Annotated in this window: 56 protein-coding genes (1 of these 56 cut by a window edge); 23 read left to right on the forward strand and 33 right to left on the reverse strand. The window is 63.7% G+C overall.

Annotation, left to right across the window (positions count from 1 at the left end):
• Positions 1-673: 673 nt before the first annotated feature.
• The 3 genes from UB48_RS24350 to UB48_RS24360 all read right to left on the reverse strand — a co-directional run bounded on the left by UB48_RS24350 (position 674) and on the right by UB48_RS24360 (position 4,788).
• The gene (locus tag UB48_RS24350; RefSeq protein ID WP_045201529.1) at positions 674-3,100 is read right to left on the reverse strand and encodes a TonB-dependent receptor; all 2,427 of its coding nucleotides are present in this window, start codon (positions 3,098-3,100) and stop codon (positions 674-676) included.
• 147 nt (positions 3,101-3,247) lie between these two features.
• The gene (locus UB48_RS24355; RefSeq protein ID WP_045201530.1) at positions 3,248-4,198 is read right to left on the reverse strand and encodes a FecR family protein; all 951 of its coding nucleotides are present in this window, start codon (positions 4,196-4,198) and stop codon (positions 3,248-3,250) included.
• Positions 4,199-4,269: 71 nt separating this feature from the next.
• Complete coding sequence (locus tag UB48_RS24360; protein WP_045201532.1) at positions 4,270-4,788, reverse strand: sigma-70 family RNA polymerase sigma factor; 519 nt, start codon at positions 4,786-4,788, stop codon at positions 4,270-4,272.
• A gap of 214 nt (positions 4,789-5,002) precedes the next feature.
• Here UB48_RS24360 and UB48_RS24365 point away from each other — a divergent pair, with 214 nt between their 5' ends.
• A complete protein-coding gene (locus tag UB48_RS24365; RefSeq protein ID WP_045201534.1) occupies positions 5,003-5,566 on the forward strand; it encodes a hypothetical protein in 564 nt (187 codons plus the stop codon).
• 13 nt (positions 5,567-5,579) lie between these two features.
• On the opposite strand, the gene UB48_RS24370 is transcribed toward UB48_RS24365, so the two are convergent.
• On the reverse strand, positions 5,580-6,113 hold the full coding sequence (locus UB48_RS24370) for an OmpA family protein (protein ID WP_052676571.1): 534 nt from the start codon (positions 6,111-6,113) through the stop codon (positions 5,580-5,582).
• Between the two features lie 30 nt (positions 6,114-6,143).
• Positions 6,144-7,301 carry a serine hydrolase gene (locus UB48_RS24375; protein ID WP_045201536.1) on the reverse strand — a complete coding sequence of 386 codons (1,158 nt, stop codon included), beginning with the start codon at positions 7,299-7,301 and terminating at the stop codon, positions 6,144-6,146.
• A gap of 175 nt (positions 7,302-7,476) precedes the next feature.
• Here UB48_RS24375 and UB48_RS24380 point away from each other — a divergent pair, with 175 nt between their 5' ends.
• Complete coding sequence (locus tag UB48_RS24380) at positions 7,477-8,388, forward strand: LysR family transcriptional regulator (protein ID WP_045201538.1); 912 nt, start codon at positions 7,477-7,479, stop codon at positions 8,386-8,388.
• Here the strand turns inward: UB48_RS24380 and UB48_RS24385 are convergent.
• From UB48_RS24385 to UB48_RS24395, 3 genes are all read right to left on the reverse strand, one after another.
• Positions 8,355-9,857, reverse strand: coding sequence for an amino acid racemase (locus UB48_RS24385; protein WP_045201540.1), 1,503 nt, complete (start codon positions 9,855-9,857; stop codon positions 8,355-8,357). The genes UB48_RS24380 and UB48_RS24385 overlap by 34 nt on opposite strands.
• 31 nt (positions 9,858-9,888) lie before the next feature.
• Complete coding sequence (locus tag UB48_RS24390) at positions 9,889-11,202, reverse strand: MFS transporter (protein ID WP_045201542.1); 1,314 nt, start codon at positions 11,200-11,202, stop codon at positions 9,889-9,891.
• Positions 11,203-11,379: 177 nt separating this feature from the next.
• Positions 11,380-12,303, reverse strand: coding sequence for a carbon-nitrogen hydrolase family protein (locus UB48_RS24395; protein WP_045201544.1), 924 nt, complete (start codon positions 12,301-12,303; stop codon positions 11,380-11,382).
• A 219-nt stretch (positions 12,304-12,522) separates the two neighbouring features.
• Between UB48_RS24395 and UB48_RS24400 the strand changes: the two genes are divergently transcribed.
• The 7 genes from UB48_RS24400 (at position 12,523) to UB48_RS24430 (ending at position 18,353) form a co-directional block, all read left to right on the forward strand.
• Entirely contained in the window at positions 12,523-12,978 is a 456-nt protein-coding gene (locus tag UB48_RS24400; protein ID WP_156160245.1) for a multidrug/biocide efflux PACE transporter, read from the forward strand.
• A gap of 61 nt (positions 12,979-13,039) precedes the next feature.
• Positions 13,040-13,705: a S24 family peptidase gene (locus UB48_RS24405; RefSeq protein WP_045201546.1), complete on the forward strand. Its 666-nt coding sequence runs from the start codon at positions 13,040-13,042 to the stop codon at positions 13,703-13,705.
• 113 nt (positions 13,706-13,818) lie between these two features.
• Entirely contained in the window at positions 13,819-14,112 is a 294-nt protein-coding gene (locus UB48_RS24410; protein ID WP_045201548.1) for a helix-turn-helix transcriptional regulator, read from the forward strand.
• A 99-nt stretch (positions 14,113-14,211) separates the two neighbouring features.
• Positions 14,212-15,501, forward strand: a complete 1,290-nt coding sequence (locus tag UB48_RS24415) for an FAD-binding oxidoreductase (protein WP_045201549.1) — start codon at positions 14,212-14,214, stop codon at positions 15,499-15,501.
• Between the two features lie 12 nt (positions 15,502-15,513).
• Positions 15,514-16,071 carry a helix-turn-helix domain-containing protein gene (locus UB48_RS24420; RefSeq protein WP_045201551.1) on the forward strand — a complete coding sequence of 186 codons (558 nt, stop codon included), beginning with the start codon at positions 15,514-15,516 and terminating at the stop codon, positions 16,069-16,071.
• Between the two features lie 23 nt (positions 16,072-16,094).
• Positions 16,095-17,447, forward strand: coding sequence for a glutamine synthetase family protein (locus UB48_RS24425; protein WP_045201553.1), 1,353 nt, complete (start codon positions 16,095-16,097; stop codon positions 17,445-17,447).
• A gap of 231 nt (positions 17,448-17,678) precedes the next feature.
• Complete coding sequence (locus tag UB48_RS24430) at positions 17,679-18,353, forward strand: polysaccharide lyase family 7 protein (protein WP_045201555.1); 675 nt, start codon at positions 17,679-17,681, stop codon at positions 18,351-18,353.
• Here the strand turns inward: UB48_RS24430 and UB48_RS24435 are convergent.
• Positions 18,325-19,218: a LysR substrate-binding domain-containing protein gene (locus UB48_RS24435; protein ID WP_045201557.1), complete on the reverse strand. Its 894-nt coding sequence runs from the start codon at positions 19,216-19,218 to the stop codon at positions 18,325-18,327. The two genes, UB48_RS24430 and UB48_RS24435, sit on opposite strands and share 29 nt — an antisense overlap.
• Before the next feature lie 125 nt (positions 19,219-19,343).
• Here UB48_RS24435 and UB48_RS24440 point away from each other — a divergent pair, with 125 nt between their 5' ends.
• The 8 genes from UB48_RS24440 (at position 19,344) to UB48_RS24475 (ending at position 26,767) form a co-directional block, all read left to right on the forward strand.
• A complete protein-coding gene (locus UB48_RS24440) occupies positions 19,344-20,405 on the forward strand; it encodes an agmatine/peptidylarginine deiminase (RefSeq protein ID WP_045201559.1) in 1,062 nt (353 codons plus the stop codon).
• Positions 20,402-21,307 carry an N-carbamoylputrescine amidase gene (aguB, locus tag UB48_RS24445; protein WP_045201561.1) on the forward strand — a complete coding sequence of 302 codons (906 nt, stop codon included), beginning with the start codon at positions 20,402-20,404 and terminating at the stop codon, positions 21,305-21,307. The genes UB48_RS24440 and aguB overlap by 4 nt, the downstream gene beginning before the upstream one ends.
• The gene (locus tag UB48_RS24450; protein WP_045201563.1) at positions 21,304-22,395 is read left to right on the forward strand and encodes an extracellular solute-binding protein; all 1,092 of its coding nucleotides are present in this window, start codon (positions 21,304-21,306) and stop codon (positions 22,393-22,395) included. Before aguB ends, UB48_RS24450 begins: the two co-directional genes overlap by 4 nt.
• 24 nt (positions 22,396-22,419) lie before the next feature.
• Entirely contained in the window at positions 22,420-23,532 is a 1,113-nt protein-coding gene (locus UB48_RS24455; protein ID WP_045201565.1) for an agmatine/peptidylarginine deiminase, read from the forward strand.
• A 191-nt stretch (positions 23,533-23,723) separates the two neighbouring features.
• Complete coding sequence (locus tag UB48_RS24460) at positions 23,724-24,680, forward strand: hypothetical protein (protein ID WP_045201567.1); 957 nt, start codon at positions 23,724-23,726, stop codon at positions 24,678-24,680.
• Positions 24,681-24,829: 149 nt separating this feature from the next.
• The gene (yghU, locus tag UB48_RS24465) at positions 24,830-25,669 is read left to right on the forward strand and encodes a glutathione-dependent disulfide-bond oxidoreductase (RefSeq protein ID WP_045201569.1); all 840 of its coding nucleotides are present in this window, start codon (positions 24,830-24,832) and stop codon (positions 25,667-25,669) included.
• A gap of 115 nt (positions 25,670-25,784) precedes the next feature.
• Positions 25,785-26,357 (forward strand): hypothetical protein, encoded by a 573-nt coding sequence (locus UB48_RS24470; RefSeq protein WP_052676573.1) that lies wholly within the window; start codon positions 25,785-25,787, stop codon positions 26,355-26,357.
• An 80-nt stretch (positions 26,358-26,437) separates the two neighbouring features.
• The gene (locus tag UB48_RS24475) at positions 26,438-26,767 is read left to right on the forward strand and encodes a hypothetical protein (RefSeq protein WP_045201571.1); all 330 of its coding nucleotides are present in this window, start codon (positions 26,438-26,440) and stop codon (positions 26,765-26,767) included.
• Here UB48_RS24475 and UB48_RS27835 read toward each other — a convergent pair.
• The 3 genes from UB48_RS27835 to UB48_RS24485 form a co-directional block, all read right to left on the reverse strand.
• Positions 26,764-26,937: a hypothetical protein gene (locus UB48_RS27835; RefSeq protein ID WP_156160246.1), complete on the reverse strand. Its 174-nt coding sequence runs from the start codon at positions 26,935-26,937 to the stop codon at positions 26,764-26,766. The two genes, UB48_RS24475 and UB48_RS27835, sit on opposite strands and share 4 nt — an antisense overlap.
• Positions 26,938-27,034: 97 nt before the next feature.
• Positions 27,035-27,961 carry an alpha/beta hydrolase gene (locus UB48_RS24480; protein ID WP_045201573.1) on the reverse strand — a complete coding sequence of 309 codons (927 nt, stop codon included), beginning with the start codon at positions 27,959-27,961 and terminating at the stop codon, positions 27,035-27,037.
• The gene (locus tag UB48_RS24485) at positions 27,948-28,784 is read right to left on the reverse strand and encodes an SDR family NAD(P)-dependent oxidoreductase (RefSeq protein WP_045201575.1); all 837 of its coding nucleotides are present in this window, start codon (positions 28,782-28,784) and stop codon (positions 27,948-27,950) included. The genes UB48_RS24480 and UB48_RS24485 overlap by 14 nt, the downstream gene beginning before the upstream one ends.
• A 144-nt stretch (positions 28,785-28,928) precedes the next feature.
• On the opposite strand from UB48_RS24485, the gene UB48_RS24490 reads away from it, so the two are divergent.
• The 3 genes from UB48_RS24490 (at position 28,929) to nudE (ending at position 31,870) form a co-directional block, all read left to right on the forward strand.
• Positions 28,929-29,972 carry a Rieske 2Fe-2S domain-containing protein gene (locus UB48_RS24490; RefSeq protein ID WP_045201577.1) on the forward strand — a complete coding sequence of 348 codons (1,044 nt, stop codon included), beginning with the start codon at positions 28,929-28,931 and terminating at the stop codon, positions 29,970-29,972.
• 131 nt (positions 29,973-30,103) lie between these two features.
• Positions 30,104-31,234, forward strand: coding sequence for a helix-turn-helix transcriptional regulator (locus tag UB48_RS24495; RefSeq protein ID WP_045201580.1), 1,131 nt, complete (start codon positions 30,104-30,106; stop codon positions 31,232-31,234).
• Between the two features lie 87 nt (positions 31,235-31,321).
• Positions 31,322-31,870: an ADP compounds hydrolase NudE gene (gene nudE, locus UB48_RS24500; protein ID WP_045201583.1), complete on the forward strand. Its 549-nt coding sequence runs from the start codon at positions 31,322-31,324 to the stop codon at positions 31,868-31,870.
• Between the two features lie 95 nt (positions 31,871-31,965).
• Here the strand turns inward: nudE and dmpG are convergent, their stop codons facing one another.
• Genes dmpG through UB48_RS24520 form a run of 4 tightly spaced genes read right to left on the reverse strand, consistent with a single transcriptional unit; the run spans position 31,966 to position 35,556 of the window.
• Positions 31,966-33,000: a 4-hydroxy-2-oxovalerate aldolase gene (gene dmpG / locus UB48_RS24505; RefSeq protein WP_045201585.1), complete on the reverse strand. Its 1,035-nt coding sequence runs from the start codon at positions 32,998-33,000 to the stop codon at positions 31,966-31,968.
• Positions 33,001-33,013: 13 nt separating this feature from the next.
• The gene (locus tag UB48_RS24510) at positions 33,014-33,922 is read right to left on the reverse strand and encodes an acetaldehyde dehydrogenase (acetylating) (protein WP_045201586.1); all 909 of its coding nucleotides are present in this window, start codon (positions 33,920-33,922) and stop codon (positions 33,014-33,016) included.
• A gap of 18 nt (positions 33,923-33,940) precedes the next feature.
• Positions 33,941-34,732 (reverse strand): fumarylacetoacetate hydrolase family protein, encoded by a 792-nt coding sequence (locus UB48_RS24515; RefSeq protein ID WP_045201588.1) that lies wholly within the window; start codon positions 34,730-34,732, stop codon positions 33,941-33,943.
• Positions 34,729-35,556: an alpha/beta fold hydrolase gene (locus tag UB48_RS24520; RefSeq protein ID WP_045201590.1), complete on the reverse strand. Its 828-nt coding sequence runs from the start codon at positions 35,554-35,556 to the stop codon at positions 34,729-34,731. Before UB48_RS24520 ends, UB48_RS24515 begins: the two co-directional genes overlap by 4 nt.
• Positions 35,557-35,710: 154 nt before the next feature.
• Here UB48_RS24520 and UB48_RS24525 point away from each other — a divergent pair, with 154 nt between their 5' ends.
• Complete coding sequence (locus UB48_RS24525; RefSeq protein WP_045201592.1) at positions 35,711-36,484, forward strand: SDR family oxidoreductase; 774 nt, start codon at positions 35,711-35,713, stop codon at positions 36,482-36,484.
• A gap of 142 nt (positions 36,485-36,626) precedes the next feature.
• Here the strand turns inward: UB48_RS24525 and UB48_RS24530 are convergent, their stop codons facing one another.
• From UB48_RS24530 to UB48_RS24610, 17 genes are all read right to left on the reverse strand, one after another.
• Positions 36,627-37,829, reverse strand: coding sequence for an acetyl-CoA C-acyltransferase (locus UB48_RS24530; RefSeq protein ID WP_045201594.1), 1,203 nt, complete (start codon positions 37,827-37,829; stop codon positions 36,627-36,629).
• A 24-nt stretch (positions 37,830-37,853) separates the two neighbouring features.
• Positions 37,854-38,312: a MaoC family dehydratase gene (locus tag UB48_RS24535; protein WP_045201596.1), complete on the reverse strand. Its 459-nt coding sequence runs from the start codon at positions 38,310-38,312 to the stop codon at positions 37,854-37,856.
• Between the two features lie 2 nt (positions 38,313-38,314).
• Positions 38,315-39,097 (reverse strand): SDR family oxidoreductase, encoded by a 783-nt coding sequence (locus UB48_RS24540; protein ID WP_045201598.1) that lies wholly within the window; start codon positions 39,095-39,097, stop codon positions 38,315-38,317.
• Between the two features lie 16 nt (positions 39,098-39,113).
• Positions 39,114-40,301 (reverse strand): acyl-CoA dehydrogenase family protein, encoded by a 1,188-nt coding sequence (locus UB48_RS24545; RefSeq protein WP_045201600.1) that lies wholly within the window; start codon positions 40,299-40,301, stop codon positions 39,114-39,116.
• Positions 40,298-41,470: an acyl-CoA dehydrogenase family protein gene (locus tag UB48_RS24550; protein ID WP_045201602.1), complete on the reverse strand. Its 1,173-nt coding sequence runs from the start codon at positions 41,468-41,470 to the stop codon at positions 40,298-40,300. The genes UB48_RS24545 and UB48_RS24550 overlap by 4 nt, the downstream gene beginning before the upstream one ends.
• A gap of 244 nt (positions 41,471-41,714) precedes the next feature.
• Positions 41,715-42,590 carry an SDR family oxidoreductase gene (locus UB48_RS24555; protein ID WP_045201604.1) on the reverse strand — a complete coding sequence of 292 codons (876 nt, stop codon included), beginning with the start codon at positions 42,588-42,590 and terminating at the stop codon, positions 41,715-41,717.
• A gap of 30 nt (positions 42,591-42,620) precedes the next feature.
• Positions 42,621-43,769 carry an acetyl-CoA C-acetyltransferase gene (locus tag UB48_RS24560; RefSeq protein WP_045201606.1) on the reverse strand — a complete coding sequence of 383 codons (1,149 nt, stop codon included), beginning with the start codon at positions 43,767-43,769 and terminating at the stop codon, positions 42,621-42,623.
• Between the two features lie 24 nt (positions 43,770-43,793).
• Positions 43,794-44,840 (reverse strand): acyl-CoA dehydrogenase family protein, encoded by a 1,047-nt coding sequence (locus UB48_RS24565; protein ID WP_045201608.1) that lies wholly within the window; start codon positions 44,838-44,840, stop codon positions 43,794-43,796.
• A 10-nt stretch (positions 44,841-44,850) separates the two neighbouring features.
• A complete protein-coding gene (locus UB48_RS24570) occupies positions 44,851-46,017 on the reverse strand; it encodes an acyl-CoA dehydrogenase family protein (RefSeq protein ID WP_045201610.1) in 1,167 nt (388 codons plus the stop codon).
• A 10-nt stretch (positions 46,018-46,027) separates the two neighbouring features.
• Positions 46,028-46,783, reverse strand: a complete 756-nt coding sequence (locus tag UB48_RS24575) for an enoyl-CoA hydratase family protein (protein WP_045201612.1) — start codon at positions 46,781-46,783, stop codon at positions 46,028-46,030.
• A gap of 11 nt (positions 46,784-46,794) precedes the next feature.
• Entirely contained in the window at positions 46,795-47,862 is a 1,068-nt protein-coding gene (locus UB48_RS24580; RefSeq protein WP_045201614.1) for a nitronate monooxygenase family protein, read from the reverse strand.
• 2 nt (positions 47,863-47,864) lie between these two features.
• Positions 47,865-48,737: an enoyl-CoA hydratase gene (locus UB48_RS24585; protein WP_045201616.1), complete on the reverse strand. Its 873-nt coding sequence runs from the start codon at positions 48,735-48,737 to the stop codon at positions 47,865-47,867.
• A gap of 39 nt (positions 48,738-48,776) precedes the next feature.
• A complete protein-coding gene (locus UB48_RS24590) occupies positions 48,777-49,580 on the reverse strand; it encodes a CoA-transferase subunit beta (protein ID WP_045201618.1) in 804 nt (267 codons plus the stop codon).
• A gap of 11 nt (positions 49,581-49,591) precedes the next feature.
• Positions 49,592-50,473, reverse strand: a complete 882-nt coding sequence (locus UB48_RS24595) for a CoA transferase subunit A (RefSeq protein ID WP_045201688.1) — start codon at positions 50,471-50,473, stop codon at positions 49,592-49,594.
• Between the two features lie 11 nt (positions 50,474-50,484).
• On the reverse strand, positions 50,485-51,384 hold the full coding sequence (locus UB48_RS24600) for a VOC family protein (RefSeq protein ID WP_045201620.1): 900 nt from the start codon (positions 51,382-51,384) through the stop codon (positions 50,485-50,487).
• 141 nt (positions 51,385-51,525) lie between these two features.
• Entirely contained in the window at positions 51,526-52,647 is a 1,122-nt protein-coding gene (locus tag UB48_RS24605; RefSeq protein WP_045201622.1) for an LLM class flavin-dependent oxidoreductase, read from the reverse strand.
• 126 nt (positions 52,648-52,773) lie between these two features.
• A complete protein-coding gene (locus tag UB48_RS24610) occupies positions 52,774-53,958 on the reverse strand; it encodes a flavin-dependent monooxygenase (protein ID WP_045201624.1) in 1,185 nt (394 codons plus the stop codon).
• A gap of 375 nt (positions 53,959-54,333) precedes the next feature.
• Between UB48_RS24610 and UB48_RS24615 the strand changes: the two genes are divergently transcribed.
• Both UB48_RS24615 and UB48_RS24620 read left to right on the forward strand, forming a co-directional pair.
• Positions 54,334-54,849 carry a flavin reductase family protein gene (locus UB48_RS24615; RefSeq protein WP_045201626.1) on the forward strand — a complete coding sequence of 172 codons (516 nt, stop codon included), beginning with the start codon at positions 54,334-54,336 and terminating at the stop codon, positions 54,847-54,849.
• 9 nt (positions 54,850-54,858) lie between these two features.
• Positions 54,859-56,020 carry the 5' portion of an FAD-binding protein gene (locus UB48_RS24620; RefSeq protein ID WP_045201629.1) on the forward strand. Its footprint extends 518 nt past the window's final position, so 1,162 of the gene's 1,680 nt are visible here — the first part of the coding sequence; it begins with the start codon at positions 54,859-54,861; its stop codon lies off the right edge, out of view.

Consider the following 56,020-nt stretch of genomic DNA (forward strand, 5'->3'; position numbering starts at 1 on the left):
TGTGATGGATTGGACGCACTAAGCACAAACCGCACTAAAACACTGGCTTGTAGACTCAGCTCAATTTCCTCGTACCATTTCTGTACCACCACACCCTTCGCAAGTGACGTTCCGCAATGTAGAAAGTCCGTCTACATTCGGGGCAGCTAACGGCCCAAAGCGGTCAGTTGTCAGCTCCGATAACTGCCTCAAGTAGCTGGCCTTCGAAGTATTCCGTGTCATCGCGGGGCTCTGTATCCAACCGCCGCCTAGCCTCAGCCAACATTTGAGGAACTGCGATTCGCTGATTCAGAAAAGTAGCGACCATGAGATCTGAAAGCTCTTTAAAGGGCGTGTCCCAGGCATCTCGACAGCGTTGTAGTAACGTTGTCGGCGCCTCTCCTTTCCAAGGGCCAATGATGCTGGTTAGTGTCGTCGGTTGGGCCATTGGCATCTGTTCGTGCTGGTTGGGAAAAGGGATCTTACCGACAGTTCTAACGCAGTGCGAAGCACAGCAATCCGTTGCGACTGAGCGTGATGTTCTTCCAAGCGGCTGCTACAGCCGCTTGAAAATCGGTTTATTGACCGGTGCTCGCGATCATGGGCGGCAAGGCGGCCTTCATCGCAAGACCAGGCCGTTGAAGTGGCAGCCGATGTGATACACACAAAGCCCTCTGCAACGTCCGGCTCGCAACTAGTTCTCGTAGCGTAGGGTGATGGCAACGTTGCGGGGTTCGCCGTAATAGTTTCCGGTGTCTTGACTAAAAATCGCGGTGTAGTACTTCTCGTCGAAAACATTGTTGAGGTTCAATTGAACGCTCAGGTTCTGGTCGATTCGCAAGTTGGCGTTCAGGTCGACAAGGTTGTAGGCACTCTGCGAAATCTCGTTCAGGTACAGCTTGCTCTGATGGTACACGCTGGTCCCCACTCGCCATTGATCCAACTTCCCTGGCAGCTGATAGGTGGTGGCGGCCTTGAACAGTCGCTGTGGCGAATTTTCTGTGCCATAGGCGTCACCCTTGTGGGTACCGGCGATGTATTTTGGATGACTGTAGGTGTAGCCCATCAAGGCATTCCAGCCGGGCATCAACTCGCCTGAAACCTCTGCCTCGAACCCGCGGTTTCGCACTTTCGCACCCTCGGTGTAGCACCGCGAATCACGCGTTGGCCCGCAGACACGTCCAGCATCGGGAACGACCTGCGCAAGGCCTGACTGATCCACCTGGAAGAGCGCCAGGGCGGTATTCAACCTGCCATCGAACAGCTCGTTTTTCACGCCGACTTCGTAGTTACTGCCCGTCGTCGGTTCCAGCAATGTGTTGTCGACGCTGTAGTTGCCCTGCATCTTATAGATCTCGGTATAGCTGGCGTACACCGAGGTGTTGTCATTGACGTCGTAGACGATGCCGCCGTAAGGGATGACCTTGCGATTTTCCTTGAAGCGGTCCGTCTCCCATGGGCCTTGGGTGTCGTAATCGACCCAGCTCAAACGGCTGCCGAGAATGACGTGCAGATCATCGAGCGGATTGAGGCGGGTGGCGGCATATATGCCCTTGTCCTTACGCACATGGCGGCTGGGCGTCAGGCTGCCGACTATGTGCGGTTCAGGGAACTGCGAAGTGTCAAAGTCCAGAATGTCGACAATAGGGTTCACGCTTGATGAGCCTGTCACGTACTGCAACCTGTCGCGCCTCATGTTGGTCCCTATCACCACCTCATGCTTGCCCCCCAGCAGGGTGAATGCGCCGTTAAGCGCCGCGTCGAGATTGATCTGTTCGTCATCGTAACGGGCGCTGTTCGGCCAGTACTGCATCGTCGAATCGGAGTCTTTGCTGTGATACCCAACCTGAGCGAGAAAATCTGCATTGGACCAGATCAGATTGGTGGCGACGGTGAGGTTCCAGTCCTCATTGAAGCTGTGCTTGATATCGGCAAAAACGTTGCGGTTGATCTTGTCCAGGTGGGCCCACTTACCGGCGAACGACTTCGAACGCGAGAAGTTGTAAGAACTGCCATCCAGGTGGGTGGGCAAACCACCCCAGTCGTAGCCGCCGTTGTTGTCCTGCTGGAAAGATGCCCCCACCGCGATCGTGGTCGAATCACTCAAGTCGGCTTCGCCAATGGCGTAGAACAGCTGATTGTCCTTGTCAGCGTAGTCCTGGTAGCTATTTCGACTGTTGTACATCAGGACCGTACGGCCACGCAGGGTGCCCTCTGCGTTCAGGGGGCCGCCAACATCGAGTTGCGTGCGGTAGTTGTCCCACGAGCCAGCACCGAGCTCCGCCTTGAGTTGGTATTCACGCGTCGGTCGCTTGCGCACCATATTTATCGCCGCAGACGGGTTACCTGCCCCTTGCATCAGGCCTGTCGCACCTCGGACAATTTCCACCCGGTCATACATGGCCATGTTGTTCACTGACATGACGTCCATCGAGAAACTTTCCGTGACGCTGCTCGGCAGGCCATCGAACTGCAAGTCGTCGACCTGGAACCCTCGCGAGTAGTAAAGCGCACGCTCTGTGCCGAACCCTTTAACCGTGCTGATGCCTGTCGCTGCCCTTGCAACGTCTTCCAACGACTGCATGTTCTGGTCATCCATCTGTTGCCGAGTGACCACACTGATGGACTGAGGCGTTTCACGCGGCGAAAGCCCCAACCTTGTCGCCGTGTTGGTAAGGCCAGTGGTATAGGCGCCGGTCCCCTCAGTTGTCGAGGCCAGCCTGAGTGCATTCACATCGGTAACGCCCAGCTCCAGCACTGCCGAATCAGTCGATAGCTTGCGCAAGGTCAGCGTCTTGTCATTGACGAACTCATAACCGAAACCACTGCCGCTGAGCAGATGATCGAGCGCCTCATTGACCTTGTAGGGCCCGCTCAACCCAGCGCTGTTCATTCCACTTACCTCGTCGGAATTGAAAATGATGCGCAGGCCGGCTTGATCGGCGAATCGGGTTAGTGCGCTGTCCAGTGGCTGGGCAGCGATATTGAAGAGCTGAGTGACAGCGAAGGCTTCGGAGCCCCTGGCATGAACATCGACCGGTGCCAGCAGTCCGAGCAAGGCAGCCAGTGCCATTGCCTGGCGCAACGAATGCGCACGGGTACGTAAGGAGACATGAAACATGAAAGCAACCTTTCCCTAGAGTTGGCTGCGCGACTTTAATGTGAATGATTCGCGCTTCGTATCTACGACGAAACGACGTGGAGGACCTTGCCAAAGAATTTTCATTTTTTTGCAAGGTGCTCTCCGGGAAGGGATGCTGGCCCTGTATCAGCGCTTGGGCCGCACCAGCGTGAGTAACGGCAACCGAGTGATGCGAAGTGGCTGCGTTTGCTCAAGCGCATTGAGCGCAGCGTGTGGATCCTCCACTTCGAATGTGCCGCTGATACGCCGTGCCGCCAGCGTTTCATCCGTCAGGTAGAGGACGCCTGGGATGTACCGGTCGAGTTCGGCGAGCACCTCACCCAGCGGCCGCGCATTGAAAATCAATTTGCCTCGCTGCCAGGTGGCGACATCCTGCACATCGACTTCCACCGCCATCTGCGGCGCCAGACCCTGGCGATAGGCCGTGGATTGCCCTGCGGGCAGACGCAGGGTCTCCCCGCCCGAACTGAGCTGGACTATCCCTTCGCTCACCTGGACGGTGACTTTGTCGCCGCGCTGATCCACATCGAAACGTGTGCCGATTGCCTGCACATCACCTTGAGCGGCGTGAACGATGAAAGGCCGCGATGAATCCTTGGCAACTTCGAAGAGTGCTTCCCCTTGATACAGCGTGATGCCACGTTGGTTATGGCTGTAATTCACCGACAGCACGGTGTCACCATTCATCCACAGCCGACTGCCGTCTTCAAGGCGCAATTCCCGTCGCTCGCCAGGGTCTGTCACATGATCGGCATAGAGCGCTGACCAGGGGCGTTGCAGCGCTGCACTGAACACCACTATTGCAACACAAGCAGCCATGCCGGCTGCCCATAAAGCGCGTACAGGTTTACGACGTTTCTCGGGGGGCGGAGCAACGAATTGTCGGGCTTTTTGTGTGAGCGGGAACGCGCCCCACAATGCCTCGGCCCTGCTTGCGGCGTGAGCATGGAACGCAGAGCGCTGGCACCAGTTGTCATAGGCCAGGTGATCGGCTGTAGTAGCCCGACCTGAGTGCAGATGCACCAGCATCTCGATGGCCTGGTCTTCCAGATCGGAAGGATCAACACTGTCGGTCATGGGTTCTTCAAGCTTGGAAGTGTGAAGAGGCGTCCGAGTCTGGGGGGGCACGTTCATATAAGGCAAGCGGTTCATCTCCACTGCGTCCGGCTCAGCGAGTCGCGACAATGACGTACAGCTTGAACAATGTACTTCCCCACGGTGCTTTCGGAAACGCCGAGTCTTATGGCGATCTGCGCATGGGTCAGCCCCTCGAGACGGTTGAGCAGTAGCGCCAACCTTGCGTTGGTTGGCAACTTGTCCATGGCGATATCGAGCTGTGCCAAAGCCTCATCTGTGATCAGAGCAGTCTCTGGTGAAGGGCGTGGATCGCATACCTCCAGGGCCTGTGATTCATCGGCATGCAAGGCATTGAGTCGCCCCTCCCGACGCATACGATCAATGGCCAGGTTGCCAGCTATGCGGAACAGAAACGCGCGAGGCTCCTGTATCGGTTCGCCCGCCGGCAGGTTAACCAAACGCAGATAGGTATCCTGGGCCACATCGGCAGCTTGCTCAACGTTACCCAACCGCCGAGCCAGGAACGCCAACAGTTCCGCGTAGTGCTCATGGAAGTTGGTTAGCAGATCAGAGGTGCCAATGCGTGACATGCTCAGCCCTATTTCGGTGAACCGGCCCCGCCGGAGAGCGGCGAATACTACATTAACTGAGAAGCATTATTAAATGGATTAAGAACAGCGGCCCCGTTTTGCAGCGGAGTTCGGCGCAGACACGTCGGTGATTGAAGCCGACAGTCAAACCCAGCCTTAAGGCAATGGCGTCAATTTGATATCATGGCGGTCAGTCGAAGCAAGGAACTGCTCCATGATCTCACGCGCAAAAAAAATCCTCTGCCTGCCTGGCATTCTGCTGCTGGCGGCGGTTTCCTCCCAGGCTGTCGCTGGGCACTTCGTCATTGACATGCAAACCGATGAAGGTCGCAAGCTGGCGAAAACCATCGGCACCGATAAGTACCGCTACGCCTTGTTCAACGAGTTCAGCAAGGACGCGCCGTACAGTGCGATTGCGCTGAGCAACTCGGAGGGTTTCAAGGACGGCGTTGTCGTTTACAACGCTGTCATCAATGCCACGGAACAGGGCGCAAAAATGATCTTCACGCAGTTTGTCGACTGCGGGAAGCTGCAGACCAATGAGGGCTTTATTGAAGTCAACGATCAGCCGATCAAGGTGCTGCATGAGTGCCGCGAGGAAAAACCAGGCACCAAGGTGTCGATCTTCCTGCCGGTCTCCGATGCCGCGCAGCACTATATCTACAACGCCTTCGCCAAGGATGTCCCGGTGAAGGTCAGGATGGATAAACACCCCGTGGTGTTTCCAACCGACGGTTTCCTTGAGGCCTGGAGCGTGAGAAACAAGAAGGCGCTTTGAACTCAAACCCTGCTCACTGTTGCTCAAACTCATAGCCCAAACTGTGCCCATGGCTGACCCACTCCACCACGCCCCGGCGGTTGAGCTTCAAGTCGTCCTTGCCACTGCCCTCGCGCACCGGTGAATGCTCGCCATAGGCGTGAACATTCACCTGCTCGTACAAGGCGCCGTACTTGACCAGGTAATAGGCAATCATCGCGGCACGCGCCTGGGCCAGGACGAAGTTCTGCTCGGGCGAGCCGATGTCATCGGTATGGCCCTCGACAAAGACTTCGGCCTCGGGATGGCTCACCAGGTAGTTGGCCACATAGGCAAGCCTGGCCTGATAAGGCGGCTCGATCGCCGAGCTGTCGGTGTCGAAATACACCACCAGGCCGCCGGCCACATCGGGCTCATCCGACAGCGCTTGCAGGGCGCGCTGGTTGTTGGCATCGGCCTCGGCCGCCGAGACGAACAGCGAGTGTTCGCTGGTGCTTGCAGGGTTGCTGCAGCCTGTCGCCGTCAATACCAACAGCACGGGCAGGAAGCAGCGCAGATAACGGTTCATAGGCCCCTCTTCTCGTCTACAGGATCGCAACTAGCCCGCGCACAACAGGCACACGCCCAGGCATTGGTACACCTTGAGCAACAGGTAGTCCCAGGCCCGGCTGAACCAGCCGCCCTCTTCCACGCTTTCCATCACCACCAGCGGCTTGCTGGCGACGTGTTTTGAGCCCACCTGGAAGTTGACCACGCCTACCACCTGGCCCGCCTGCAACGGCGCGTGAAGTTCGGCGGTGTCGACGATGGCGCTGGCCTGCACCTCGGCCGAGTGCCCGTAGGGCACGCTGATGGTCGCTTGCGCGCCGGCATTGAGCTTGACGGTGCGGGTCTGGCCAAACCACACGCGCTTGCTCATGAACACTTCGTCGGCCTGGATCGGCGTCACCGTCTCGAATGCGCGAAAGCCCCACTTGAGCAGTTTTTCCGACTCCTGAAAGCGCAGCCGATCGGACTTGGCGCCCATCACCACGGCAATCAGGCGGCGCCCGTCACGTTGCGCCGAGGTGACCAGGCTGTAGCCGCCTGCGCTGGAGTTGCCGGTCTTTAAACCGTCGACATCCAGGCTGGTACTCCACAACAGGCGGTTGCGGTTGTATTGCTGAACGTTGTTGAAGGCGAAGGCTTTTTGTTTGTACAGGGCGTACTGCGCCGGCAACTCGGCAATCAGCGCACGGCTGAGTATCGCCATGTCGCGGGCACTGCTGTATTGCCCTTCGGCGGCCAGGCCATGGACGGTCTTGAATTGGCTATTGGTCAGGCCAAGTTTGCCGGCCTGTTCATTCATCAGGTCGACAAAGGCGTGTTCGCTGCCGGCAATGTAAGTGGCCAGGGCAATGCAGGCGTCATTGCCAGACTGCACCACAACCCCGGCATTGAGGTCTTGTACCGAGACCCGGTCGCCGGGCTTGAGAAACATCAACGAAGAACCCTGCAAGTGCGGATTGCCTGCGGCCCAGGCATCGTGCTCGATGGTCACCCGGTCACTGGCGCTGAGTGCGCCGGACTGCAGAGCCTCGCCGATCACATAACTGCTCATGATCTTCACCAGGCTGGCAGGGTCGATGCGCGCATCGGCATTGCCCTGGGCCAGAACTTCGCCACTTTCATAGTCCATCAACATCCACGATTCGGCGGCGACGCCCGGTGCCGCAACAAGGTCTGCAGCACTTACCGTAAAAGACCCACTGGCCACTAACCACGGTGCAAGTAATACACACAACAACCCCTTAACTACTGCTGAACCTTTCATACGCTCCCAAACTCGACTGCCCAACTCATCAGCCACTGCAAATACGCTGATGAAGTATTTGTTCGCGGATTGTGCGTAGGCCTATACTATAAATCAATCAACTATCAAGATATCTGATATGCATAGCATTGATATCGACTCTGTCGACTTGAACTTACTGCGAGTGTTTGTCGCCCTGATCGAAGAAGGCGGTGCCAGTCGCGCGGCGCTGCGCCTGGGGGTGACCCAGCCTGCGGTCAGTGCGGCCCTTGCGCGGCTGCGGGAAATTTACGCCGACCCGTTGTTCGAACGCACCGGCCGTGGCCTGCGCCCGACCCTGCGCGCCAACGAGCTGGCGCCGCTGATTGGCGAGGCCCTCAATCGCTGCCGGCAAGCCTTTGCGTTGTCGGTCGCCGGCAAAGACATCAAGGGCCGGACCATCACCATCGGCCTCTCCGACGACAGCGAAATCGCCCTGGGGCAAAGCCTGGTGGCGCTGATCGATGAACAACTGCACGGCCTGCGCATTCTGTTCCGCCAGACCCACAGCGGCCTGGTGCAGGACATGCTCATGCATCATCAGATCGATATCGCCGTGTCTGCCGGCGGGCTGTCGTCGCCGCTGATTGCCCGCCACCGCCTGGGCCGCGGCAACTACCTGTGCATCGCCGATGCTGACAACAGCATCCCCAGCAGCGCCGAAGACTACGCCCAGAGGCCGCACCTGCTGGTGTCGTCGGGCGGTTTTGTCGGTATCGTCGACGAGGGGCTGAATGCGGCCGGCTACAAGCGCAGCATCCGCGCCTCGACCTCGCACTTTGCCGCAGTGCCGTTTCTGCTGGTGGGCTCGAAGCTGATCACCACGGTGCCCACCCACGCCGCCCGGGCCATGGAACGGGTCAGCACCCTGCAGACCTTTCCCTGCCCGGTGCCGCTGCCCTCCTACGACCTGGAAATCGGCACGCGGGTGGGCAGCAAGCACGACAGCACGCTGCAAACGGTCAAGTCGCTGATCATTCAACTGGTGGACAACACCTTCTGCCTGTCCTGAGGGCGGGCATCGAGCGCCAGTTGCACGCACGCGCGGGCCAGTACCGTGGTCGGGTCGACCACCGCCACCCGGTGCCGGCCCAGGCCCATGGCCGGCGCCGGGCTGAGCACCAGCGGCAGCTCAGTGCAGCCCAGAATCAACACCCCGGCACCCAGCTCGCACAGGTGCTCGGCGACCACCAGCAACTGCTCCTTGCAGATGCCCTCGGTAAACCCGGCCTTGATCCCGCGCGCGCCGTAAATGGCCTCCATCACCAGCGCCTGGTATTCGTGCCCCGGGGTGATCAGCTGCAAGCCGGCCGCCCGCGCGGCCTCATGATAGACAGCGCTTTGCAACGTGCCCGAGGTGGCCAGCAGCCCCACTGGCGTGCTCGCGCCATGCTGCTCGACGATGCAGGCGATGGTCTCGTCGAGCATGTTGACGATCGGCACCTCAAGGTGCGGCTGGATACGCGCTACGAACGCATGAGCGGTGTTGCACGGGATGGCGATGGCATCGGCACCGGCGTCCGCCAGGCGCAGGCAGGTGGCGTAGAGGGCAATGGTCGGATCGGTTTCAGCCCTGAGCAGGTTCGCGGTGCGGTCGGGAATCTGCGGGTTGTGCTCGACCACCATTTTGATGTGGTCCTGATCCTTGCCGGCAGGCGTGTTGGCCACGACCTTATCCATGAAGTCCACCGTTGCCGCCGGCCCCACGCCGCCGACGACGCCGAGCTTGAACGGCGCCTCGGCGCGCCGGTAGTGCTCGCTGGCGGCGAAGTCGGCATAGATCGCATTGCTGTCGAGCATGGCAATGCCGCTACGCTGCAAGGCCGCGCAGACCAGGGCCAGTTCGGTCATGCCCGGTACGATGACGGCCGCACCCTGCGCCTGCAGCGCGCCAGCCAGGCGCTGTACGGCCTCGAGCGGCGCGCCGTCGAGCCCGCCGTGCTTGATGCCAGCCTCGCCGTACACCGCCGCCATCAAGGCTGCCTGCTCGGCCGCCGGCGGGTAGCTGAGGCGGTAGTCGCCGCCCAGGTAGCGCTCGAACAGCCCGGACCCGCGAACCACATCCGAGGCCAGCACGCCGAGCACCGTCCCCGGCGCATACCGGCCGGCAATGTGCTGCTTGAGCGCCGCCATCATGTCGAGAATACGCAGGCTCAGTTGCTCCTGGATCTCGCCAAGGAAGGTATGGCTGGCGAAGCACGGCAGCATCACCGTCTCGATACCGCGGGCCTCGAACGCCTTGCACAGTTCATAGACATAGAACTTGCGCGAGGCGACGCTGGCCCCGGCGTATAGGGGCAACGCGGCGTCGCTGAAAGCCTGCTGCTCCAGCAGCAGGTGGCAGTTGAACTGCTCGGCCAGCACCTGGCGCGAGCGGGTCAGCTTGTAGAACAGGTCTGCCCCGGCCAGCGCCCCCAAGCCGCCGATCACGCCGATTTTGCGTACCGCGACAGCTTCATCCGATTGCACTTTTGTCTTCATTGCCTTGACCTGTTGGTGGCTTGCGTCGGGTTCACAGTGATTCGCAGACTTCACCCTGCACCGCCAACGTTGGGCTCTCTTTGATAAGCCGGGCCGGCAGCGCCAGGATCAGCGCGCCAGCGCCGACCACCAGCAAGCCGGCGAACAGGTACAGGCCGATATCCAGGCTGCCGGTGCTGGCCTTGACCAGCCCCAGCACCGTTGGGCTGGTGAAGCCGCCAAACAGCGCCAGGGAGTTGATCAGGGCAATGCCGCCGGCAGCTGATTCACTGCCCAGGTAACGGGTGGGGATGGTCCAGAACAACGGCATCGAGGCATACAGCCCGACCGCCGCCACGCTCAGGGTCACCAGGCCCAGCACCAGGTTGCCCGGCACCAGGGTGCAGGCGATCAACGCGCAGGCGGCCACTAGCATGCAGCTTGCCAGGTGCCAGCGGCGCTCGCCGACGGCATCGGAATGCCTGCCGATGACGATCATGCCCACGGCGCTGGCGATGTAGGGCACCGCCGTCAGCAGGCCAATATGGAAAGGGTCGTCGACGCCGTAGCTTTTGATCATCCCCGGCAGCCAGAAACCGAGAATGTAGAGCCCGGCCATTACCGAGAAATACACCAGCGCCAGGGCATAGATGCGCGGGTCGCGCACCACCGCACCGAGTGCGTGGCTTGTGCTGCCGGTGGGCGTGCCAACCTCTGCGGCGATGCGCTGGCGCTCTTCGCGGCTCAGCCACGTTGCCTGCTCGGGCCGGTCGATCAGCAGGAAGCCAGCCAGAATACCGAGGATGACCGCCGGCGCCCCTTCGAGCAGGAACATCCACTGCCAGCCGTGCAAATCATGCACGCCTTCCATGGCGCGAATGATCCAGCCTGACAGCGGCCCGCCGAGAATGCCGGCGATGGCAATGGCCGACATGAACACGGCGATCACGCTGCCGCGCATGCGCACCGGAAACCAGTAGGTCAGGTAAAGGATGATGCCCGGGAAGAACCCGGCTTCGAACACCCCGAGGAAAAACCGCGCCAGGTAGAACTGCAAAGGCGTCTGCACAAACATCATGCAAGACGACACCAGCCCCCAGGAAATCATGATGCGCATGATGGTCTTGCGCGCACCGATGCGGGTCAGCAGCAGGTTGCTGGGCACTTCAAACAGCACATAACCGAGGAAAAACACCCCGGCGCCGAGCCCGTAGACCGCATCGCTGAAGTTCAGGTCCTGCTGCATGCGCAACGCGGCGAAACCGATATTGACCCGGTCCAGGTAAGAAACGATGTAGCTGACAAACAGCAGCGGCAATATCTTCCAGGCGATCTTGCGGTACAGCAGGTGCGAACCAGTATTCATTTCTGACAAGCCTCTAGTATTTTTCTTATTGGTGTAGGGCAACGCAAAGCGCAGAAACTTCAAAGCAACGATCAACCGCAGAGCGTGTCGGAGTCGACAGGCACCTGGCCTCAGGACGAAGCCAGGTGTACAGCAACATCAGGGCAACCGGCGCACGCGCGCCCTGCCCACTTCGGGTTATTGCTGGAACTTCACCGAGCTTTTCGCCCGTTCATCAACCAGCAAGGTGAAGACATCCGGGCGCGAATAGTGGCCGACCACATCAAAGTCATACCGCGCTTTGACCAGCTCGGCCGAATCGATCTGCGCCACCAGCAAACCGGGGCCGTGCTTCAATGGCCCGGCAATCACCTCGCCCATGGGGCCGATGATCACGCTGTTGCCCTGCATCAGCGGTCGGTCGTCATCCCAGTGCGGCAGGCTGGTGCCCAGGTCGCGTGGCGACGGCTGGTACTGGCAGGCGCTGACCAGAAAACAGCGCCCTTCGTGGGCGATATGGCGCATGGAGATTTGCCAGTTGTCGCGCTCGTCCACCGTCGGCGCGCACCACACCTCGATGCCTTTGGCGTACATCGCCGTGCGCAGCAGCGGCATGTGGTTTTCCCAGCAGATTGCCGCGCCGATCTTGCCCACCGGGGTATCGATCACCGGCAAGGTCGAGCCGTCGCCCTGGCCCCAGATCAGCCGTTCGCTGCCGGTCGGCATGAGCTTGCGGTGGTTGGCCACCAGGCCCTGCTCCGGCGAGAAGAACAGCGCCGAACAGAACAACGAGCTGCCACTGCGCTCGATGACACCGACCACCAGGTGCGCGCCGGTACGTTGCGCGAGGGCTGCGAGTTCGGCGGTTTCGGCGCCCGGCACATCGATGGCATTGGCAAAATAGCGCTCAAAGGCCTCGCGGCCTTCCGGCAGGCGATAGCCCATGTAGGTGCCGAAGATTTCGCCTTTCGGGTAGCCGCCCAACAGGGCTTCGGGCATGACCACCAGCTGGGCGCCAGCGGCCTTTATTTCAGCCTCGTAGGCAAGAATCGCCTCCAGGGTTGGTTGTTTGCCGTCGGGGTGCGAACCCAGTTGCAGTGCTGCCACAGTAGAGAGGGTCATGGGTCGTTATTCTTGGGTGATGGAGGGTGTGTGCATGCTCCTCTGGGCGTTGATATCGAGCAATCCGTCAATACTTAAATCTGATATCAACTGTACTGATATCAGCACTTGAGCCAGGCAACCCAATCAATCCATCGCTTTTAGCGATGGAACCTATTTTTCAAATAAGCAAAAAAGCGATGACAATAGCTTCACCGAAACACACCTTCAGGTGACGTCATGAAACTGCAAGCCTCCCAGAAATCCTTTGCTGAACGCATCGTCCACGCCGTCGGCTTCGAACTGATCGCCGTGCTGATCTGCGCGCCGATCGGCGCCTGGCTGCTGAACCGCTCGATGCTGGAAATGGGCGCGCTGGCGGTGATGCTGTCGACCGTGGCGATGATCTGGAACATGCTCTACAACGCGGCGTTCGACCGTCTCTGGCCGGTCAGCCGGGTCGCGCGTACGGTCAAGGTCCGTGCCCTTCACGCCGGCGGCTTTGAAACTGGCTTTGTGCTGATCGGCGTGCCGATCGCAGCGCTGATGCTCGACGTGTCGCTGGTGCAGGCGTTCTTGCTGGAGATCGGTTTCTTCGCCTTCATGCTGCCCTACACCATGGCCTACAACTGGGCCTACGACCTGCTGCGCCAGCGCCTGCTGAGCGCACCGGCAAGCGTAGTGCGGGTGCAATAATCGCGTGAGTAACGCCGGGCCCCTCTTTAGCATCGAGCTAAATAGTGGCATTCTGCACCCCATGGATATCTACGCGATTCGCAAGCACAACCTGCTGCAGTTGCTCGGCACCCAACGCAAGGCCAGCTGTGCCGAGCGCTGGGGCATGAGCCCGGCGCACCTGAGCCAGATCCTGTCGCTGCGCACAGAAAAAAACCTCGGCGATGAAGTGGCCCGGCGCATCGAGCAGGCCGAGCGCCTGCCTGCCGGCTGGATGGATGTGCTACAGGGCGAGGCTGGTGTACCGGCCAGCGGCGAGTTCGTCAGCATCGCCCACTTCGACATCCGCGGTTCGATGGGCAACGGCAACACGCCACCGGCCCATGTCGAAGTAATCCGCGACCTGACCGTGCACCTGGACTGGCTGCGTGGCCAGGGCATCAGTTTTTCTGCCGCGCACAACCTGGCAATCATCAGCGGCGATGGCGACAGCATGGCCGGCACCTTCAACGACGGCGACCCGCTGCTGGTCGACCGTGGCATTCACGAGGTGCGCAGCGATGCCATCTACGTGTTCAGCCTCGACGGCGACTTGTTCGTCAAACGCCTGCAACGCCTGACCGATGGCGCCTTGCGGATGATTGCCGACAATCCGCTGTACCCGCCGGTATTGATCGAAGGCGCGGCGCTGGAAAAACTGCACATTCATGGCCGGGTGCTACTAGTTTGGAACGCACGAAGAGTATGATGGCAAAACAACCGACCGCTCTGGTCGGTTAATGGACACTAGACAACAGCAGTAGGATGTAGCGATTCCAGCAACGGATTGCTCGACCGAATCCGTGTGACTGAGATCGAATCATGAGCGGTAATCTGTGGGTGTGGGAAGAAGAAGAGCTGCTGGCAATGCGCAGGGCATTTGCCGCACTCAAGGCCGGGCAACCCCAGGCAGAGCGGGTGTCGCAGCGGCGCATGGCCGCCGAGATGGGCGTCAGCGTCACCACCCTGAATGCCTATATGACCGGCAAGCGGGCGCTGGACGTCAAGTTCGCGCTGATGTTCGAACGCCTCACCGGTATCCCCACGCGCAGCTACAGCCCGCGCCTGGCTGACGAGATCGCAAGCCACCGGCACCATCACAAACCTGCGGTCTAGAGCCTGCGCGCCATTGAACGCTGAGCCTCGCTTGGCCTCGTGAAATTTATCTGGTAGTTTTTCATGAAAAAATACCAATAAAAATTCATGAGGTCCGTCGTGTTCAAGCAATCCGCCCAGCATGTCGCCAGCTATTACGCCCAGACCTACCCCACCGCCATCCCTCTGCGCCCTACCCTGCAGGAACGCCTGGACACCGAGGTGCTGATCATTGGCGCCGGCTTCAGCGGCCTGCACACCGCCCTGCGCCTGGCGCTCGCCGGCAAGCGGGTGACCCTGGTGGAAGCCAGCCGGGTGGCCTGGGCGGCGTCCGGGCGCAACGGCGGGCAGGCGTTGCTGGGGTGGTCGTGCGACATGCCGCCGCTGGAAAAGGCCCTTGGCCAGGAACGCGCACGGCGCCTGTGGGACAGCATGCGCTGGGCCGCCAGCGAGCTGCGTGAATTGCCCGAGCGCCACGGTTTTACCGTCGATTACCAGCGTGGCAGCCTGTGGGCGGCGGTGCTACCGCGACGGGTGGCCATGCTCCACGAAGCCAGGCACGAAGCCGAAACTAAATGGGGCTATGACCAGTTGCGGGTGATCGAGCGCGACGAATTGCCCGAATGGATCGGCAGCCCACGCTACCAGGCCGCGCTGTACGATGCCGAAGGCGCCCACCTCAACCCGCTGAAACTGGCCCAGGGCCTGGCCAACGCCCTCGAAGCGGCCGGCGGGCGGATCTTCGAGCAAAGCCGGGTGCTCAGCTACCGCGATACCCCGGCAGGCTTTGTCGCCCGCACTGAAAAAGGCGAAATCCGCAGCGACGTGCTGGTGCTGGCCTGCAACGCCTACATCGACCAGCTTGACCGACCACTGTCGCAGCGCCTGCTGCCGGTGGGCTCCTATCAGGTGGCCACCGCGCCCCTGGACCCGGCCCTGGCCCGTTCGCTACTGCCGCGCAACAGCTGCGTGATCGACAACCAGTTCGTCCCCGACTACTTCCGCCTGACCCCGGACCAGCGCCTGCTGTTCGGCGGCGGCTGTACCTACCTGGGCGGCATTCCCAAGGACGTTGCCGCTGCCACCCGCCCGGTGCTGGAACGGGCCTTCCCGCAGCTACAGGGCGTGGCGATCGACTACGCCTGGGGCGGGCATATCGATTGCAGCCTGCGCCGCACCCCGGACATCGGCCGTCAGGGCCAGCGCTACTGGCTGCAGGGCTTCTCCGGGCATGGCGTGCTGCCGACCCTGGCCGGCGCCCGCGCGGTGAGTGATGCGATCCTTGGCAACCACGATTTGCTGGCGTTGTACCAGGCCATCGACAACGGCCGCTTCCCCGGTGGCGACCTGCTCGCCGCGCCGCTGGAAGCTGCCGGCAAAGCCTGGTACCGCCTGCGCGACACTATTTGAGAGAGCCCCTTTATGGACATGCAGGAAGAAATCGAAAGCCTGGCGATCCTTATTCGCGACCTGCGCAAGCACCGCAACCTGACCCTCGGCGAGCTGGCCGAACGCATCGACCGCTCGGTGGGCTTTCTGTCCCAGGTCGAGCGCGGCCTGTCGCGCCCGACCGTGGCCGACCTCACCGCCATCAGCGAAACCCTGTGCGTGCCGACCACCTACTTCTACAACCTGAGCAAGCCGCGGCAAGTCGACTGGGTCACCCGCCCCGGCGAACGGCGCACCCTGTATTACGCCGCCGGAGTCACCGACGTGCTGGTCTCGCCCAAGCTCAACGGCGGTTTCTCGATGCTTGAAAGCCACCTGGCGCCCGGCGCCAGCAGCGGTGACGGGCACCTGGACGACAGCTCCGAGCAAGGCGGGTTTGTCCTCGAAGGCGAGTTGAGCCTGTGGCTCGATGACGCCCCAGAGCCGGTCACCCTGCAGGCCAACGACAGCTTCCAGTTGCCGGCGCACAGCCAGTTCCGCTACGCCAACCTGACCGAACACAGTACCCGGGTGCTCTGGGTATTCCGTTGAAACCAAGCGCAGGATCGCACGTGATGACAACAATAAAAGACTGCCCTGATGTGCTTAGTGAAGTACGCGCATTTCGCGCTGAGCATCCTCAGGTGCGTTATGTCGACCTGATCAGCCTGGACATCCCCGGGCACTTTTATGGCAAGCGCTACCCGATCGACATGCTCGAAAAAGTCGCCGCCGGCAGCGCCCTGAAACTGCCGCAGAACTGCGTGCTGCTGGGTGTTCAGGGCGGCCTGCACCCGATCGGCGACTACTGCTTCAACGACGGCGACCCGGACGCGCCACGGCGGCTGATCCCCGGCACCCTCAAGCCGGTGCGCTGGGAGAACCAGCCGCTGGGGCAGATGCTGATCAGCTCTGACGGCACCGCCGCGCCCATTGAGTTCGAGCCCCGAGAAGTGCTGGCGCGGGTGCTGCAACGCCTGGAACGGCGCGGCATTCGCCCGGTGGTGGCCTTCGAGCTTGAGTTCTACCTGTTCGACCGCGCGCTCAAAGACGGCCTGCCGCAGTTCCCCCGCGACCCGTTCAGCGGCGATGCCGATGACCAGCCGAACATGCACATCGAGCGCCTGTCGCGCTATTCCGACGTGCTGCGGGACATGGTCGAGGCCGCCAACGAGCAAGGCGTGGACGCCAACGTCATTACCGCAGAACTGGGCCCTGGGCAGTTCGAGATCAACTTCGGCCACTGCGACGACGGCCTGCGCGCCGCCGACTGGGCCGCCCTGTTCGCCCGCAGCACCCGTGGCGTGGCGCTCAAGCACGGCATGCGCGCCAGCTTCATGAGCAAGCCCTACCTCGACGCGCCAGGCAGCGGCATGCACGTGCATGTCAGCCTTTACGACCAGCAGGGCAACAACCTGCTGGCTGCCGACAACCAGCGCCCGCTGCGCCATGCCGTGGCTGGCTGCCTGGAACTGCTGGCGCAGTGCATGCCGATCTTTGCCGCCAACCACAACGCGATGCGCCGCTACGGCGCCATGGTCAACGCTGCGAGCCGCGCCAGCTGGGGCTTTGAAGACCGCGACGCGTGCATTCGCATCCCCGAATCGGACCCACGCAACCTGCGCATCGAACACCGTCTGGCCGGCGCCGACGCCAACCCATACCTGGTGCTGGCAGCGATTTTAAGTGGCATGGAACACGGTTTGGAGGCCGGCAAAGAGCCGATTGCGCCGCTCAACGAAGACCGCAGCAGCGGCATCGACTTTCCCAAGGACATGCTCGCGGCGGTGGCGGCCATGCGTCATCACCCGGTGGTCAATGAGCGGTTGGGCAGTGAGTTCGTCATGGTCTATTGCGAGAACAAGAGGCAGGACCACCTGGCGTTCATGCATGAAGTAAGTGCGCGGGAGTATCGCTGGTTTCTTTAACGACTGAGGGCAAAACCCTTGCTGGCTGTACCGGCCTCATCGCTGGCAAGCCAGCTCCCACAGGGTGCGGTGTATACAGATCCATTGTGGGAGCCGGACTTGCCGGCGATCGAGCGCGAAGCGGTCGTAATTTATTTAGCCATTGACGCCACTTTAGCTTGCAGCTAAATATTAGCTCAAGCCCACATCCATTTCAGAGAGGGCCCACACCGAAAACCGAAGGAGAAACCCATGAGCGTCAACATTGACCGCCTAACAATCACCACCCCGGTACCCAAGTCCACCAGCGACCCCACCGCCCTGGAACTGACCGGCGCCCAGGCCCTGGCGCAGTTGCCGAAAATCATCGCCAGGCTCGACGACGGCTCGGTCCGCTTCACCGCCCCAACCAAGGGCGCCTCAAGCAAAAGCACCCACCGCACCCGCTGCGAATGGAAAGAACCGACCTACTGGTCGCTCGCCAGCGCCAGCAAACACCACAACCACCAGAGCATGACCCTGAGCAAGGTCAACGCGGCGCAGAAGGTGGTGATCTCGCAACTGCACGTCAAAGACGACGACAGCCCGGTGGTCAAGGTGTTCTGGAACAAGGGCAAGCTCACTTACGGCTTTCGCCGAAGCTACAACCAGAGCGCCCCGGCCAGCGTCACCCTGCTGGCCAATGTGCCGCTGGGCACCGCGTTCGAGATCATTCTCGATGTCACCGCCAAGGGCGTGGTGACCCTCGCTGCCACCTGCAAGGGCAGCACCGCCAGCAGCGGACCATTGCAGATGGATGCCAGCTGGAACAGCCGCACCTTCAACTTCCACGGCGGCGTCTACAACCAGGTTGATTACAGTGACGACACGCCGGCCAGCGACGGCTCGGTCTGCATCATCAGCGCGCTGGCGCTGGGTCACCATTAAGCCCTGAGCCCTCTGCCAGGCACTGCTCAAGCCACTGGCAAAAGCTCACAGTCAAGGCCTCCCCTTCACTGTTACGGTGCACCAGCCACGCCCACTTGGGCCCGCGCACGGTCTGCTCGGTCAGCGCCACCAGGTTGCCTTGCGCACGCGCCTGCCCGGCCAGCAAGCCACTCACCAGGGCAATGCCCAAGCCCTGGCTGGCAGCGTCAAGCAACTGCCCGGGGTCGGAAAAATTCAGGCCCTGCAGCTTCTGCCCCACAGCCTCGCCACCCTGGGTGTGCCAGTAGCTCCAGTCCATTTCCCGCTCGCCATGCAGGGTGGTCCGCCGCGCCACGTCGAGCTCCAGCAGGCGCGGGTGACAGGCCGGGTACAGCCGATCCTGAAGCAGCACGCGAAAGCTGCAATCGGCCTGGGCGCTGATGTCGTCACGCACGGCAATGTCGATGGTCTGGGTGGTCATGTCGGGGATTTCATCGCTGGTGAAGAGCCACAGGTCCACCTCCGGGTGCAGCCGATGAAAGTCGCCCAGGTGCGGCACCAGCCAGTGCCGGGCGAATGCCGGCGTGGTGTTGACCACCAGTTGGTTGGGCTTGCGGTACTGCTCCAGGCGACGGATACCGACGGTCAGTTGCTGCAGCATCACCTGGGTGGTGCTGAGCAGGTCGTGGCCGGCATCGGTAAGCGACACGCTGCGCCCTTCGCGAAAGAACAGCGGTTGCTCCAGGTAGTTTTCCAGGCTGCGGATCTGCTGGCTGATCGCCGATTGGGTCAGGTGCAGCTCTTCGGCAGCCTTGTGAAAACTGCCCAGGCGCGCCGCCGCTTCAAAGCCGCGCAGCGTGTTCAGAGGTGGCCAGTGTTTCAGCATGATTGATAAGCCCAGCTAATCATATATCGGCAAAATCCATCGTTTGTTCAGGTGCAGAACCCAGTTATAGCATGGACACCCCGGCAACCTTGCTGAAAACAATTACTTAACTGAAGGGTATTGCAATGCACAACGACAGCGCCAACAACAACGGCTGGTTCATGCCCGCCGAATGGGCTCGCCACGCTGCCACCTGGATGGTCTGGCCGCACAACCAGGCCCTGTGGGAGTCGACCTGGGGCGTCACCCTGGCCGCTGTGCAGGTGGATTTCGCCCGGGTCGCCAATGCCATCGCCCGCTTCGAGCCGGTAAAGATGGTCGTCGACCCCAGCGCCGTCAGCCAGGCCCGGGCGCTGTGCGGGGCCAACATCGAGCTGATCGAAATCGCCGTCAACGACAGCTGGTGCCGCGACTCCGGCCCAAGCTTCATCTGCCACCCGCAGCAAGGTCTGGCCGGGATCAGCTGGCGCTTCAATGCCTGGGGCGGCAAGTCGGCCCATGACCTTGACGAAGGCCTGGCCCGGCGTGTGCTCAATGACCTGGGCCTGCCGTGCTTCGGCAGCTTTTTGGCCAATGAAGGCGGCGCGATTCATGTCGATGGCGACGGCACGCTGATCACCACCGAATCGGTCCTGCTCAACCCCAACCGCAACCCGGGCCTGGGCAAGCAAGACATGGAAGAAATCTTCGTCCGTCTGCTGGGGGTGAACAAGGTCATCTGGCTGCCGGGCGACCCGGACTACGTCACTGGCGACATGACCGATGGCCACGTCGACGGCGTTTGCGCGTTTGCCCGGCCGGGCGTGCTGCTGGTCGATGCCACCGAAGATCAAACCTCGGTCTACGCCCAGGTGGCGAAGGAGAACCGCCGCGCCCTGGAACTGGCGACCGACGCCCGTGGCCGCAGTTTCGAGCTGATCGACCTGTACGAAGCTTCCGCTGCGGTCGACACCGATGCCGAAGTGTTCTGCGCCTCCTACACCAACTTCTACCTGTGCAACGACGCGGTGATCATGCCCGCCTACGGTATCGACGCCGACCAGCAGGCCGCCGCCACCCTGCAGCAGGCCTTCCCCGGCCGCAGCGTGGTACCGGTGCAAATCAACCAGCTGGCCCATGGCGGTGGCGGCGTGCATTGCATCACCCAACAGCAACCGGCCTGGCCCCTGAAAGGAGCCAAGCCATGAGCGCGCTGAGCGTCGCCAGCCTGCAGCTGGCCTGCAGCTGGAACCTTGAAGACAACCTCGATAACGCCGAGCGGCTGGTGCGCGAGGCGGCGGCGGCCGGGGCCAGGCTGATCCTGCTGCCCGAGCTGTTCGCTACGCCCTACTTCTGCATCGAGCAATGCCACGAGCACCTGGCCCTGGCGCAACCTTATGACAACAGCCCGCTGTTGCAGCGCTTTGCCGCCCTGGCGGCGGAACTGAACGTGGTATTGCCGCTGAGCTGGTTCGAGCAGGCCGGCAATGCCTACTTCAATTCGCTGACCGTCGCCGATGCCGACGGGCGCTTGCTCGGCGTCTACCGCAAGACCCACATCCCCAACGCCATCGGCTACCAGGAGAAGGAATACTTCAGCCCCGGCGATACCGGTTTCAAGGTCTGGGACACCGCCGTCGGGCGCCTGGGCGTGGGCATCTGCTGGGACCAGTGGTTCCCCGAGACCGCCCGCTGCCTGGCCTTGCAAGGTGCAGAAATCCTCTTGTTTCCCACCGCCATCGGCTCCGAGCCCGGCGCTGCGGCGCTGGATTCGCGCGACCATTGGCAACTGACCCAGCGCGGCCACGCCGCCGCCAACATCCTCCCGGTGATCACCGCCAACCGCACCGGCGTTGAAGTGGCGCGCAGCGATGCCGAGCTGCACATGCGTTTTTATGGATCGTCGTTCATCACCGACCACAAGGGCCGCCTGCTGGCCGAAGCCGATCGCGACAGCCCTTGCATGCTGCTGGCCGAGCTGGACCTGGCGCACATGCGCGAAGAGCGCCTGACCTGGGGCATCTACCGCGACCGCCGCCCGGAAATGTACGCCACCCTGTTGAGCCTGGACGGCCGTCACCCACACAGCACCTGGAGGCATGGCGCATGAACAGCCTGAAAACCCTGCTCGCCCTTTCCCTGGCCCTGGGCTGCAGCCTGGCCAACGCCGAAGACAAAGTGCTGCGCCTGTACAACTGGGCCGATTACTTTGCCGAAGACACCCTCAAGGATTTCACCGCCCAGACCGGCATCAAGGTCATTTATGACGTCATGGACAGCAGCGAAACCCTCGAGGCCAAGCTGCTCTCGGGCAACAGCGGCTACGACCTGATTTTCCCCGGCGACACCGTGGCCGAACGCCTGGCCCGCGCCGGCGCCCTGCAAAAGCTCGACCCGGCCAAACTCGAACACCTGGCAGACATCGAGCCCGGCCTGCAGCGCCTGCACCAGCGCTACCCCAACTCGCGCGAGAGCACCGTGCCCTACACCTGGGGCAGCATCGGCCTGACCTACAACCGCGCGGCCATCGAGCAGCGCATCGCCAATGCCCCGGTCAACAGCCTCGACCTGCTGTTCAAGCCAGAAAACGCCGCGTTGCTGGCCGACTGCGGCATCTCGATGATCGACTCGCCCGACGAAGTGCTGGCGGTGGTGCTGCACTACCTGGGCAAGGACCCACGCAGCGGCAAGGCCGATGATTTGCTCGCCGCCCGGCAGATGCTCGGGGCGATCAAGCCGTACATCCGCAAGTTCCAGTCGCAGCCGGTGACCCAGCTGGTCAATGGTGACACCTGCATTTCCCTCGGTTACAGCGGCGACATGATCCAGGCCCAGCGCACCGCCGATGCCGCCGGTAAAAAGGTCGAGTTCCGCTACCACATCCCGGTGGAAGGCACGACCATCTGGATGGACAGCATGGCCATTCCCGCCGATGCCGCCCACCCGGAATACGCCTACGCTTTTATCAACTTCGTCATGCAGCCGCAGCAGATGGCCGCCATCAGTTCGTTCACCGGCTACCCCACCTCCAGCGCCAAGGCACGGCCGCTGGTCGAGCCGCAGATGCGTGATAACCCGGACATTTACGTCAGCGACGATACCTACGCGCGGCTGATCCCGGGCAAGGACATTACCCAGAAAGACATGCGCGCGCGCATGCGTACCTGGACCACCCTCAAGACTTCCTCGGCCCATTGAGCCGTCACTACGAGAGCCACACCGATGACACCCCGTCGTACCTTTCTCAAGCATCTGTCAGTCGCCGCCGGCATTGCCGGCCTGGGCCTGGGCCCGTTGCGCCTGGCCATGGCCGCTGACCAGCGCTGGTTCATGCCCGAAGAAGACCAGGCCCAGCGGCGGATCTTCCTGGCGTTTGCCGCCGCCGAAAATGTCTGGGAAGACCAGGCGGACGCGGTCAACAGCTGCATCGCACAACTGGCCCGGACCATCGCCCGCTACCAGCCGGTCAGCGTACTCTGCCGCCCCGAAGACCTGGCCGATGCACGCGAGCAATGTGGCAGCGACAACATCGAGTTCCTGCCCATGGCGCTGGACGACATCTGGATCCGCGATTACGGCGGCTGCTTCGTCATCGACGACGACGGCAACAGCGCGCTGATGGACTTCAACTTCAACGGCTGGGGCAACAAGCAACGCCACCGCAACGACAGCCGCGTGGCGGCAACGCTGAGCGAAACCCTGAACGTGCCCTACCTGCAAAGCGAGCTGACCGGCGAAGGCGGCGGCATCGAAGTGGACGGCCACGGCACGGCGATCATCACCGAAAGCTGCTGGGTCAATGCCAACCGCAACCCCGACTGGAGCCGCAGCGATGTCGAGGCCGAGCTTAAAGCCAACCTTGGCCTGCGCAAGATCATCTGGCTGCCGGGCATCAAGGGTCAGGACATTACCGATGCCCACGTCGACTTCTACGCGCGCTTCGTCGAGCCGGGGGTGGTGATCGCCAACCTCGACAACGACCCGGACTCCTACGATTACCGGGTCACCCGCAAGCACCTGGAAATCCTCAAGCAGGCCACCGACGCCGACGGCCGCCGCTTGACCGTGCACCTGCTGCCGCCACCAGGCAAATTGCGCAGCAACCGCTTTACCCGCGACAACCCGGAGTTTGCCGCCGGTTACATCAACTACCTGCCGATCAATGGCGCGGTGATTGCCCCGCAGTTTGGCGACCCGAAAGCTGACCAGTACTGCAAGCAGTTGCTGGCCAAGTTGTACCCGGGGCGGACCATCGAGCAGGTCGATATCGACCCGATTGCTGCGGGCGGCGGCGGAATTCATTGCGTCAGCAAGAACAGGCCGGCGACTGATTAGCCCCGAGCAAACGACTTAGCTTAATCGGCGATAAGAAACACCGTTATAAACGCCAAGTTCCAATCTGATTAATTATCATCAGACCTGACCTTTACAAACCAATAAAAAGCGCTATTGTTCTCTTCGCCAGGGACTGGCAATTTGATGTCATTGAGCCTTGGCATTAAACCCCACGACAAGGATGAGCGAAAATGGGCAGAAGCAATAGTGTCAACAAACTGTTGGAAGAAGAGAAAAAGAACCGTGAACGGCTTGAGCAGATCTCCAGGGACTTGATCACCCAACAGAAAAATGCTGAATCCGAATTACAGGCAGACCAGATTCAATTTTATACAAACAGCCAACGCACCTGGAAGTATTCTTCCTACGTCACCGGGGCGAATTCAGATTTCCAGCTTTCAGACACCTGGAGCCTTGAGAATCTGAAGAAAATAATCGATCAGATCACCAATGCAGTCGTCGGCACGGTCACCGGTACCATCACCGGTCTGCCGGAAGGTACCACGGCCTCGCCTGATGCAACCAAAACCAACGCCAGCGGTGGTTTGACCGAAGACACTCGGCTAATGATCGCCGCCAACTGCCTTAACCTGCTGTCGGGCCTGATCAACTCGTTCGGCCACTCAAGCAAGATTCAGGTGAGCACTGCAAAAAGTAGCGTACCGCTCGGCCAAGGCTTGAGAATTTTTGCATCGGTTGCCTGCAATGTGTCTCAGGAGCGAAGTTTCTTCAATAACAAAATCATGAGCTGCTACCGCTATTGCTACAACGTCAACTATTCACTCGACGAGTTCTCCGAGCAAGCCGAAAGAACATTGGTTGCACAGTACGAGTTGACCCTCAACGCACTGAACACCGCGGCAAAACTCAACTATGACAACTTCGTTTCAAAACAGATCGATATTCGCCAATACATGGAGACCGCCGACTACATTGAAGAAAAAACCGTGCAAGTCGTTGCCAAGATCGAAGCATTAAAACGTAAAGATGGTGACCTTGCCGGTATTTCCACGCTGTACCAAAAACAACTGGCATTCCTTCAAGGTTGCAAGGTCGAGTTTGGCTTTGACAGCAAGGTTTCGACACATATTCAAGGGCAGGTGGATAAATTCTCCGGTGATTCGAAAGTTGCACTAGGCAAACGTTAATCCACGCAGTATTTGCCCTGCCGGCGCAATGCCGGCAGGGCAAAGCGGTGCCCGATACCATGATCGGGCAGTTGCTTGCAGGCCTGTTTGACAACCTCTCATACCAGGCCCGAACATGAGCCCCTCGAGCACACCAGGAGGTTCATCGCATGAGCAAGGCACCCTACGTCCCGCCTCGGGTCTGGCAGCACGACGCGCCGTCGGGCGGCGAGTTCGCCAACATCAACCGCCCGGTGGCCGGCCCGACCCACGACAAGGCCCTGCCGCTGGGCAAGCAGCCGCTGCAACTGTACTCCCTGGCCACGCCCAATGGCGTCAAGGTCACCATCCTCCTCGAAGAGCTGCTGGCCCTCGGGCATGCCGGCGCCGAGTACGACGCCTGGCTGATTCGCATCAGCGAGGGTGAGCAGTTCTCCAGCGGTTTCGTCGAGATCAACCCCAACTCGAAGATCCCCGCCCTGCTCGACCGCAGCGTGCAACCGCCGGTGCGGGTGTTCGAGTCGGGTTCGATCCTGCTCTACCTTGCAGAAAAATTCGCCGAGTTCCTGCCCCGCGACCCAGCGGGTCGAACCGAAACCCTCAACTGGCTGTTCTGGCAGATGGGCGCAGCGCCCTACCTGGGCGGCGGCTTCGGCCACTTCTATGCCTACGCGCCAGAAAAATTCGAATACCCGATCAACCGCTTCAGCATGGAAACCAAGCGCCAACTGGATGTGCTCGACCAGCGCCTGGCGCAAAGCGCGTACCTGGCCGGCGACAGCTACACCATCGCCGATATCGCCGTCTGGTCCTGGTACGGCCAACTGGCGCTGGGCAGGCTGTATTCGGCGGGCGAGTTCCTCAGCGTGCAGGACTACACCCACGTGCAACGCTGGGCGCAAGCCATTGCCGAGCGCCCGGCGGTCGTCCGCGGCCTACGGGTCAACCGCACCTGGGGCGATGAAGCCAGCCAGGTGCCCGAGCGGCATTCGGCGCAGGACCTGGACTGAGGCAACAGTATTCGACGTCAAACGCGAGTACTGTGCGACAAACACTGGCAGGGACAGCCATTGTGCTCCACTGTCAGGTCAAGCAAACGACCCTGAAGCGAGATAACTGAAGAACATGAAGTTCACCACACGCACCGCAATCATCACCCTTGGCGCCTCTGCTCTCCTGGCGGGCTGCAACAACGAACCTGAGTACAAGGTCACCGGCACCAACGCCAACGAAATAAGCCAGTACAACCAGCAGCGCGAAAGCGCCGCCGCTTACCTGACCAAAGTTCAGGCTTATGTCGCTGAGATCAAGGCCATGGAAGCGCTTCCGGTTGGCCCTGCCCTGCCTGCGCAACACCAGAAGATGCAAGCACTTAAAGTCGAAGGCGACGGAGTTGGTTCAATTGTTTCTCCGCTTTCTCACTGCCGAGCAAGCGGCTACGCAGCCTCGGAATACTGGCAAACCGTAGCAGGCATGATCACGACTCAGCCCCCTTCCGCTGCCCTTGAAAGCTTTGCCAGCGAGGTCCAGCAATGCCAGCAGCAACTGCAAAACCCGCCCAAGGCCATCACCTACATTGAAGGGCCTGCCGATAAGCAACCAGCTTACCCGGGCTGCCTGGAAATCATGGCACTGGGTGAGGAAGACGGCGATACCCGGACATGGAGCTGCCCTACCGAATCCATGCCTTCGACATGAGCCTTTAACGCCCACAGGCGGCGCTCAGACCTCAAACAAGCGCCGTCCACTACAAGAATCAAGGGCTAATCAAATCCAGGATGGAGCACTACAAATCACTGTTACAGGCGCTGTTCTTCTTCGCGCTGACCTTCGGCCTTGGCTATCTGTCGATACGCCGCATGCGCAAGCTGCGCGAGGCCGTCGACAGCGAATTCGAAGCGGCGCTGCGCCGCCTGCACATCGATCACCACGAAGTGCTGCTCGACCGCACCCAGCGCCAGTATCACCCGGAGATGACCCAGGTGCACCGGATACTGCGCGATGACCAAGGCCAGCACTACCTGTACGTGCACATCAGCGGCTCGCCCGGGGTCCTCCAGCCACTGAGCCGCGAGCGGGCGCTGCTGGCCCTGGGCAACAAGGCCTAAGGCATCAGCCTGGCGACGCTCGGCACCGGGATGTAACACGGCTGGAAGCTGGGCTGGCAGTAATAGGCCATGGTCACCGGCGCCGGCAGCGGGCGGGTCAGCAAGGCGCTATAGACAGCGCCAAAGGCGCAGACGGTCAAGGCAAGGCAAATTGTTCTTGTTATTTTCATGGCCATTCCACCACAGGTGAGGAAAAGACGTTGTGCGCTCAAGACTAGAAACTGCTGCGACAACCTGCTTCGTCCAAACGGACTAGGCCGCCGCCATTCAGCCCAGCGCCCGGCGCAGGTCGGCCGCGGCCCCGGCCAAGGCCAGGGCGGCGCCCTCGACAAACGCGCTCATGCTGATAAAGCCATGCACCATGCCCTCGCAACGCTCCAGGCGGGTGGCCACACCTGCTTGTTGCAAACGTTGGGCAAAGGCTTCGCCTTCGTCGCGCAATGGGTCGTACTCGGCGGTGATCAGGGTGGTGGCGGGTAAACCCTCCAGTGACTCGGCGAGCAGCGGCGAGGCCAGTGGCTCCTCGACCTGCTCGGGCTGTTGCAGGTAGCTGCGCCAGAACCAGGCCATCATCGCCCGCGACAACAGATAGCCTTCGCCATACATCTGGTACGACGGGGTGTCGCAGCGGCCATCGGTGACCGGGTAGAACAGGCACTGGTAGCGAATCTGCGGGCCCTGGCGCTCTGCGGCCAGGCGGCTGACGGCGATCGCCAGGTTGGCCCCGGCGCTGTCGCCGGCCACGGCCAGGCGGCTGCCGTCGACGCCCAGGCTGGCGGCATGTTCGACCAGCCAGCAGGTGGCGGCATAGCAATCGAGCGGCGCCGCCGGAAAGCGCGCCTCCGGTGCCAGCCGGTAGGCGACCGACACCACCACCGCGCCAGTGGCGCTGGCCAGTGCCCGGCACAGGTGGTCATGGGTATCGAGGGTGCCGATGACAAAGCCGCCACCGTGGAAGAACACCAGCAGCGCCAGGTTGTCTTGCGCCAGCGGCCGGTACAGGCGGGCATCCAGCTCGCCAGCGGCGCCCGCCACGCGCAGGTCGCGCACTTCGGCCATCTGCGCGCCAGGGATCGGCGGCAACAGGTGGTCGGCATATTGCCGATACTGCACGGCATCGAGCCGGTGGTAGTCGGGCTCCCCCTGGACGCTGAACTGTTCGAGCACGGCGGCGATCTGTTTATCGAGCGGCATGGGCGTCTCCTTCGGCGATCATCTGGAACTGCGGGTTGGTTTCTTCAAGGATGCTGCGCAGGCGCAACTCCAGGGCGGGCTTGAAGTCTTTGTGCGGGAAGATCCAGAAACGCCGCTCGGCCAGCGCGGCAAACACCTGGGCGGCCAGTTCGCGGGGCGTCATGCCCTGACGAATGTGCTCGTCGAGCACGGCGCTGAAAGTGGCGTCGGCCTGCTCGCGGGCCTGGTTGGAGGCCATGATGTCACTGGCCACCGGCCCCGGGCAGAGCACCGACACCGAGACCTGCGCGCCGAGCATGTCCAGCTCGTATTTGAGGGTTTCGGATAACGCCACCACCGCCTGCTTGGTGACGTTGTAGGGCGCCATCAACGGACTGCTGAGCAAGCCGGCGAGCGACGCGGTGTTGATCACCTGGGCCGGGTGGCCCTGCTCGAGCATCAGCGGCACAAAGCTGCGGATGCCATTGATCACCCCTTGCAGGTTGATGGCGAGCATGCGCTGCCACTGCTCGTGGCTGATCTGCCAGCTGTAGCCGGTCTGCATCACCCCGGCATTGTTGAACAGCAGGTCGACCCGCTGAAAATGCGCCAGGGCGACATCACGCAGGCGCTCGACCTGGGCCACATCGCTGACGTCGGTCAGCTGGGCAATGGCCTGCACGCCCTGGCCTTGCAGTTGCGCGCTCAGCGCCTGCAAACCCGGGCCATCGACATCGGCCAGTACCAGCTGCATGCCCAGCCCTGCCGCATGCTCGGCCAGGCCCCGGCCGATCCCGCTGGCGGCGCCGGTAATCACCGCCACCCGCCCCTGCTCATTGCTCATTGCGTTCTCCTGCTGCTGGCTTGATTGCGCCAGTAGAGCCGTCAGCCCACGGCCGGCCATCGTCCGTTCAGACGATGCCTGCTGATACAGGGGCGGCAGAATCACTCGCACAGCACACCCCGTGATACCCCGGAGAACAATAAGATGAGCACCCTGCACCGCATTGAAGCCAAGCTGCTGGAAGACCGTTACGCCCGTGGTTGGCACTGCCTGGGCCTGGCCGCGCACTACCGCGACGGCAAGGCCCACCGCCTGGACGTGTTTGGCACCCGCCTGGTGGCGTTCCAGGGTGAAGACGGCCAGCTGAACATTCTCGACGGCTTTTGCCCGCACATGGGCGCCGACCTGAGCACCGGCTGCATCGAAGGCAACTCGATCCGCTGCCCGTTCCACAGCTGGCGCTGGGGCGCCGATGGCGTGTGCGACGACATTCCCTACGCCAAGCGCATTCCACCGCGGGCCAAGGTCAAGCGCTGGCCGATCATGGAAGAAAACCAGCTGCTGTTCGTCTGGAACGACCCGCAAGGCAACCCGCCGATTGCCGAGCAGGTGATCCCGCGCATCGACGCCTGCTTCAGTGACCAGTGGGCCGCCTGGGAAGTGGCCGAACTGCAGATCGACACCAACTGCCGCGAGCTGATCGACAACGTCGCCGACATGGCCCACTTCGGCACCGTGCATGGCGCGCCGGTGGCCGAGTTCAGCAACGTCTTCGCAGGCCACCTGGCCACCCAGGTCATGCGTGCGCGCAGCGAGCGGCTGTCTGGCGACAGCGAGCTGAGCACGGTGGCCACCTACTTCGGCCCGGCCTACCAGATCACCGAAATGACCGGGGCGATGAACGGCCAGCCGATCCATTCGATCCTGCTCAACTGCCATGTGCCGATCGACCTCAACAGCTTCACCCTGCGCTACGGCGTGCTGGTGAAAAAGATCCCCGGCCTGAGCGAGGAGCAGAACCAGGCCATGGCCAAGGCCTACGTGCAGCAGGCCCAGGCGGCTTTCTACGAAGACGTGGCGATCTGGCACAGCAAGACCCGGGTCGACAATCCGCTGCTGTGCGACGGCGACGGCCCGGTGTACCAGCTGCGGCGCTGGTATGAGCAGTTCTATACCGACGTCGACCTGCTGCCTGCCGAAACCGCCGACAGCAAGCGTTTCGTGGTGCTTGACGGCGAGCGCGCCTGAGCCTTGCCGAGCGCTTTGGACAGGCGTGCGCTACGCCTGTCCGGATGCGTGTACGGAGCGTTGCGTGCACGCGTTAACGCCGACTATTCTCTGCCATCGCCAACGCTAATAATAAAAAATGGTAGTTCCCTATGCAGCCGTGCCTCACCCTCGAGTCATTCAGCGACTTGCTCGGTCACCTCTATCAAGGGCCGATGGAGAACATTCCCTGGGTCACCTTCCTCAACCAGCTCAACCTGCAGCTACAGAGCAAATACGTCACCTTCATTCTGCGCCCGCCCAGCGCCCACGTTGACGGCCTGATGGTCAACACCACCGGCAGTTCGAGCGAAACCACCGCCTCGTACAACAAGCACTTCTTTGCCCTCGACCCGTTCGTCGACCTGCCTAACCGCGAAGTGGTGACCCTCGCCAGCTACGTCTCCAACGACGAGCTGTTGCAATCGGAGTTCTACAAGAACTTCCTTGAACCCGTGGACGTGTTCCATATCCTCGGGGCCGACATCAATACCGGCGACGGCGCCCAATGCCGTATCCGCATCAGCCGCGGGCGCTATGAGCAGGCCTTCGGCGACCAGGAAAAAACCCTGCTGGCGCGCTTCATCCCGCACCTGGAGCGCTCGATCAAACTGCACATGCAGCTCAACCGCATCGAGACCGAACGCAACCTCTACGCCGGCGCCGTCGACCAGCTGGCGGTGGGCACCATCATCCTCGACGAAACCGGCAAGGTGCTGCAGACCAACCAGGTTGCCGAGCGGCTGATCCAGGAAAAGGACGGCATAAAGCTGGTCAACGACGGCCTGCAGGTCGGCACCGCACGCGACACCCAGGAGTTCCGCCGGCTGGTCAAGCAATCACTGCTGTCGCAAAAAAGCAGCAACCCCTCGGTGGTCGAGGCCATGCGCGTACAACGCCCGTCCGGGCGCGCCGACCTTGGCATCATCGTGCGCTCGGTGCCGCTGTCGACCTGGAGCGAAGGCAAGCAATGCCCGACCGTGGTGATCTTCATCAGCGACCCCGAGCAGCAATCCTCGGCGCCGCAGGAGATCGTGCGGGCGCTGTTCGATTTCACCCCGGCCGAAACCCAGCTGGCGATGCTGCTGGCCAACGGCCTGACCCTGGACGAAGCCTCGGAGGAACTGGGCATCAGCCGCAACACTTCGCGGGCGCACCTGCGTTCGACCTTTTCCAAGACCGGCGTGACCCGCCAGACCATGCTCGTGCGCTTGATCTTGCGCAGCGTGGCGACCCTCGGCTGAAGCACCCGCCCTCGTCCGCTTGGACGATGGCGGGTTGCCGGGCACAGCGCACAGTGCAGGTATCCACCCGCCGCCAGGGGCCTGCACATGCGCAACTGTCCGACCATCCTCAAGACCGAACTGCTGGCCCAAAGCAGTCATTTCCAGATCGAAGCCCTGCACCTGCAGTTCAGCAACGGCCAGCGGCGCATCTACGAACGCTTGCGCGGCACCGGCTACCGCTCGGTGATGCTGGTGGCGATGCCCGACCCCGAGCACGTGCTGCTGGTGCGCGAGTACGCGGTGGGCGTAGAGGGCACCATCCTCGGCCTGCCCAAGGGCGGTGCCGAGGCGCATGAAAGCTACCTGCAGGCGGCCCAGCGCGAGCTGTGCGAAGAAGTCGGCCTGAGGGCGGCGCGGCTGACCGAGCTGGGCGAACTGACCTTGGCGCCCGGGCATTTGTGTCATCGTTATCGGGTGGTGCTGGCCCAGGACCTGAGCCCCTGTGCTCTGCAAGGTGACGAGCCGGAGCCGCTGGAATGCATCAAGGTGCCGCTGGCGCAGATCCCGGCACGGGTGGCCAGTGGCGAGTTGCATGAGGCCCGGGCCATTGCCGCGTTGTTCATGGCCATGGGAGCGCTGGCTCAACTGCGATGAGGCCGCTGCACTCGATCGCGGGTCAAGCCCGCTCCCACAGAATTGTGCGGGACCTGTGGGAGCGGGCTTGACCCGCGATGAAGCCAGCGCGCACCTCAGGTCGGCATCACCCCTCGCGCCCGCGACATTGTCAGGGCCAGGTCTTCGATCATGTCTTCCTGACCGCCCACCGTGCCGCGCCGCCCCAGCTCCACCAGCAGGTCGCGGGCAGCAATGCCGTACTTGAGCTCGGCACGCTTGGCAAACAGCAAGAACGAGCTGTACACCCCGGCATAGCCCAGGGTCAGGGCATCGCGGTCAAGGCGGATCGGTTGGTCCATCATCGGCACCACCAGGTCCTCGGCGACGTCCATGATCCGGTACAGGTCAACGCCGCTGCTCACGCCCATGCGCTCCAGCACGGCGACGAACACTTCCAGCGGCGTGTTGCCCGCCCCCGCCCCCAACCCGGCCACCGAGCCATCGATGCGCACGGCGCCAGCCTCGATGGCCGCCAGCGAATTGGCAATCGCCATGCCCAGGTTGTGATGGCCATGAAAACCGACTTCGGTGCTGGCGCTTAAACCTGCCCGCAATACGCCAATCTTCTCGCTGACTTCAGTCGGCAGCATGTAGCCCGCCGAATCGGTGCAGTAGATGCAATTGGCGCCGTAGCTTTCCATCAGCCGCGCCTGTTCCAGCAGCTTTTGCGCGCTGACCCTGTGCGCCATCATCAGAAAGCCGACGGTATCCAGGCCCATCTTCGCCGCCATGCCGATGTGCTGGCCGGAAACATCCGCCTCGGTGCAGTGGGTGGCCACGCGGATGGTCGAGACGCCATGCTCATGGGCCATTTTCAGGTGATCGAGGGTGCCGATCCCCGGCAGCAGCAAGGCCGATACCTTGGCCTGCTTGAGGGTGGGAATTACCGCGGCGAAGTATTCCTCATCGCTGTGGGCGGCAAAGCCGTAGTTCAGCGACGCGCCACCCAGGCCATCGCCATGGGTGATTTCAATCAGCGGCACGCCGGCGGCATCCAGGCCGCTGGCCACCGCGATCATCTGTTCCAGGCTGATCTGGTGACGCTTGGCGTGCATCCCGTCGCGCAGGCTCATGTCGTGCAGACGGACGCTTTTACCTTGCAGATTCATGGCAGTTCTCCACTCAACGGACGGGCAGTTGCAGGGTGCCCTTGTGGGCTTCTTCGGCAAACATCTCGGCGGTGCGCAAACCGGCAGCGGTCATGATGTCGAGGTTGCCGGCAGACTTGGGCAGGAAGTCGCCGAGGCCTTCGACCTCGATGAAGATCGACACCTTGCGGCCATCGAAAATCGGCCCGTTGATCAGGGTGTAGCCGGGCACGTAACGCTGCACCTCCTTGACCATGCTCAACACCGAGGCGCGAATGGCCTCGCGGTCGGGCTCTTCGTCGGTCAGGCAGTGGATGGTGTCGCGCATCATCAGCGGCGGTTCGGCCGGGTTGATGACGATGATCGCCTTGCCACGCCGGGCACCGCCGATCTGCTCGACGGCACCGGCGGTGGTGCGGGTGAACTCGTCGATGTTCTGCCGGGTGCCCGGGCCCACCGAGCCGGACGACACCGTGGCGACGATTTCGCCATAGGCCACCGACTGGATGCGCGACACCGCCGCGACCATGGGGATGGTCGCCTGGCCGCCGCAGGTGACCATGTTGACGTTCATCGCCAGGCTCGCCGCGTGCTGCTTGAGGTTGACCGGCGGCACGCAGAACGGGCCGATGGCCGCCGGCGTGAGGTCGACCATGATCACCCCCAACTCGTTGAGCTTGCGGCTGTTATGCGCATGCACATAGGCCGAGGTGGCATCGAAGGCGATGCGGATATCGTCGTCGAGGACATGTGGCAATAATCCGTCCAGGCCGTCGGCGGTGGTCTTCACCCCCAGCTCGCGAGCGCGCTTGAGGCCTTCGGACTGCGGGTCGACGCCGACCATCCACACCGGTTCGATCCACTCGGAGCGGCACATTTTCATCAGCAAGTCGGTGCCGATGTTGCCCGGCCCGATAATCGCCGCTTTCAGTTTTTTGCTCATTCGCTTGAACCTCGCACGTCACGCACAGAACGACACCCGGGCGCTGCCCAGGCCGTCGATGGTCAGGGCAAACTGGTCGCCGGCCCGTGCAGGCTCCAGCGGCACCAGCGAGCCGGAAAGGATGATTTCCCCGGCCTTGAACGGGATGCCGAAGGCGCCCAGGGTGTTGGCCAGCCAGGCCACCGCGGTCAGCGGGTTGCCTTGCACCGCCGAGCCGAGGCCTTGGCTGATCAGCTCGCCGTTCTTGAACACCTGCATGCGCAGGTTCGGCAGGTCGAGCCGGCGCGGATCGACCTGGCTGTCGCCGAGCACGAACACCCCGCAGGAGGCGTTGTCGGCGACGGTGTCCTGGATGCGGATGCGCCAGTCCTGGATGCGCGAATCGACAATCTCGAAACACGGCATCACGTACTCGGTGGCGGCCAGCACATCGGCCTCGGTGACGCCGGGGCCGACCAGGTCATGCTTGAGCTTGAAGGCGATCTCGCCTTCGGCGCGCGGCTGGATCAGGCGGTTGGCGCCGAGGGAAATCTGCGCGCCATCGGCAAAGGCCATCTGCTCGGTGATAAAACCGAAATCCGGCTGGTGCACATTAAGCATGCGCTGCACCGCCGCCGAGGTGACGCCGATCTTCTTGCCGACGATGCGGTCACCCGCCGCCACCCGCCGCTCGATGCTGTAGAGCGAGATATGGTAGGCATCCTCGATGCTGATGGTCTCCCAGCGCTCGCTCAAGGGCGCCAGGGTGCTGGCGCTGCACAGGGCCTGGTACAGCTCTTCGCCATACTGGCGACGCAATTGCTCGCTCATGCCCGTGCCTCCCCAAGGAACGCCAGGCATTCACGGTTGAACAGCTCGCGGTGCTCGACCATCACCCAGTGTCCGCATTCGCTGAGCAGCACAAAGCGGATCCGCCTGCAGGCTGCAAGCAGGGTCTGCGCGCCGGAGGCCGGGCAGAACTTGTCGTTGATACCCCAAAAACCAAGAATCGGGCATTGCAGTTCAGGCAAGCGTGAGGTCAGGTTCGGCACCTGCATGCTGGTCAGCACGCAGGCCGGTTGCTGGCCCACCACCGCCACGCGCTCGGCCACGGTTTCATCGCTGATCAGCGCCGGGTCGAACAACTGCAGGCTGAGCAGGCGGCGCATGCCGGCGGCATCGTTGAGCTCGCCGTTGGCAAAGGCCGCGCCCATCTTCTGGATGCCTTCCATTTGCAGGTAGTACTGCTCCTTGTCCATCAGCCCGCCAGGGGCCATGAGCACCAGGCGGCTGACCCGCCGCGGCTGGTCCAGCGCCAGCTTGATGGCAATGGCGCCACCCAGGGAATTGCCGACCAGCACGCAGCGCTGGATATCCAGGGCATCGAGCAGGCCGCTGAGGGCGCTGACGAAAAAGTCCAGGCTGTAGACCGTTTGCGGCTTGCTCGAAGCGCCGTAGCCGGGCAGGTCGGGGACGATCACCCGGTAGCCGGCCGCGGCGAATGCCGGGTAGTTCTGTTTGAAGTTGCTGTGCCCGCTGGCACCCGGGCCGCTGCCGTGGATGAACACCACCGCCTCGCCCGTGCCAACGTCCTGGTAATGCAGCTGCAGACCATCGGCCAGCGTTACCACGTGCCCTTGCGCGGATGCGCCCATGAGCTGTCCTCCCGGCTTGTTGTTGTACCGGGATTATTCAGAGCGGCCAGGGCGCCAACATCGTCCGTCAGGACTACTAGTCCCTTCGGACGTTGGCCCCTGCCCGTGCGCTGCCTAGCATCGAGCTCATTACAGTGGCGAACACGAGGCAGGCATGCACGACCCTATGGATTTTCGCGGCAAGGTGGTACTGGTGACCGGTGGTGGCAAGGGTGTGGGCCGCGGCATCAGCCGGCGCTTTCTTGAATGCGGCGCCGAGGTGGTGATCTGCGGGCGCCAGGCGCCTGCGACACTGCCGGCCAGCGGCGGGCGCGAGGCGCTGTTCCTGGCCTGCGATGTGCGTGACATCGAGCAGGCCCAGCAGATGATGACGGCTATAGTCGAGCGCTTCGGGCGCCTCGATGTACTGGTCAACAACGCCGGCGGCGCGCCCTATGCCGAAGCCGCCAGCGCTTCGCCGCGCTTCAGCGAATCGATCATCCGCCTCAACCTGCTGGCGCCGCTGAACCTCAGCCAGCTGGCCAACCGCATCATGCAGGCCCAGGCCGAGGGCGGCAGCATCATCAACATCTGCAGCGTCAGCGCCACCCGCCCTTCCCCCGGCACCGCCGCCTACGGCGCGGCCAAGGCCGGCTTGCTCAACCTGAGCCGCTCGCTGGCGGTGGAGTGGGCACCCAAGGTGCGGGTCAACGCTGTCACCGCCGGGCTGATCCTCACCGAGCAGGCGGCCCTGCACTATGGCGATGAAAGCGACCTGGCCGAGGTGGCCGCGACCATCCCCCTGCAACGCCTGGCCAGCCCCGAAGACATTGGCGACAGTTGCCTGTACCTGGCCTCATCGCTGGCCCGTTATGTCAGTGGCGCCGACATTGCCGTGCATGGCGGTGGCGAGCGCCCGGCGTTCCTCGACGCGGCAAAATCGCCGTAAGCGCTCCCCCTGCGCAAGGCCACACCCTGGCGGGTGTGAGCCTTGCTTGCGCGCTATTGCGGCTCGCGCACGCTGAGGTTGACCTCGCTCCAGTAGGCTTGCATGGTCTGGATCCGGCCGTGCTCATCAAAACGGTTCATTCTCAAGCCACCTCGAACAATGCAGCGGCACCCATGCCGCCGCCAATACACATGCTCACCACCACGTAACGTACGCCGCGTCGCTTGCCCTCGATCAAGGCGTGGCCAACCATGCGCGCCCCCGACATGCCGAACGGGTGACCGATGGCAATCGCCCCGCCATTGACGTTCAGGCGCTGGTTGTCGATGCCTAAGGTATCGCGGCAGTACAGGACCTGGCTGGCGAAGGCTTCGTTGAGTTCCCACAGGCCGATGTCCTCGACTTTCAGGCCGTGGCGCTTGAGCAGTTTGGCAATCGCGTAGACCGGGCCGATGCCCATCTCGTCGGCATTGCAACCGGCCACCGCCAGGCCGCGATAGATGCCCAGCGGCGCCAGGCCGCGCTGCTCGGCGAGCTTGGCGCTCATCAATACCGAGGCCGAAGCGCCGTCAGACAGCTGCGAGGCGTTGCCGGCGGTAATGAAGCGCCCGGCCTCGGTCCACTGCCCGCCCTGCCATACAGGCTCCAGTGCAGCGAGGCTGGCCAGGCTGGTGTCGGCGCGATTGCATTCGTCGTGCAGCAAGGTCACGGTCTCGTAACGGGTCTCGCCGCTGGCCTTGTCGATGATCGCCTTGCGCGTGCTCAGCGGCGTCAGCTCCAGGTCGAACAGGCCCGCGGCTTGCGCCTGGGCAGTGCGCAACTGGCTTTGCAGGGCATAGGCATCCTGCTCGTGACGCGTCACGCCATAGCGCTGGGCGACGATCTCGCCGGTTTCGATCATCGGGATATAGGCCTGCGGGTCGCGCTCAAGCACGGCGCCGGACTGGTTGCGGTAGAGGTTCTTGTGCTTGTTCTGCACCAGCGAGATCGACTCCAGGCCGCCGGCGACGGCGATGTCGATTTCGTTGCAGATAATGCCCTTGGCCGCCAGGGCAATGCTCATCAGCCCCGAGGCGCATTGGCGCTCCACGGCCATCCCGGCTACCGACGGCGGCAGGCCGCCGGCAATCGCACACAAGCGCCCGAGGTTGTAGGCCTGGGTGCCCTGCTGGGCGGCGGCGCCGATGATCACATCGTCGACCTGCCCGGCCTCGATCCCCGCGCGCCGCACGGCCTCGCGCACCACATGGCCGCCGAGGGCCGGAGCTTCGGTGTCGTTGAAGGCACCGCGAAAAGCCTTGCCGATCGGCGTGCGCGCGGTTGAAACAATAACGGCTTCATTCATGTTCACATGCTCCGATGCCTGGACTCAGGCGGGGTAATAACGGCTGATGGTGTCGACCACGCAACCCGGGCGCTGCTGGCCCTCGATCTCGACGCTGACGCGGATCAGCGCCTGCACGCTGCCTTTGACCTGCTCGGCGCTGATCAGCTGGGCGTGGCCGCGCACCCGCGAACCCACCGGCACCACGCTGGGAAACCGCACGCGCTCGCAGCCGTAGTTGACGCCCATGGCGATGCCGCGCACCTCGACGATCTGCGGCAGGAACAGGTTGACCAGCGCCAGGCTCAGGTAACCGTGGGCGATGCAGGCCCCAAACGGGCCGCTGGCGGCGCGTTGCGGGTCGACATGAATCCACTGGTGATCGCCACTGGCCTCGGCGAACAGGTCGATGCGCGCCTGGTCGATGAGCAGCCAGTCGCTGACCCCCAGGACTTCACCGACGGCGTCTTGCAGCGCGTGCGGGGTTTCGAATAGGCGCGTCATGCTCAGGCCCTCTGGCTGGAAACCGACAGCACTTCGCCGGTCATGTACGAGCTGTAGTCGCTGGCCAGGAACATCATCACGTTGGCCACCTCCCAGACTTCGGCGGCGCGGCCGAAGGCTTCGTTGGCCGCCAGTTGCTCGAGCACTGCCTGGGGCGCCGAGCGGGCGAGAAAATCATGCAGGGCAATGCTCGGGCTGACCGCATTGATGCGGATACCGTGACTGGCCGCCTCGACCGCCGCGCAACGGGTCAGGGCCATGACCCCGGCCTTGGCTGCGGCGTAGTGCGACTGCTCCTTCTGGGCCCGCCAGCCAAGCACCGAGGCGTTGTTGACGATCACCCCGGCGCGCCGGGCCATCATCTTCGGCAGCATGGCGCGAGTCATACGCATGGTGCCGGTGAGGGTAACGTCGAGGACCCGCTGCCATTCCTCGTCGGGCATTTCCACCAGCGCCCGCGAGCCACCGAGGCCGGCGTTGTTGATCAGCACGTCGACGCCGTGCAGGTCGCGCTCGGCGCAGCTCACCAGGTGCTGCACCTGGGCTTCGTCGGTGACGTTGCAGAGCACGCCGAAGACCTCGGCAAGCCCGGTGGCCTCGCGGATCTTGCTCACTGCCTCAAGCAGGCGGCCTTGGTGGATATCACTGATCATCAGGGCCCGGCAGCCCTCTTCGGCGGCGCGCAAGGCAGCGGAAAAACCGATCCCGGAACCTGCCGCCGCAGTGATCAGCACGGACTTGCCGCGCAACAGGCCATGGCCCGCTACATAGTTGGGGGTGGACATCGACTAACTCCTTGGGTCAGGGACGCAGGCGCGGTTCTTTGGGCATGCCCAGGGCGCGCTCGGCAATGATGTTGCGCTGGATCTCGTTGCTGCCGCCGTACAGGGTGTCGGCGCGGCTGAACAGGTACAGCGATTGCAGCCGGGTCAGCTGGTAGGGCGCGGCCTCGAGCAGTTCGGCCTCGGGCCCGAGCACGTCCATGGCCAGCTTGCCGAGGTTGGCGTGCCAGCTGGACCAGAACAGCTTGTAGATGGTCGCCTCCTTGCGCAGCGCGCCGTCCTGGGCGCCGGAAAGCATGCGCAGCGAGTTGAAGCGCATGATCCGCAAGCCGCACCAGGCTTCGGCCAGGCGCTGGCGCAGCAGCGGGTAGCGGGCTGCGCCGTTGGCCTTGGCGATGGCGATGATCTCGTTCAGTTCGTTGGCAAACTGCATCTGCTGGCCGAGGGTCGAAACCCCGCGCTCAAAGCCGAGCAAGGCCATGGCGATCTTCCAGCCATCGCCAGGCGACCCGATGAGGTTGGCGGCGTCGGTGCGGGCGTTGTCGAAGAACACTTCGTTGAATTCCGAAGTGCCGGTCATCTGCTCGATCGGCCGCACGCTGATGCCGGCCTGGGCCATCGGCACCAGCAGGAACGACAGGCCGCGATGGCCGACGCTGCCAGGCTCGGTACGGGCGATCACAAAGCACCAGTCCGACTCATGGGCCAGCGAAGTCCAGACCTTCTGGCCGTTGATCACCCAGCTGCCGCCCTCAAGGCTGGCGCGGGTCTTGACGTTGGCAAGGTCAGAGCCTGCACCCGGTTCCGAGTAGCCCTGGCACCAGAACTGCGTGCCGCTGACGATAGCGGGCAGCAGGCGGCGCTTTTGCTCGTCGTTGCCGAAGGCGGCGATGGTCGGCCCGGCCAGGCCTTCGCCGATATGGCCCATGCGCCCGGGGCCGCCAGCACGGGCGTATTCTTCGTGGAAGATCACCTGCTGGCTGATCGACAGGCCCCGGCCACCATGCTCCGGCGCCCAGCCAACGCAAGTCCAGCGGCCCTCGGCCAGCTTGCGCTCCCAGGCTTTGCGCTGCTGCGGGAACATGTGCTCATCACCCGGGCCGCCGCGAAAACGCAGGGGCTCGAACTCGCCGCAGAGGTTGGCGGCCAGCCAGCCGGCGACCTCCTGGCGAAACTGCTCGTCCTGTTCACTGAAACTGAGCTTCATGGTTGCTCTCCGATGATCAGCGTGGCGATCTGCTGCAGATGCCAGGCCGGCGCGCCGAGGTAGCTCTCGCTGGCGCGGGCACGCTTGAAATACAGGTGCGGGTCGTATTCCCAGGTAAAGCCGACGCCGCCATGCAGCTGGATCGACTCCGCCGCACAGTGAAAATAGCTGTGCGAGCACTGCGCCTTGGCCAGGGCGGCGGCCAGCGGCAGCTCGGCGGCCACCTGCGGGTCGCCGTCGGGGTCGAGCACTTCCTGGGCGACACAGGCGGCGTAGTAACTGGCCGAGCGCGCGCATTCGACCTGCAGCATCATGTCGGCGGCGCGGTGCTTTAGCGCCTGGAAGCTGGCGATCGGGCGGCCGAACTGCTGGCGCTCCTGCATGTAGGCAACGCTCAGGTCGAGCACCTGCTGGGCGCCGCCGACCTGCTCGGCGGCAAGCCCGATGCAGGCCAGTTGCAGCACCTTGTGCAAGGTCGGCCAGGCGTTGCCGACCTCGCCCAGCAGCGCCTCGGGGCCCAGGTACACGCGGTTGAACTCAAGGCGCGCCAGGCGTCGGGTCTGGTCCATGGTCGGCAGCCACTGGCGCTCGATACCGTCACGGTCGGCCTCGACGGCGAACAGGCTGATGCCAGATTCACCGCTGCTGCCGGGCGTGCGCGCGGCGACGATCAACAGCCCGGCGCTGTCGCCATCGATCACCTGGCCGAACAGGCCATCGACGACAAAGCCCTGGCCTTCGGCGCTGGCGCTGGCCTGGATATCCTCCGCGGCCCAGCCGCTGCCGCGGGTGAAGGCCAGGGTGGCGGTAAGACGGCCCTCGGCGATAGGCGCAAGCCAGGTGCTTTTCTGCGCCTGGTTGCCGGCCAGCAGCAAAGCGGGTGTGGCCAGGCAGGCGGTGGCGAAAAACGGCGAACAGAACAGCCGCCGGCCCATCTGTTCGAGCAGGATGTTCAGCTCGACAAAGCCCAGGCCCAGGCCGCCGTAGGCTTCGGGGATGTGGATCGCCGGCCAGTACATCTCAGTGCACAGGCGCTGCCAGAGTGCCGGGTCATAGCCTTTGTCGCTGACCATGGCCGCGCGCACGGCGGCGCAATGGGAGACATCGGCGAGAAAGCCCTCGGCCGAAGTACGGATCATTTCCTGCTCGTCGCTGAATGCAAATTCCATCGCGGCGCCTTTTACTCGTCTGGCGGAAGTACCGGCGAGTGTGGCCAGATGTGCGGGCGACAGAATCGTTTGCCTCGCCTAGTCCGGATGGCCGATGCGCCTGGGGTGCGGCCGATCGCGGGTCAAGTCGGGTCGCCGCACCGCCGCTCCCACAGGATTGGCAGTGCCTTCAAGACGGGTAACGCAAAAAAGCCGCGCCATCCTCACGGATGGCGCGGCCCGCCTAAGCGGCGCACAACCTCAATCAACTGCCATAGACTTTCTGCGCCGGCAGCGCCTCGGCCAGCAGTTGCTGCACCGCCGCACCCACCTCAGCCAGCGCCCAGCGGCCCTGGTTGTCCACCTGGGGCCCGCGCCGCCAGCCATCGGCAATCGACAGCTTGCCACCCTCGACTTCGAACATCTGCCCGGTCACCGCCTGGGACGCCGCCGACCCCAACCACACCACCAGCGGCGCGACGTTCTCCGGGGCAAAGTAGTCAAAGCCCTGCTCCGGGCGCTTCATCACCTCGGCAAACACCGCTTCGGTCATGCCGGTACGCGCCGCCGGGGCCAGGGCGTTGGCGGTAATGCCGTAGCGCCCAAGCTCCGCCGCCTGCACCAGGGTCAGCGAGGCGATCCCGCCCTTGGCCGCGGTATAGTTGGCCTGGCCAATCGAGCCCTGCAAACCGGCGCCGGAGCTGGTGTTGATGATCCGCGCAGTGAGCCTGGCGCCGCCCTTGGCCTGCTCGCGCCAATAGCGCACGGCATGGCTGGCCAGGCAGAAGTGGCCCTTGAGGTGCACGGCCATCACCGCATCCCAGTCGGCCTCGGTGAGGCTGGCGAACATGCGGTCGCGGCAGATGCCGGCGTTGTTGACCAGCACATCCAGGCCACCAAAGGTCTCGATGGCCTGGCGCACGATCAGCCCGGCGTCGTCATAGCGGGTGATGTCGTCGCTGTTGGCCACGGCCACGCCGCCTGCCGCCTGGATCTGTTCGACCACGGCCTGGGCCGCATCGCGGTTGATGTCGTTGACCAGCACTTTCGCGCCTTCGCTGGCAAAAGCCTGGGCATAGGCGCGGCCGAGCCCGCCGCCGGCGCCGGTGATGATCACTACGCGGTTCTCGCAGCTGTGCATTGTCGCTCTCCCCTGTGTGGTTGCTGGCGCCTAAAGGCGCTCGATAATGGTCACGTTGGCCTGGCCGCCGCCTTCGCACATGGTCTGCAGGCCATAGCGCCCGCCACTGCGCTCCAGCTCATGGAGCAGGCTGCACATCAGCCGCGTGCCGGTGGCGCCCAGCGGGTGGCCGAGGGCGATGGCGCCGCCGTTGACGTTGGTCTGCGCATGGGGGTAGCCGGTCTCCTTGAGCCAGGCCATGGCCACCGAAGCAAAAGCTTCGTTGATTTCCACCCGGTCGATGTCAGCCAGGGTCATGCCGGCACGCTTGAGCGCATGGGCAGTGGCCGGGATCGGTGCGGTGAGCATCCATACCGGGTCGTCGCCGCGCACGCTGAGGTGATGGATGCGCGCCCGCGGCGTCAGGCCGTAGCGCTTCAAGGCCGCCTCCGAGACGATCAACAGCGCACTGGCGGCGTCGCAGGTCTGGCTCGACACCGCCGCCGTGACCCGCTCGCAGCCAAACAGGTATTCCAGCTCGGCCATTTTCGCCAGGCTGGTGTGGCGCGGGGTTTCGTCGTGCTCGACCCCTGCCAGCGGCACGATCTCGCGCTCGAAGTACCCCTGCTCGATGGCATGCAGGGCCCGCCGATGGGACTCCAGCGCATAGACTTCCAGCTCGGCGCGGCTCAGCCGCCAGTGTTCGGCAATCATCTGCGCCGCGCGAAACTGGGTCGGTGGCTGCGCGCCGTAACGCCGCACCCAGCCTGTCGAGCCGCTGAACGGGTCGCTAAAGCCCAGGGGTTCGGCGGCGGTCATGGCCGAGGAAATCGGGATCTGGGTCATGGTTTGCACGCCACCGGCGATCACCACGTCCTGGGTGCCGCTCATCACCGCCTGCGCGGCAAAGTGCACGGCCTGCTGGGACGAGCCGCACTGGCGGTCGATGGTGGTGCCGGGCACCACTTGCGAAAGGCCGGCCGCCAGCCAGCTGGTACGGGCGATGTCGCCGGCCAGCGGGCCGATGGTGTCGACACAGCCGAAGATCACGTCGTCGTAGTCGTCTTCGGGAATGCCGTTGCGCTCGACCAGCGCGCGCAGCACATGGGCGCCCAGGTCGGCGGCGTGGATCTGGCTCAGGCCGCCCTTGCGCCGCCCGGTGGGGGTGCGCAGGGCGTCGACGATATAGGCTTCAGGCATGCTCTACCTCAACAGGAAACAGGATCAGAAGGTGCTGCCGGCGCCAATCGCCAGGCCGCTTTCGAACAGCGCGGTACGCACCCGCGCCTTGTGCAGGCCGCGGTCGCCCCAGCATTTGTCCAGGGCCCAGGCACGCTTCATGAACAGCTGCAGGTCGACCTCCCAGGTGTAACCCATGGCGCCATGCACCTGAATGGCGTTCTTCGCCGCCAGCGCCGCTGCTTCGGCGCAGGCGAGCTTGGCGTGCGACACTTGCACGGCCTGGCCCGGCAGGTTGTGGGCGACGGCATGGGCGGCGCGGTACAGCGGGCCCTTGGCGAATTCGATGTGCACCGCGACGTTGGCCATCAGGTGCTTGACCGCCTGGAACGAGCCCACCGGCTTGCCGAACTGCTTGCGCTCGAAGCTGTAGTCCACCGCCAGGTCGACCATGCGCTTGGCCAGCCCCAGCAGTTGCGCAGCATTGCCCAGGGCGCCGCGGTTGAAGGCATCAGCCCACAGCTGCCGCCCTGGCTCAGCGCTGGCAACACAAGTAGACGCACTCGGCGTCCACTGCACCTGGAACAACTGGCGGCTGGGGTCGACCGACACATTGCGGGTCAGGCTGACTGCGCTGCGCTCCACGGCATGCACCTCGTCGCCATGGGCCAGCAACAGCAGCCCGGCCACATGCGCATCGCTGACCAGCGGGTTGCCCGGCTCGGCCACCGCCAGGCGCGCCTGGCCCTCGGCAACCTGCGCCAGCCAATGCTGGCGGCGCGGCGCGTCGACACCCGCGAGCAGCGGCACGCCCACCAGCATGGTCTCGACCAGCGGTTCGGGCAGCCCGGCGTAACCGCACTCCTGGGCCAGGAGGATGAAATCCAGCGCGTTCATGCCCATGCCACCGCAGGTTTGCGGCACGGTGATGGCGCTCAGGCCCAGGTCTACCAGTTGCCCCCACAGCGCATCGCAGCGCCCGCTGTCGCTTTGCCACAGTTCACGCAGGCGTTCCGGGGGCACTTCGTTGAGCAAAAAACTGCGCACGTTGTCCTGGAACAGCAATTGATCGCTGCTGAAACTAAAGTCCATGGTCTGCTCCTCAGGCGCGGGGCATGCCGAGCATGCGCTCGGCGATGATGTTGCGCTGGATCTCGTTGGTGCCGGCATAGATCGGCCCGGCCTGGGCAAACAGGAAGCCATCCAGCCACTGGCCGACATCGCCGGCGGCTGGTGCCTCGGGCAGCAGTTCGGCGCGCAGGCCAAGGATGCTCAGGGCGGTTTCGTGCATGCGCTGGTCGAGCTCCGACCAGAAGATCTTGTTGGTCGAGGATTCCGGGCCGATCTTGCCGCCCTTGCCCAGTTTCGAGGCGCTCATGTAGGTCGCCAGGGTGTAGGCCTCGGCGTCCAGCCAGGCGCGCATCACCGCCTCGGCAATCGCCGGGTCGCGGTCGGCAGCTTCACGGTTGTCCAGGTACAACTGCACCAGGCGCCGGGCGGTTTCCTGGAAGCGCGCCGGCGAGCGCAGCATCAATCCGCGCTCGAAACCTGCGGTGGACATCGCCACGTGCCAGCCCATGCCCTCGCCGCCCAGGGCGTTCTCTACCGGCACCTTGACGTCGTCGAAGAAGATCTCGGCAAAGCCCGGCAAGCCATTGAGCTGTGCAATTGGCCGTACGCTGATGCCGGGGCTGTCGAGCGGCAACAGGATGAAGGTCAGGCCGTGGTGGCGCTGGGAATCGGGGTCGGTGCGAAAGATGCCGAACAGCCAGTCGGCCCAGACCGCGCGGGTCGACCAGGTTTTCTGGCCGTTGATCACATAGTGGTCGCCAACCCGCTCGGCGCGGGAGCGGATCGCCGCCATGTCGGAACCTGCGCCCGGCTCCGACCAGCCCTGGGCCCAGATGTCCTGGCCGGTGGCCATGCGCGGCAGAAAGCGCGCTTTCTGCGCTTCGCTGCCGTATTCCATCAGGGTCGGGCCGAGCAGAAAGATGCCGTTCTGGTTGACCCGTGCCGGCGCACCGGCGCGGTAGTACTCTTCTTCGAAAATCAGCCATTCGATCAGGTCGCAACCGCGCCCGCCGAGTTCGGTCGGCCAGGTGACCATGCCCCAGCGGCCTTCATTGAGGCGGGCCTCCCAGGCCCGGTGCTGGGCAAAACCGAGTTCGGTGTCGAACGATTGCAACGCTTGCGCCGGTACGTTGGCCGCGAGCCAGGCCCGGGCCTCGGCACGCAAGGCCTGTTGCGCCGGTGTGTAAGTCAGGTCCATCGCAGTACCTTCAGCCGTTGAAGTGGGCATCGCGTTTCTCGACGAACGAGTCACGCGCTTCCTGGGAATCCTGGGTGCGGTAGGCTTCGAGGGTGAAGCCCTGCTCCCAGCGGTATTTGTCTTCGAGATTGCCGTCCTCGATGCCGTTGAGCGCCTCCTTGGCCAGGGCGATCATCGCCGGGCTCTTGGCGGCAATGCTGCGGGCGATCTGCAGCGCGGTGTCGCGCAACGCCTCACGCTTGACCACCCGCTCGACGGCGCCCAGGCGGTAGGCCTCGGCGGCATCGATCATCTCGCCGGTGAAGTACATGTGACGGACCTTCTGCACCGGGAACAGGCGCTGCAGGTGGGCACCGCCACCCATGGCGCCACGGTCCACCTCGGGCACGCCAAAGCGTGCGCAGTCGGCGGCGACGACGATGTCGGCAGCGCCGCAGATACCGATGCCGCCACCGAGGACAAAGCCGTGCACGGCAACGATCACCGGTTTCGGGTTGCGGTGGATGGCCTTGAAGCTGTCGTAGTTGCCCTTGTTGACCGCGACGATCAGGTTGCCGTCGGCGGCCAGTTCCTTGATATCGACCCCGGCGCAAAAACCACGGCCTTCGGCGCGGATGACGATCACCCGCACCTGCGCATCGCAGCCCAGCGCTTCAATGGCGCTGGCGATTGCCGCCCAGCCCTGGCAGTCGAAAGCATTCACCGGTGGCCGGTCGAAGACCAGCTCGGCAATGCCGTTGTCGATACTGACGCTAAATGTGCTCATGCCCTTCCCCTTCATGAAATACGGCGGCTCAGTTCGCCCAGGCGCGCTTGCGCGTCACCGACGATCTGCGCGATCAGTTCGGCGCAGCTGGGCAGGCTGTGAATGTTCGCTGCCACTTGCCCGGCCGGCAGTACGCCCTCGGCGGGTAAGCCGTCGACCATGGCCTTCTGGATCACCATCGGCGCGTTGGCGGCCATCAGTGCCTGCGCCGCGCTCAGCTCGCCGCTGCCGCGCATCTTCAGCGCGCTGGCGAGCAACTGCGCCAGGCTGGTGCCGCTGTGGCGGCGGTAGGCCAGGCCACTTTTGAGCGCCAGTAACCAGCGCTTGAGGCCACCGCTGGCTTCCAGCGCATCGAGCAGTTCGTTGCGGATCATCCGTTGCGGCATGCCGTCGATGGCGCGGCTTACGATCACTGCCGCCGGGTCGTTGACTGCCAGGTAGCGGGCCAGGGTCGCACTCGGCACCGGGCTTTCGGCGCTCATCAAAAAGCGTGTGCCCATGGCGATGCCGGCGGCGCCATAGGCCAGGGCGGCGACCAGGCCCTGACCGTCCTTGAAGCCGCCAGCGGCGACCACCGGCACCTTGAGCGCCTCGACCACCTGGCCGAGCAGCAGCGAAGTCGGCACCGCGCCGGTATGCCCGCCGCCCTCGCCGCCCTGGATGGTCACCGCGTCGGCGCCCATTTCCACCGCCTTTTGCGCATGCTTGAGGGCGCCAACGGTGGGGATGCAGACCACGCCGGCATCTTTCAGCCGGGCGATCATCTGCTTGCCCGGCGAACGGCTGTAGCTGACCGCCTTGACCTTGTGCCGAAGCACCAGCTCGACGATGTCGGCGGCATTGGCCTGGTACATGTGAAAATTGACCCCGAACGGCTGGTCGCTAAGGCGCCGGGTTTCGACGATCGCCGCTTCCATGCGCGCCGGCTCGATGGTCGCGCCGGCAAGAAAACCGAAGCCGCCGGCGTTACCGGTGGCCGCCACCAGGCGCGGTTCGGCGACCCAGCCCATGGCGGTCTGGATGATCGGGTAGCGACAGCCCAACAGTTCGGTGAGCGGCGTTTGCAGGCAGACCGTCATGCTTACACCCCCTCCGGCTTGCGCTGGGCACTGGCCATGGCGCGGGCGTCGTAACCACCCAGGCGGTCGCCGGACACCAGCTCGTTGTGGGCGTGAGCGAAGTGATGCAGGCCAAAGACCATGTCCATGGTCGCGCGCTTGCCCATCAAATCCTCGGCGTTGTTCACCGCCTGCTTGCTCAGCTGCAGGCCCAGGCGCGGCATTTGCGCGATGCGCTCGGCGATGGCCAGGGTTTCCGGCTCCAGGGCCTCGCGCGCCACCACCCGGTTGACCATGCCCATCTGGTAGGCCCGCGGCGCCGGCATCGGCGTGCCCATGAACAGGAATTCCTTGGCGATCCGCGGGTTGAGCTCATGCACGTGGGCAAAGTATTCGACCCCGGGGATGCCCATGCGCACCACCGGATCAGTGAAGTAGGCATCCTCGCTGGCGACGATCAGGTCACAGACCCAGGCCAGCATCAGGCCGCCGGCAATGCACGCGCCCTGGACCATGGCGATGGTCGGCTTGGGCATCTCGCGCCAGCGCCGGCACATGCCCAGGTACACCTCCTGCTCGCGGGCATAGAGAAACTCGCCGCCCGGTTTGTCGACGTGGTCGTACCACAGGCTGACGCGCTCGAAGCTCTGGTTGACGTCGCGCTCCGGGGTGCCGATGTCGTGACCGGCGGAAAAATGCCGGCCGGCCCCGCACAGCACGATGACCTTGACCGCGTCGTCGGCGCAGGCCCGGCGAAACGCCGCGTCCAGCGCGTAGGTCATGCGCGAGTTCTGCGCATTGTGGTACTGCGGGCGGTTCATGGTGACCATGGCCACCGCGCCACGGACCTCGTACAGCACCACCTCGGCCTGGTTGTTATTGTTCTGTTCGCTCATCGATTGCTACTCCGGCAAGGCGTACTGCCCGGGCCTGGCTCAACGCAGGTTGCGCTGGCCGGCGGGGTTGTCTTTCAACTGGCTGGCCCGCAGGTTGTGCGGATCGAGGCGCCGGATCAGCTGCAACTGCGCCTCGCTGGGCGCGGCAGTAACCGGGCAATCGGCGTCCACCTGCAAGGCGAAGCCGGTGTTGTCCTGCACCTCATCGGCACTCACCCCCGGGTGCAGCGAGCGGATCCGCACCTGGTGCTGCGGGCCGTGGAAATCGAGCACGCACAGGTCAGTGACGATCAGGCGGATATCCACCTCGTCCAGCGCCCAGCCACGGGCCAGGCGCGCGGGGTTGTAGCCGATCGAGGAGACCATATCGACCTCGCCTTCGACGAACACCCGGCGGTTGTGGCTGGGCACGAAGAACGAGTTGGCATGGCTGATCGAGTTGCCCGGCAGGCCGCGCACCCCGAGCATCTGCGCCTTGGGCCGGGCGTAGTCGCCGATGCACGAGAGGTTGGCCTGGCCGAAGCGGTCGATCTGGATCGGGCCGACCAGGGCATGGCGCTTGCCGCCCCAGACGTTGTCGAAAATCCGTGCAAAACCCATCCAGCTGTCGCGCTTGGGTTGATAGCCGTTGCGTGCGCCGAGAGGCACAGGTTCCGCGACCATGTAGGCTTCGGAATCGGTCATCAGCAACTGCGGGTTGCTGGTCAGCATGCTCAGGGAGGCGGCCAGGCGCGGGATCACCCCGATGCCGGTGGCCAGGACTTCACCGTCGTCGCGCCAGGCCTCGGAGGCGGCGCAGATCATCAGTTCGGCGAGGCTGTACGTCGTAGCTGGCGTGGTCATAGAAAACTCGCTTAGAAAACCGGCAGGGGAAGCTGGCGGATGGCGCCCAGGCCACCGACCTGTTCCAGGTACTGCTCGTGGGAGCAGGCGACAAATTGCTCGACATAGGTCTGCCAGCCCTCCTCGGCCTGGGCCGAGGCGGTGTAGGCCTTGAAATGCGGCACATCGAAACCGTACAGCGGCGCGCATGACGAGGGGTGCGCACCGCCCGGCACATGGGCCACGGCGGTGGTCAGGTTGCGCTCCCAGAACACCTGGTGCGCGCGCTCCGGCGCACTATGGAAGTAGTCGCTGTCGACCAGCTGATCGCAGGTCACGTAGCTGTGGCGGGCGGCGCGCACGAACAGGTCGTCCATGTAGTGGTCGGGGCCGCTGATCTGGCAGACCCCGCGGGCATCGGCACGGTCGACGTGAATCAGCGCCGCGTCGAGGTCAAGCGCCGGCATCGCCACCCAGTCCTTGCCGTCGGCATAGGGCGAGGCCACCAGTTTGATCTGCGGATTGTGGCGCAGCACATCGGTGCCCAGGCCAACCGCCGTGGGAATGAACGGCACGCCCATGGCCGCCGCGCGCAGGCCAAGCAGGAGCATGCCTTCGTCGATCTCCATGACCTCGATGGCGGCGTCCTGGCGGGCCTTGCGAAAGTACGGCTCGAGCGGAATGAAATCGAGCGAGACGAAGGCGAATACCAGCTTCTTCACCTTGCCCGCGGCGCAAAGCATGCCGACATCGGCACCGCCGTAGGCGACCACGGTCAGGTCCTTGAGGTCGGAACGCAGGATCTCGCGGATCAGCGCCATGGGCTTGCGCCGCGGGCCCCAGCCCCCGATGCCGAGGGTCATGCCGTCGCGCAGCTGGCCGACCATCTGCGCCGTGGTCATTTGTTTGTCCATCATCGTTGTCCTCATGGGCGGCCGACACTGAAGTCGTGGCCCCAGTGGCTGACCACCGTGCTTTCGAAGGGGGTGTGCTGGTTCCAGTCGACCACCAGGCCGTCACAGCCGTACTCCAGGTCAAAGCCTGAAGGGGTTTTCATGTAGAACGAGACCATCTGGTCGTTGGTGTGCTGGCCGAGGGTGGCCGAGAGCTTGACGCCGTGGGCGTGCATGCGGTCCAGGGCGCGGCCGACCTCGTCGAGGCCGTCGACCTCGACCATCATGTGCACACAGCCATGGGGCACCGGGCATTCGAAGATCGCCAGGGAGTGGTGACGGCCATTGTTGCAGTGCAGAAAATGAATGCGCTTTTCCGGCTCGCCCGGGTCAGGGGTGAAGCGCACTTTCATCAGGTCCGAGAGGCCAAAGCCCATGACCCGCTGATAAAAATCGCGGCAGCGCTCAAAGGTTGGCGCCGGCAGCACCACGTGGCCCATGCCCAGCTCATGGGTGACAAAGCCCTTGACTGCCACCGGCGAGACAAAGCGGGCGAAATCCTGGCGCGGGCCCCAGAACAGTTCGTGGCGGTTGCCGTCCGGGTCGCAGAACTGCGCCACCGCCTGGACCTTGCGCAGCTCGGCCTGGGCGGCATTGCCGCGCTCGACGGCGATATCGGCCTGCTGCAGCTCGGCGATTGCCTGCTCGAAGGCGGCCTCGCCGGCCAGCTCCCAGCCACAGGCGCCGAAGCTGTCCTGGTCGCTGTGCAGCACCAGGATGCGGTACGGGCGATCGTCCATTTTCAGGTACAGCCGGGCGCTGTCAGCGCCCTCGCCGGCCACCATCATGCCCAGCACCTGGGTTGCGTAATGACGCCATTGCGCCAGGTCGGTGGACAGCAGGGTGACGTAACCCAGGCCGCGGATATCCATGCTTGTTGTCCTCGCGTTGATCGACGTGTTGAGCGCTATTCAAGCCCGCTGCACAAGGCCGGGCATCGTCTGTTGGGACTAGCGCTATCGGGTGAATTTCGGGGGTCTGTGGGAGCAGGCTTGACCCGCGATGCTTTCACCTCACTGCTTGCGAAAATGCGGAATCACCTTCTCGCCGATGTTGCGCAGGGTCTCCAGCTGCGCCCATTGCGGCACCGTGCCCATCTGGCAGATGAACAGGATCTCGTCGGCGCCGGCATCAATCAGGCGTTGCACGTAACCGATGCAGTCCTCGACCGTGCCGTAGGCATGGTTGGGGTTCATCATCGCCATGGTCGGGTCGGAGAAGTCGACGCTGACTTCCTCGGAGGCAAAGCGCGACTTGATCACTGCCTGGCCGTTGCCGTCGACGTAGGTGTCGTCTTTCCACTTTTGCGGGTCTGGCCGCTCGCCGCCGCCGTACCAGTAGCCCAGCGACTCCATGAAGTAGCGCTGGCCACGGATGCCGATGCGCCGCGCCAGTTCGTTGTCGTCGAGGACGATGGCCGGGCACAGCGCGGCGATGTGGCGGTTGGGGCGAAAGCCGACCTGCTGCTTGGCGTCACGGTTGTCCCAGGCCTGGTGGTACACCTCGACCTTCTTGGCGATTTCCTCCGGGCCACCGAAACCCAGCACCAGCGCGCCCATGCCACGCCCGCCGGCGTTCTTCAGCGATTCGGTGTTGGTGCAGGCCAGGTACATCGGCGGGTGCGGGTCCTGGTACGGCTTGGGGTGGATCGGCCGCTTGGGGATCTGCACGAAGTCGCCGTGGTGCTCGATCTCGTCCTGGACGAAAATTTTCGGGATCAGGTACATGGCTTCATCGATCTGCGGCTGCAGGGTCGCCAGGTCGTAGCCGAAGGTGCCGGCCTCCTGCTGGGTACCGCCCTTGCCCACGCCGAAATGCACCCGGCCCTTGGATAGCAGGTCGAGGGTAGCGATGCGCTCGGCGACCTTGACCGGGTGGTTCATCGCCGGCGGCAGGCACACCACGCCATGGCCGATGCCGATGCGCTCGGTCTTGCCGGCGACAAAGGCGAGCATGGTTTCTGGCGCCGACATGTGCGAGTAATTGCTCAGGGCGGTGTGTTCCACGCACCAGAAGGTGTCGAAACCGAGCTGGTCGGCCAGTACTGCCTGCTCGACGGTGTCATCGAAGATCTTGCGGTCGCCTTCGCGGCTGGAGTCCACCGTCTGTGCTTCGTAAATCAATGAGAATTTCATGCTTGATCCTTGTTCTTGTTAACGGCTCGGTCGGCGCCAGGGACCCGCGCCTTGCCACCATGCTCGGGGATCGCCACGCCGCTCGAATCCCGCAAACGGACTAGCCGGTTTCTGTGATCTGGCGCTTCAGAGGAAGAAGTCGCTGCTGTCCTGGCCCATGCTCACGCCGCCCAGGTTCCAGGCGTACTTGGCCGGGTTGTTGGCAACGTGGGCGCGGCCGGTATGAATGTCGCGAAAGGCGCGGTTGATGGCGTGGCTGCGAAAGATCGTCGAGGCGCCGCTGTTGAACATCAGCTCGGCCACCGCCTTGGCGCACTTGTCGGCGACCAGCGCCGAGTCGTAGCGCATCTTCACCCGCGTCTGCATGGCCAGGGCGTCGCCGGCCTCGGCGGCCTTGAGCATGAAATCGAAGTTGCGCAGCAGCACCGTGCGGCACTCGTCGACGCAGACCATGGCATTGGCCAGGGCGGTTTGCGCCGCCGGGTCCTGGAGCATCTTGCGCCCGTCATTGACCCCGACCCGGCTGCGGTTGTGCTCGACGAACAGATCGATCGCGCCCTGCAGGGCGCCAATGGCCGACGACGACACCGCGCGCACGAAGATCTGCCCGAACGGCAGGCGGAACAACGGCGCGCTGTTGACCGCGTTACCCGGGCTGTACTGCATGAAACCGTCAGCAGCGCGGTGGGTGCGGTACTCCGGGACGAAGGCATCGCTCACCTGGATGTCGTGGGAGCCGGTCGCCTCCAGGCCCATGACATTCCAGTTGTCGATGATCTGGTAGTCGCTGCGCGGCACCAGGAAGGTCCGGTAGTCCGGCGCCCCGCCCGCCTCTTGCGGCGGCACCAGGGCGCCAAGGAAGGCCCACTGGCAATGCTTGCTGCCCGACGAAAAGCCCCAGCGGCCGCTGAGCTTGAAGCCACCCTCGACCCGCTCGACCTTGCCCACCGGCATATAGGACGACGAAATCAGCACGCTGGAATCCTGGCCCCAGACATCCTCGGCGGCGCGGTCGTCGAACAGCGCCAGTTGCCAGTTGTGAATGGCCACCACCCCCAGCACCCAGGCCGAGGACATGCAGCCTTCGGCGAGGGTCATCTGCACCTCGAAAAAGTCCCGTGGCTGCAGCTCGTAGCCTTGCCAGCGCGCCGGCTGAAGGATGCGGAAAAACCCGGCGTCGTGGAAATCGCGCAGGGTTTCTTCCGGTAGCTGGCCACGTTGCGCGGCATGGGCGGCACGTTCACGCAGGATCGGCACCAGCTCGCGGGCGCGCTGGGCCAGACGCTGGCGTATCAGGTCGTGATTGAGCATGTTGTTGTTCTCCTCTGATCACCCCGTCCGCCGGGGCGCGCGTGCAGCAGAGGCGCAACGGCCTCTGCCCCGGCATTCAAGCAAGGCGCCCGACGGCCAACATCCCTCAAACGGACCATGCCGCGACGGCGTGGCTCGACTTGGGTTTGTACGAAAAGTCGCCGAGCGGCGATCAGGCAAGGCGAAAACAGGCGAGGAACGGCCGGGGTCGCGCACGACTTTACGAGTTGTAAATGAGCATTCCGAGCCTGTTTTCAACGAAGCATGATCGTCGCGCAGGCACTTTCCGTACAAACCCTAGTCCCCTCGGACGATGTTGGGCCTTGCACCGATTGCAAGAATTCATCGCACTCCAAGCCAACCAGAGGCCGTGCGATGAACAACAACACTCTCAAAGCCGACATGCTCCAGGCCATGCGCCGCCTGGCCAAGTCCGTGACCATCATCAGTACCAGCAACGGCACCCAGCGCTTCGCCATGGCCGCCACTGCGGTCGACTCGCTGAGCACCGAGCCGCCGTCGCTGCTGATCTGCGTCAACACCAGCGCCTCACCGCATGCCGCCCTGGCGGACGGCGCCGACTTCTGCGTGAACATCCTCGGCGTCGAGCAACAAGACCTGGCGCACCTGTGCAGCGGCGCGATCAAGGGCGAGGCACGCTTCGAGCGCGGCAACTGGCAGACCAGCGAAGAAGGCATTCCGTTTCTGGCCGACGCGCAGTCGTCGATCCTCTGCCGCCAGGACGGGCGCATGACCTATGGCACCCACACCATTTTCATTGGCCGCATCCTGCGCATCCGCACCAGCGCCAGCATCACCCCGCTGGTCTATCTGGATGGCAGCTACACCACCACCGCAGCGCCCGCGCGCATGATCGCGGCAGCGGGCTGAGGCCGGGCCATGAACAGCCTGAGCGCATTGGCGCCGCTGCGGGTGGAGCATGCGGGAGAGCTGCACTGGCACGCCGCGGCCGAGCTGCTGGTGGTCGGCTTTGGCGGCGCCGGGGTCTGCGCCGCCATCGAGGCCGCCAGCAGCGGCCTCAGTGTGCTGGCCCTGGACCGCTTCGCCGGTGGCGGCGCCACGGCGCTCAGCGGTGGCGTGGTCTATGCCGGTGGCGGCACGCCCTACCAGCAGCGCGCCGGCTACCCGGACAACAGCGAGGCGATGTTCAACTATTTGCGCCAGGAAGTCGGCGAGGCGGTATCGGCCGACACCCTGCGCGACTTCTGCGAGCGCAGTGTCGAGCAACTGGCCTGGCTGGAGCGCCACGGCGTGGCCTTCGAAGCCAGCGTGCCGCCACAGAAAACCTCCTACCCCAGCGACCGTTACTACCTCTACTACTCGGGCAACGAAGCGGTGCCGGCCTACGCCGCGCAAGCCACACCCGCCCCTCGCGGGCACCGCGCCAAAGGCCCGGGCATGTCCGGTGCCAGCCTGTTTGCGCCGCTGCGCGCCAGCGCCCTGAAGCTCGGCGTGCGCCTGCGCAGCCAGTGTGAAGTGCGCCAGTTGGTGATCGACAACCACGACCGGGTGCTCGGTGTGGTGGCCTGGCAACTGCCTGCCGATAGCCGCGCCGCCCGCCGCCATGCACGCCTGGCGCGCTGGGTCAGCGTCCTGCAGATGTACGCCCCGGCGCTGGCCGAGGTGCTGCGCAAGCGCCTGCGGCAGATCGAGCAGCGCCATGCCGTGCGCACCCTGATTCGCGCCGAAAAAGGCCTGCTGCTCAGCTGTGGCGGTTTTATTTTCAACCGCGAGCTGGTGGCCCGGCACGCGCCGCAGTACCTGGCCGGCCTGCCGCTGGGCAGCAGCGCCTGCGATGGCAGCGGCTTGCTCCTGGGCCAGAGCGCAGGCGCCAGCCTGGCGCGGATGGACAAGATCAGCGCCTGGCGCTTTATCAGCCCGCCGCTGGCCTGGGCCCGCGGCATGATCGTCAACGGCCTGGGCCTGCGCTACTGCAATGAAGAGGTGTACGGCGCCACCCTCGGCCACGCCATGGTTGAAGAACAGCGCGGCAAGGCCATCCTGATTCTCAACCGCGCCCTGGTGCGCCAGGCGCTCAAGC

The organism is Pseudomonas sp. 2(2015), assembly GCF_000955865.1.
In the GTDB taxonomy this organism is placed as follows: Bacteria; Pseudomonadota; Gammaproteobacteria; order Pseudomonadales; family Pseudomonadaceae; genus Aquipseudomonas.

Coding starts and splice junctions, on each gene's coding strand:
- UB48_RS24350 (WP_045201529.1), bottom strand. CDS start 3,100: ATGTTTCATGTCTCCTTACGTACCCGTGCGCATTCGTTGCGCCAGGCA.
- UB48_RS24355 (WP_045201530.1), bottom strand. CDS start 4,198: ATGACCGACAGTGTTGATCCTTCCGATCTGGAAGACCAGGCCATCGAG.
- UB48_RS24360 (WP_045201532.1), bottom strand. CDS start 4,788: ATGTCACGCATTGGCACCTCTGATCTGCTAACCAACTTCCATGAGCAC.
- UB48_RS24365 (WP_045201534.1), top strand. CDS start 5,003: ATGATCTCACGCGCAAAAAAAATCCTCTGCCTGCCTGGCATTCTGCTG.
- UB48_RS24370 (WP_052676571.1), bottom strand. CDS start 6,113: ATGAACCGTTATCTGCGCTGCTTCCTGCCCGTGCTGTTGGTATTGACG.
- UB48_RS24380 (WP_045201538.1), top strand. CDS start 7,477: ATGCATAGCATTGATATCGACTCTGTCGACTTGAACTTACTGCGAGTG.
- UB48_RS24385 (WP_045201540.1), bottom strand. CDS start 9,857: ATGAAGACAAAAGTGCAATCGGATGAAGCTGTCGCGGTACGCAAAATC.
- UB48_RS24390 (WP_045201542.1), bottom strand. CDS start 11,202: ATGAATACTGGTTCGCACCTGCTGTACCGCAAGATCGCCTGGAAGATA.
- UB48_RS24395 (WP_045201544.1), bottom strand. CDS start 12,303: ATGACCCTCTCTACTGTGGCAGCACTGCAACTGGGTTCGCACCCCGAC.
- UB48_RS24400 (WP_156160245.1), top strand. CDS start 12,523: ATGAAACTGCAAGCCTCCCAGAAATCCTTTGCTGAACGCATCGTCCAC.
- UB48_RS24405 (WP_045201546.1), top strand. CDS start 13,040: ATGGATATCTACGCGATTCGCAAGCACAACCTGCTGCAGTTGCTCGGC.
- UB48_RS24410 (WP_045201548.1), top strand. CDS start 13,819: ATGAGCGGTAATCTGTGGGTGTGGGAAGAAGAAGAGCTGCTGGCAATG.
- UB48_RS24420 (WP_045201551.1), top strand. CDS start 15,514: ATGGACATGCAGGAAGAAATCGAAAGCCTGGCGATCCTTATTCGCGAC.
- UB48_RS24425 (WP_045201553.1), top strand. CDS start 16,095: ATGACAACAATAAAAGACTGCCCTGATGTGCTTAGTGAAGTACGCGCA.
- UB48_RS24430 (WP_045201555.1), top strand. CDS start 17,679: ATGAGCGTCAACATTGACCGCCTAACAATCACCACCCCGGTACCCAAG.
- UB48_RS24435 (WP_045201557.1), bottom strand. CDS start 19,218: ATGCTGAAACACTGGCCACCTCTGAACACGCTGCGCGGCTTTGAAGCG.
- UB48_RS24440 (WP_045201559.1), top strand. CDS start 19,344: ATGCACAACGACAGCGCCAACAACAACGGCTGGTTCATGCCCGCCGAA.
- aguB (WP_045201561.1), top strand. CDS start 20,402: ATGAGCGCGCTGAGCGTCGCCAGCCTGCAGCTGGCCTGCAGCTGGAAC.
- UB48_RS24450 (WP_045201563.1), top strand. CDS start 21,304: ATGAACAGCCTGAAAACCCTGCTCGCCCTTTCCCTGGCCCTGGGCTGC.
- UB48_RS24455 (WP_045201565.1), top strand. CDS start 22,420: ATGACACCCCGTCGTACCTTTCTCAAGCATCTGTCAGTCGCCGCCGGC.
- UB48_RS24460 (WP_045201567.1), top strand. CDS start 23,724: ATGGGCAGAAGCAATAGTGTCAACAAACTGTTGGAAGAAGAGAAAAAG.
- yghU (WP_045201569.1), top strand. CDS start 24,830: ATGAGCAAGGCACCCTACGTCCCGCCTCGGGTCTGGCAGCACGACGCG.
- UB48_RS24470 (WP_052676573.1), top strand. CDS start 25,785: ATGAAGTTCACCACACGCACCGCAATCATCACCCTTGGCGCCTCTGCT.
- UB48_RS24475 (WP_045201571.1), top strand. CDS start 26,438: ATGGAGCACTACAAATCACTGTTACAGGCGCTGTTCTTCTTCGCGCTG.
- UB48_RS27835 (WP_156160246.1), bottom strand. CDS start 26,937: ATGAAAATAACAAGAACAATTTGCCTTGCCTTGACCGTCTGCGCCTTT.
- UB48_RS24480 (WP_045201573.1), bottom strand. CDS start 27,961: ATGCCGCTCGATAAACAGATCGCCGCCGTGCTCGAACAGTTCAGCGTC.
- UB48_RS24485 (WP_045201575.1), bottom strand. CDS start 28,784: ATGAGCAATGAGCAGGGGCGGGTGGCGGTGATTACCGGCGCCGCCAGC.
- UB48_RS24490 (WP_045201577.1), top strand. CDS start 28,929: ATGAGCACCCTGCACCGCATTGAAGCCAAGCTGCTGGAAGACCGTTAC.
- UB48_RS24495 (WP_045201580.1), top strand. CDS start 30,104: ATGCAGCCGTGCCTCACCCTCGAGTCATTCAGCGACTTGCTCGGTCAC.
- nudE (WP_045201583.1), top strand. CDS start 31,322: ATGCGCAACTGTCCGACCATCCTCAAGACCGAACTGCTGGCCCAAAGC.
- dmpG (WP_045201585.1), bottom strand. CDS start 33,000: ATGAATCTGCAAGGTAAAAGCGTCCGTCTGCACGACATGAGCCTGCGC.
- UB48_RS24510 (WP_045201586.1), bottom strand. CDS start 33,922: ATGAGCAAAAAACTGAAAGCGGCGATTATCGGGCCGGGCAACATCGGC.
- UB48_RS24515 (WP_045201588.1), bottom strand. CDS start 34,732: ATGAGCGAGCAATTGCGTCGCCAGTATGGCGAAGAGCTGTACCAGGCC.
- UB48_RS24520 (WP_045201590.1), bottom strand. CDS start 35,556: ATGGGCGCATCCGCGCAAGGGCACGTGGTAACGCTGGCCGATGGTCTG.
- UB48_RS24525 (WP_045201592.1), top strand. CDS start 35,711: ATGCACGACCCTATGGATTTTCGCGGCAAGGTGGTACTGGTGACCGGT.
- UB48_RS24530 (WP_045201594.1), bottom strand. CDS start 37,829: ATGAATGAAGCCGTTATTGTTTCAACCGCGCGCACGCCGATCGGCAAG.
- UB48_RS24535 (WP_045201596.1), bottom strand. CDS start 38,312: ATGACGCGCCTATTCGAAACCCCGCACGCGCTGCAAGACGCCGTCGGT.
- UB48_RS24540 (WP_045201598.1), bottom strand. CDS start 39,097: ATGTCCACCCCCAACTATGTAGCGGGCCATGGCCTGTTGCGCGGCAAG.
- UB48_RS24545 (WP_045201600.1), bottom strand. CDS start 40,301: ATGAAGCTCAGTTTCAGTGAACAGGACGAGCAGTTTCGCCAGGAGGTC.
- UB48_RS24550 (WP_045201602.1), bottom strand. CDS start 41,470: ATGGAATTTGCATTCAGCGACGAGCAGGAAATGATCCGTACTTCGGCC.
- UB48_RS24555 (WP_045201604.1), bottom strand. CDS start 42,590: ATGCACAGCTGCGAGAACCGCGTAGTGATCATCACCGGCGCCGGCGGC.
- UB48_RS24560 (WP_045201606.1), bottom strand. CDS start 43,769: ATGCCTGAAGCCTATATCGTCGACGCCCTGCGCACCCCCACCGGGCGG.
- UB48_RS24565 (WP_045201608.1), bottom strand. CDS start 44,840: ATGGACTTTAGTTTCAGCAGCGATCAATTGCTGTTCCAGGACAACGTG.
- UB48_RS24570 (WP_045201610.1), bottom strand. CDS start 46,017: ATGGACCTGACTTACACACCGGCGCAACAGGCCTTGCGTGCCGAGGCC.
- UB48_RS24575 (WP_045201612.1), bottom strand. CDS start 46,783: ATGAGCACATTTAGCGTCAGTATCGACAACGGCATTGCCGAGCTGGTC.
- UB48_RS24580 (WP_045201614.1), bottom strand. CDS start 47,862: ATGACGGTCTGCCTGCAAACGCCGCTCACCGAACTGTTGGGCTGTCGC.
- UB48_RS24585 (WP_045201616.1), bottom strand. CDS start 48,737: ATGAGCGAACAGAACAATAACAACCAGGCCGAGGTGGTGCTGTACGAG.
- UB48_RS24590 (WP_045201618.1), bottom strand. CDS start 49,580: ATGACCACGCCAGCTACGACGTACAGCCTCGCCGAACTGATGATCTGC.
- UB48_RS24595 (WP_045201688.1), bottom strand. CDS start 50,473: ATGGACAAACAAATGACCACGGCGCAGATGGTCGGCCAGCTGCGCGAC.
- UB48_RS24600 (WP_045201620.1), bottom strand. CDS start 51,384: ATGGATATCCGCGGCCTGGGTTACGTCACCCTGCTGTCCACCGACCTG.
- UB48_RS24605 (WP_045201622.1), bottom strand. CDS start 52,647: ATGAAATTCTCATTGATTTACGAAGCACAGACGGTGGACTCCAGCCGC.
- UB48_RS24610 (WP_045201624.1), bottom strand. CDS start 53,958: ATGCTCAATCACGACCTGATACGCCAGCGTCTGGCCCAGCGCGCCCGC.
- UB48_RS24615 (WP_045201626.1), top strand. CDS start 54,334: ATGAACAACAACACTCTCAAAGCCGACATGCTCCAGGCCATGCGCCGC.